At 71.8% G+C, this 54333-nt stretch carries 61 protein-coding genes and 1 pseudogene (2 of these 62 running past the window's edge); 30 read left to right on the forward strand and 32 right to left on the reverse strand.

The features are described 5' to 3' along the window. From ACZ3X1_RS27990 to ACZ3X1_RS28020, 7 genes are all read left to right on the forward strand, one after another. Positions 1–123, forward strand: the final stretch of a protein-coding gene (locus ACZ3X1_RS27990) for an SGNH/GDSL hydrolase family protein (protein WP_390078167.1). Its footprint begins 687 nt before the window's first position; 123 of the gene's 810 nt are visible here — the last part of the coding sequence; its start codon lies beyond the left edge, outside the window; it ends in the stop codon at positions 121–123. 110 nt (positions 124–233) lie between these two features. Further along, positions 234–809: a hypothetical protein gene (locus tag ACZ3X1_RS27995; RefSeq protein ID WP_362632134.1), complete on the forward strand. Its 576-nt coding sequence runs from the start codon at positions 234–236 to the stop codon at positions 807–809. Between the two features lie 643 nt (positions 810–1452). Beyond that, positions 1453–2082 carry a flavodoxin family protein gene (locus ACZ3X1_RS28000; RefSeq protein WP_467281395.1) on the forward strand — a complete coding sequence of 210 codons (630 nt, stop codon included), beginning with the start codon at positions 1453–1455 and terminating at the stop codon, positions 2080–2082. Positions 2083–2117: 35 nt separating this feature from the next. Next, positions 2118–3011 (forward strand): SDR family oxidoreductase, encoded by an 894-nt coding sequence (locus tag ACZ3X1_RS28005; protein WP_362632131.1) that lies wholly within the window; start codon positions 2118–2120, stop codon positions 3009–3011. Further along, on the forward strand, positions 3008–4009 hold the full coding sequence (locus tag ACZ3X1_RS28010; RefSeq protein ID WP_467281396.1) for a PHP domain-containing protein: 1002 nt from the start codon (positions 3008–3010) through the stop codon (positions 4007–4009). Before ACZ3X1_RS28005 ends, ACZ3X1_RS28010 begins: the two co-directional genes overlap by 4 nt. 157 nt (positions 4010–4166) lie before the next feature. Beyond that, positions 4167–4727: a hemerythrin domain-containing protein gene (locus ACZ3X1_RS28015; RefSeq protein ID WP_467281397.1), complete on the forward strand. Its 561-nt coding sequence runs from the start codon at positions 4167–4169 to the stop codon at positions 4725–4727. 186 nt (positions 4728–4913) lie between these two features. Then, positions 4914–5417, forward strand: coding sequence for a hypothetical protein (locus ACZ3X1_RS28020; protein WP_390078176.1), 504 nt, complete (start codon positions 4914–4916; stop codon positions 5415–5417). Between the two features lie 19 nt (positions 5418–5436). Here ACZ3X1_RS28020 and ACZ3X1_RS28025 read toward each other — a convergent pair whose 3' ends face one another. The 3 genes from ACZ3X1_RS28025 to ACZ3X1_RS28035 all read right to left on the reverse strand — a co-directional run bounded on the left by ACZ3X1_RS28025 (position 5437) and on the right by ACZ3X1_RS28035 (position 8276). Next, positions 5437–6264 carry an alpha/beta fold hydrolase gene (locus tag ACZ3X1_RS28025; protein WP_467281398.1) on the reverse strand — a complete coding sequence of 276 codons (828 nt, stop codon included), beginning with the start codon at positions 6262–6264 and terminating at the stop codon, positions 5437–5439. A gap of 132 nt (positions 6265–6396) precedes the next feature. Further along, positions 6397–6672: a hypothetical protein gene (locus ACZ3X1_RS28030; RefSeq protein WP_390078180.1), complete on the reverse strand. Its 276-nt coding sequence runs from the start codon at positions 6670–6672 to the stop codon at positions 6397–6399. Between the two features lie 365 nt (positions 6673–7037). After that, positions 7038–8276 (reverse strand): tryptophan 2,3-dioxygenase family protein, encoded by a 1239-nt coding sequence (locus ACZ3X1_RS28035; RefSeq protein WP_467281399.1) that lies wholly within the window; start codon positions 8274–8276, stop codon positions 7038–7040. A gap of 167 nt (positions 8277–8443) precedes the next feature. Between ACZ3X1_RS28035 and ACZ3X1_RS28040 the strand changes: the two genes are divergently transcribed. Beyond that, positions 8444–8977, forward strand: coding sequence for a GNAT family N-acetyltransferase (locus ACZ3X1_RS28040; RefSeq protein WP_467281400.1), 534 nt, complete (start codon positions 8444–8446; stop codon positions 8975–8977). Here ACZ3X1_RS28040 and ACZ3X1_RS28045 read toward each other — a convergent pair. Further along, positions 8943–9971 (reverse strand): AraC family transcriptional regulator, encoded by a 1029-nt coding sequence (locus ACZ3X1_RS28045; RefSeq protein WP_467281401.1) that lies wholly within the window; start codon positions 9969–9971, stop codon positions 8943–8945. The genes ACZ3X1_RS28040 and ACZ3X1_RS28045 overlap by 35 nt on opposite strands. A 36-nt stretch (positions 9972–10007) precedes the next feature. Further along, the gene (locus tag ACZ3X1_RS28050) at positions 10008–10874 is read right to left on the reverse strand and encodes an NAD(P)H-binding protein (protein ID WP_362633555.1); all 867 of its coding nucleotides are present in this window, start codon (positions 10872–10874) and stop codon (positions 10008–10010) included. Positions 10875–11260: 386 nt separating this feature from the next. Between ACZ3X1_RS28050 and ACZ3X1_RS28055 the strand changes: the two genes are divergently transcribed. Next, the gene (locus tag ACZ3X1_RS28055) at positions 11261–11854 is read left to right on the forward strand and encodes an NAD(P)H-dependent oxidoreductase (RefSeq protein WP_390078189.1); all 594 of its coding nucleotides are present in this window, start codon (positions 11261–11263) and stop codon (positions 11852–11854) included. Positions 11855–11860: 6 nt separating this feature from the next. Here the strand turns inward: ACZ3X1_RS28055 and ACZ3X1_RS28060 are convergent, their stop codons facing one another. Then, positions 11861–14683: a glycoside hydrolase family 2 protein gene (locus ACZ3X1_RS28060; protein ID WP_467281402.1), complete on the reverse strand. Its 2823-nt coding sequence runs from the start codon at positions 14681–14683 to the stop codon at positions 11861–11863. Positions 14684–14887: 204 nt separating this feature from the next. Then, positions 14888–15022, reverse strand: coding sequence for a DUF1398 domain-containing protein (locus ACZ3X1_RS28065; RefSeq protein WP_390078192.1), 135 nt, complete (start codon positions 15020–15022; stop codon positions 14888–14890). A 295-nt stretch (positions 15023–15317) separates the two neighbouring features. On the opposite strand from ACZ3X1_RS28065, the gene ACZ3X1_RS28070 reads away from it, so the two are divergent. Genes ACZ3X1_RS28070 through ACZ3X1_RS28090 form a run of 5 tightly spaced genes read left to right on the forward strand, consistent with a single transcriptional unit; the run spans position 15318 to position 22729 of the window. Further along, positions 15318–16607, forward strand: coding sequence for a phenylacetate--CoA ligase family protein (locus tag ACZ3X1_RS28070; protein ID WP_467281403.1), 1290 nt, complete (start codon positions 15318–15320; stop codon positions 16605–16607). Continuing rightward, positions 16604–17917 carry an MFS transporter gene (locus ACZ3X1_RS28075; protein WP_467281404.1) on the forward strand — a complete coding sequence of 438 codons (1314 nt, stop codon included), beginning with the start codon at positions 16604–16606 and terminating at the stop codon, positions 17915–17917. Before ACZ3X1_RS28070 ends, ACZ3X1_RS28075 begins: the two co-directional genes overlap by 4 nt. Next, complete coding sequence (locus ACZ3X1_RS28080) at positions 17914–19062, forward strand: GNAT family N-acetyltransferase (RefSeq protein WP_467281405.1); 1149 nt, start codon at positions 17914–17916, stop codon at positions 19060–19062. Before ACZ3X1_RS28075 ends, ACZ3X1_RS28080 begins: the two co-directional genes overlap by 4 nt. Positions 19063–19067: 5 nt before the next feature. Continuing rightward, positions 19068–20216: a LuxE/PaaK family acyltransferase gene (locus tag ACZ3X1_RS28085; protein WP_390078395.1), complete on the forward strand. Its 1149-nt coding sequence runs from the start codon at positions 19068–19070 to the stop codon at positions 20214–20216. Positions 20217–20218: 2 nt separating this feature from the next. Then, positions 20219–22729 (forward strand): acyl-CoA reductase, encoded by a 2511-nt coding sequence (locus ACZ3X1_RS28090; protein WP_467281441.1) that lies wholly within the window; start codon positions 20219–20221, stop codon positions 22727–22729. Between the two features lie 73 nt (positions 22730–22802). Here the strand turns inward: ACZ3X1_RS28090 and ACZ3X1_RS28095 are convergent, their stop codons facing one another. Together ACZ3X1_RS28095 and ACZ3X1_RS28100 are read right to left on the reverse strand one after the other, a co-directional pair. Beyond that, a complete protein-coding gene (locus tag ACZ3X1_RS28095) occupies positions 22803–23300 on the reverse strand; it encodes a DUF427 domain-containing protein (protein WP_390078198.1) in 498 nt (165 codons plus the stop codon). Next, complete coding sequence (locus ACZ3X1_RS28100; RefSeq protein WP_467281406.1) at positions 23297–23869, reverse strand: UBP-type zinc finger domain-containing protein; 573 nt, start codon at positions 23867–23869, stop codon at positions 23297–23299. Before ACZ3X1_RS28100 ends, ACZ3X1_RS28095 begins: the two co-directional genes overlap by 4 nt. Positions 23870–23903: 34 nt before the next feature. Between ACZ3X1_RS28100 and ACZ3X1_RS28105 the strand changes: the two genes are divergently transcribed. Together ACZ3X1_RS28105 and ACZ3X1_RS28110 are read left to right on the forward strand one after the other, a co-directional pair. Continuing rightward, positions 23904–24581 carry a M15 family metallopeptidase gene (locus tag ACZ3X1_RS28105; protein ID WP_390078201.1) on the forward strand — a complete coding sequence of 226 codons (678 nt, stop codon included), beginning with the start codon at positions 23904–23906 and terminating at the stop codon, positions 24579–24581. Between the two features lie 138 nt (positions 24582–24719). Further along, entirely contained in the window at positions 24720–26021 is a 1302-nt protein-coding gene (locus ACZ3X1_RS28110; protein ID WP_467281407.1) for an LCP family protein, read from the forward strand. Positions 26022–26085: 64 nt separating this feature from the next. On the opposite strand, the gene ACZ3X1_RS28115 is transcribed toward ACZ3X1_RS28110, so the two are convergent. Next, positions 26086–26970, reverse strand: coding sequence for a hypothetical protein (locus ACZ3X1_RS28115; protein ID WP_467281408.1), 885 nt, complete (start codon positions 26968–26970; stop codon positions 26086–26088). Positions 26971–27145: 175 nt separating this feature from the next. Here ACZ3X1_RS28115 and ACZ3X1_RS28120 point away from each other — a divergent pair, with 175 nt between their 5' ends. Beyond that, on the forward strand, positions 27146–28360 hold the full coding sequence (locus ACZ3X1_RS28120) for a serine hydrolase domain-containing protein (RefSeq protein WP_467281409.1): 1215 nt from the start codon (positions 27146–27148) through the stop codon (positions 28358–28360). Positions 28361–28617: 257 nt separating this feature from the next. Continuing rightward, positions 28618–29259 carry a ScbR family autoregulator-binding transcription factor gene (locus ACZ3X1_RS28125; RefSeq protein WP_467281410.1) on the forward strand — a complete coding sequence of 214 codons (642 nt, stop codon included), beginning with the start codon at positions 28618–28620 and terminating at the stop codon, positions 29257–29259. A 133-nt stretch (positions 29260–29392) separates the two neighbouring features. Here ACZ3X1_RS28125 and ACZ3X1_RS28130 read toward each other — a convergent pair whose 3' ends face one another. Next, on the reverse strand, positions 29393–29569 hold the full coding sequence (locus ACZ3X1_RS28130) for a hypothetical protein (protein WP_467281411.1): 177 nt from the start codon (positions 29567–29569) through the stop codon (positions 29393–29395). Between the two features lie 389 nt (positions 29570–29958). On the opposite strand from ACZ3X1_RS28130, the gene ACZ3X1_RS28135 reads away from it, so the two are divergent. Then, the gene (locus tag ACZ3X1_RS28135) at positions 29959–30390 is read left to right on the forward strand and encodes a VOC family protein (RefSeq protein ID WP_467281412.1); all 432 of its coding nucleotides are present in this window, start codon (positions 29959–29961) and stop codon (positions 30388–30390) included. An 8-nt stretch (positions 30391–30398) separates the two neighbouring features. On the opposite strand, the gene ACZ3X1_RS28140 is transcribed toward ACZ3X1_RS28135, so the two are convergent. Beyond that, a complete protein-coding gene (locus tag ACZ3X1_RS28140) occupies positions 30399–30590 on the reverse strand; it encodes an alpha/beta fold hydrolase (RefSeq protein ID WP_467281413.1) in 192 nt (63 codons plus the stop codon). A 553-nt stretch (positions 30591–31143) separates the two neighbouring features. Here ACZ3X1_RS28140 and ACZ3X1_RS28145 point away from each other — a divergent pair. After that, a complete protein-coding gene (locus ACZ3X1_RS28145) occupies positions 31144–31551 on the forward strand; it encodes a hypothetical protein (RefSeq protein ID WP_467281414.1) in 408 nt (135 codons plus the stop codon). 90 nt (positions 31552–31641) lie between these two features. Here ACZ3X1_RS28145 and ACZ3X1_RS28150 read toward each other — a convergent pair whose 3' ends face one another. From ACZ3X1_RS28150 to ACZ3X1_RS28160, 3 genes are all read right to left on the reverse strand, one after another. Beyond that, positions 31642–31968: an STAS domain-containing protein gene (locus tag ACZ3X1_RS28150; protein ID WP_362633505.1), complete on the reverse strand. Its 327-nt coding sequence runs from the start codon at positions 31966–31968 to the stop codon at positions 31642–31644. Positions 31969–32662: 694 nt separating this feature from the next. After that, positions 32663–32866, reverse strand: a complete 204-nt coding sequence (locus tag ACZ3X1_RS28155) for a cold-shock protein (RefSeq protein WP_030832902.1) — start codon at positions 32864–32866, stop codon at positions 32663–32665. Positions 32867–33282: 416 nt separating this feature from the next. Then, positions 33283–33690 carry a RidA family protein gene (locus tag ACZ3X1_RS28160; protein WP_467281415.1) on the reverse strand — a complete coding sequence of 136 codons (408 nt, stop codon included), beginning with the start codon at positions 33688–33690 and terminating at the stop codon, positions 33283–33285. 142 nt (positions 33691–33832) lie between these two features. Here ACZ3X1_RS28160 and ACZ3X1_RS28165 point away from each other — a divergent pair, with 142 nt between their 5' ends. After that, on the forward strand, positions 33833–34213 hold the full coding sequence (locus tag ACZ3X1_RS28165) for a winged helix-turn-helix transcriptional regulator (RefSeq protein WP_390078219.1): 381 nt from the start codon (positions 33833–33835) through the stop codon (positions 34211–34213). Between the two features lie 152 nt (positions 34214–34365). After that, positions 34366–35181: a sulfite exporter TauE/SafE family protein gene (locus ACZ3X1_RS28170; RefSeq protein ID WP_467281416.1), complete on the forward strand. Its 816-nt coding sequence runs from the start codon at positions 34366–34368 to the stop codon at positions 35179–35181. Positions 35182–35272: 91 nt separating this feature from the next. Here the strand turns inward: ACZ3X1_RS28170 and ACZ3X1_RS28175 are convergent, their stop codons facing one another. Then, entirely contained in the window at positions 35273–35833 is a 561-nt protein-coding gene (locus tag ACZ3X1_RS28175) for a hypothetical protein (RefSeq protein WP_467281417.1), read from the reverse strand. 337 nt (positions 35834–36170) lie between these two features. After that, complete coding sequence (locus ACZ3X1_RS28180) at positions 36171–36515, reverse strand: hypothetical protein (RefSeq protein ID WP_362633500.1); 345 nt, start codon at positions 36513–36515, stop codon at positions 36171–36173. Positions 36516–36842: 327 nt separating this feature from the next. Between ACZ3X1_RS28180 and ACZ3X1_RS28185 the strand changes: the two genes are divergently transcribed. The 4 genes from ACZ3X1_RS28185 to ACZ3X1_RS28200 all read left to right on the forward strand — a co-directional run bounded on the left by ACZ3X1_RS28185 (position 36843) and on the right by ACZ3X1_RS28200 (position 40289). After that, a complete protein-coding gene (locus tag ACZ3X1_RS28185) occupies positions 36843–38207 on the forward strand; it encodes an NAD(P)/FAD-dependent oxidoreductase (protein ID WP_390078225.1) in 1365 nt (454 codons plus the stop codon). Between the two features lie 187 nt (positions 38208–38394). Continuing rightward, entirely contained in the window at positions 38395–39300 is a 906-nt protein-coding gene (locus ACZ3X1_RS28190) for a hypothetical protein (RefSeq protein ID WP_467281418.1), read from the forward strand. Between the two features lie 241 nt (positions 39301–39541). Next, positions 39542–39898, forward strand: coding sequence for an SsgA family sporulation/cell division regulator (locus ACZ3X1_RS28195; RefSeq protein ID WP_467281419.1), 357 nt, complete (start codon positions 39542–39544; stop codon positions 39896–39898). A gap of 40 nt (positions 39899–39938) precedes the next feature. Next, a complete protein-coding gene (locus tag ACZ3X1_RS28200; protein WP_467281420.1) occupies positions 39939–40289 on the forward strand; it encodes a PRC-barrel domain containing protein in 351 nt (116 codons plus the stop codon). A gap of 120 nt (positions 40290–40409) precedes the next feature. Here ACZ3X1_RS28200 and ACZ3X1_RS28205 read toward each other — a convergent pair whose 3' ends face one another. The 13 genes and pseudogenes from ACZ3X1_RS28205 to ACZ3X1_RS28265 all read right to left on the reverse strand — a co-directional run bounded on the left by ACZ3X1_RS28205 (position 40410) and on the right by ACZ3X1_RS28265 (position 48790). Next, positions 40410–40898, reverse strand: coding sequence for a DUF6882 domain-containing protein (locus ACZ3X1_RS28205; protein WP_467281421.1), 489 nt, complete (start codon positions 40896–40898; stop codon positions 40410–40412). Positions 40899–41001: 103 nt separating this feature from the next. Then, positions 41002–42467, reverse strand: a pseudogene (locus tag ACZ3X1_RS28210) (NF041680 family putative transposase). Between the two features lie 216 nt (positions 42468–42683). Then, entirely contained in the window at positions 42684–43118 is a 435-nt protein-coding gene (locus ACZ3X1_RS28215) for a hypothetical protein (RefSeq protein WP_467281422.1), read from the reverse strand. Positions 43119–43188: 70 nt separating this feature from the next. Next, the gene (locus ACZ3X1_RS28220) at positions 43189–43578 is read right to left on the reverse strand and encodes a gas vesicle protein K (protein WP_467281442.1); all 390 of its coding nucleotides are present in this window, start codon (positions 43576–43578) and stop codon (positions 43189–43191) included. After that, entirely contained in the window at positions 43518–43793 is a 276-nt protein-coding gene (locus ACZ3X1_RS28225; RefSeq protein WP_467281423.1) for a gas vesicle protein, read from the reverse strand. Before ACZ3X1_RS28225 ends, ACZ3X1_RS28220 begins: the two co-directional genes overlap by 61 nt. Continuing rightward, positions 43790–44686 carry a GvpL/GvpF family gas vesicle protein gene (locus tag ACZ3X1_RS28230; RefSeq protein ID WP_467281424.1) on the reverse strand — a complete coding sequence of 299 codons (897 nt, stop codon included), beginning with the start codon at positions 44684–44686 and terminating at the stop codon, positions 43790–43792. The genes ACZ3X1_RS28225 and ACZ3X1_RS28230 overlap by 4 nt, the downstream gene beginning before the upstream one ends. After that, positions 44683–45114, reverse strand: a complete 432-nt coding sequence (locus ACZ3X1_RS28235) for a gas vesicle protein (protein WP_467281425.1) — start codon at positions 45112–45114, stop codon at positions 44683–44685. Before ACZ3X1_RS28235 ends, ACZ3X1_RS28230 begins: the two co-directional genes overlap by 4 nt. A 40-nt stretch (positions 45115–45154) precedes the next feature. Continuing rightward, entirely contained in the window at positions 45155–46291 is a 1137-nt protein-coding gene (locus ACZ3X1_RS28240; protein ID WP_467281426.1) for an SRPBCC family protein, read from the reverse strand. Further along, on the reverse strand, positions 46284–46916 hold the full coding sequence (locus ACZ3X1_RS28245) for a hypothetical protein (RefSeq protein ID WP_467281427.1): 633 nt from the start codon (positions 46914–46916) through the stop codon (positions 46284–46286). Before ACZ3X1_RS28245 ends, ACZ3X1_RS28240 begins: the two co-directional genes overlap by 8 nt. A 40-nt stretch (positions 46917–46956) precedes the next feature. Continuing rightward, positions 46957–47214 (reverse strand): gas vesicle protein GvpG, encoded by a 258-nt coding sequence (locus ACZ3X1_RS28250; protein ID WP_390078244.1) that lies wholly within the window; start codon positions 47212–47214, stop codon positions 46957–46959. A gap of 45 nt (positions 47215–47259) precedes the next feature. Then, a complete protein-coding gene (locus ACZ3X1_RS28255) occupies positions 47260–47973 on the reverse strand; it encodes a GvpL/GvpF family gas vesicle protein (protein WP_362633459.1) in 714 nt (237 codons plus the stop codon). A 3-nt stretch (positions 47974–47976) separates the two neighbouring features. Further along, a complete protein-coding gene (locus ACZ3X1_RS28260; RefSeq protein WP_390078247.1) occupies positions 47977–48414 on the reverse strand; it encodes a gas vesicle structural protein GvpA in 438 nt (145 codons plus the stop codon). 79 nt (positions 48415–48493) lie between these two features. Continuing rightward, a complete protein-coding gene (locus tag ACZ3X1_RS28265; protein WP_390078249.1) occupies positions 48494–48790 on the reverse strand; it encodes a gas vesicle protein GvpO in 297 nt (98 codons plus the stop codon). 247 nt (positions 48791–49037) lie between these two features. Here ACZ3X1_RS28265 and ACZ3X1_RS28270 point away from each other — a divergent pair, with 247 nt between their 5' ends. Further along, complete coding sequence (locus ACZ3X1_RS28270; RefSeq protein ID WP_467281443.1) at positions 49038–50081, forward strand: aldo/keto reductase; 1044 nt, start codon at positions 49038–49040, stop codon at positions 50079–50081. A gap of 132 nt (positions 50082–50213) precedes the next feature. Here the strand turns inward: ACZ3X1_RS28270 and ACZ3X1_RS28275 are convergent, their stop codons facing one another. Then, complete coding sequence (locus ACZ3X1_RS28275) at positions 50214–50837, reverse strand: TetR family transcriptional regulator (RefSeq protein ID WP_467281428.1); 624 nt, start codon at positions 50835–50837, stop codon at positions 50214–50216. 99 nt (positions 50838–50936) lie between these two features. On the opposite strand from ACZ3X1_RS28275, the gene ACZ3X1_RS28280 reads away from it, so the two are divergent. Both ACZ3X1_RS28280 and ACZ3X1_RS28285 read left to right on the forward strand, forming a co-directional pair. Beyond that, a complete protein-coding gene (locus ACZ3X1_RS28280; RefSeq protein WP_390078252.1) occupies positions 50937–51128 on the forward strand; it encodes a hypothetical protein in 192 nt (63 codons plus the stop codon). A 74-nt stretch (positions 51129–51202) separates the two neighbouring features. Beyond that, the gene (locus ACZ3X1_RS28285; RefSeq protein WP_362633445.1) at positions 51203–51418 is read left to right on the forward strand and encodes a DUF4190 domain-containing protein; all 216 of its coding nucleotides are present in this window, start codon (positions 51203–51205) and stop codon (positions 51416–51418) included. 531 nt (positions 51419–51949) lie between these two features. On the opposite strand, the gene ACZ3X1_RS28290 is transcribed toward ACZ3X1_RS28285, so the two are convergent. Beyond that, positions 51950–53293, reverse strand: a complete 1344-nt coding sequence (locus tag ACZ3X1_RS28290; protein WP_467281429.1) for a TraB/GumN family protein — start codon at positions 53291–53293, stop codon at positions 51950–51952. Between the two features lie 486 nt (positions 53294–53779). Between ACZ3X1_RS28290 and ACZ3X1_RS28295 the strand changes: the two genes are divergently transcribed. Then, positions 53780–54333 carry the 5' portion of a GPP34 family phosphoprotein gene (locus ACZ3X1_RS28295; protein ID WP_467281430.1) on the forward strand. It continues 55 nt past the right edge of the window, so 554 of the gene's 609 nt are visible here — the first part of the coding sequence; its start codon is at positions 53780–53782; its stop codon lies off the right edge, out of view.

The raw sequence follows: 54333 nt of genomic DNA on the forward strand, positions 1-54333 counted from the left end.
GAGATCTGCTCGGGCGCAGCATGGCTGCACAGCGTCTCGGTGCCCGTGTCCAACAGCTATCACCCCACGGCCGGCGGCCACTCCGGCGGATACCTGCCGGCCTTCCGGTCCGCCGCCATGTGACCGTTCCCACCAACCCACCCGGGGTCTACCACGCTCACAGGTCCACGCGGGTAGACCACCGTCAAGCACCGCTCCCCACTTCCGCGATCCGCACCCGGAGGAAGAGCTCCATGAAGACCACCAACCCTCCCGCCGGCCCCCGGGCCGGCGACTCGGCCCAACTCCGCACACGCAGAGGGACGCTCCGCTCCGTCCTCACCGCCCTCGCCCTCGTCCTCGGGGCGCTCTTCGCCCCCGGCGCCGGGGTCATCGGCGGGGCCGGCGAAGCCCAGGCTGCCACCAAGATCAGCCACGCCACCGCGACCTCCATGTTCCGCAGCTCCGCCATCACCTGGTCATCCTCCGGCGGCTGCTCGGACCGCAACAACCCGACCTGCACGTCCTTCGAGCAGCTCAACCTCGCCACGGCGAAGGGCGCCCAGACCCTCAAGAGCGCCAGCGGCTGCTCCCTGAACATCACCGGCGGCACCGAGACGGGCCACGCCGGCGGCACCTACTCGCACTGGAACGGCTACAAGCTCGACTTCAGCAAGTACACGTGCGTCGGGAACTACATCAAGAACACGTTCACCTACATCGGCGTGCGCGGTGACGGCGCCCCGCAGTGGAAGTCCGGAGCGGGCAACATCTACGCCGACGAGGGCAACCACTGGGACGTGACGTTCTACAACTGCGGCGGCTGCTGAGCCGGAGCGCTCTGCGCAGCGTCTGGCGGTGTCGTGTTCCCCCAACCCGGCGCCGGTCCCGACACCCCTCGGGGTCGGAACCGGCGCCGTGTCAGCGTCCCCGGCAAGCATCCCTGGCAACCCCCGCGTACCGCCGGGGAACGGCCATCGGCGACGCGTCCACGTAGGAAGGGCAGTTCAAGCAGCCGGCCGGCTCGGCGAGGTCGGCCACGACGTGGCGAACCCCGTGCGGCAGCGCCGCCGGGTGGCGCGAGACAGCCGTGACCTCTTGGCCCGATGCTCGCCCAGACCCTGCGCACGCGGTCCGGATAGTACGTGGCGGCGTCCTCGGCGAAGGTGTGGGCGGCGAGCGGCCGTGGCGGGAACGGCGTCGGGCAGCGCCCAGCGGTTCACCGGGCCGACGAGCCGGCCGAGTCGTCACCGCTGTCAGCGGCCACCGTGCTCCCGACCCGCCTGTGCAGGACCGGGCGCAGGCAGCAGAGGCCGTGGGACGGGTTGCCGACCTGCAAGGCAGGAGGACACCGCCGGATGGCGGAACCCCGGATCCGCGGACCAGTAGGCGCCGCGGGCGGACCGACGCTCCATCGGGCGGGTGTCACCATGAGGGCGGTATACGGCATGACCGTCGGGGTAGCCGGATCACATGGACACCACGACCGCTACCACCTCCCTGCGCGCCGTTGCACTGGTCTGCACGCTTTCGCCGTCGCCGAAGCGGTCCAGCTCGCAGTTGCTGGCCGAGCAGGCCATGGCCGCCTTGGCTGATCACGGCGTCACCGGAAAGGTCATCCGGATCGCCGACCACGACGTCAAACCGGGTGTGGAGGTCGACATGGGAGACGGAGACGCCTGGCCGGAGATCCGCGACACGATCCTGGGCTGCGACATCCTGATCCTGTCCACGCCGATCTGGCTGGGGCATCCCTCCAGCCTCGCCCAGCGCGTCCTGGAACGCCTCGACGCCGAACTCGGCGAAAGCGACGACGAAGGCCGCATGCTCACCTACGGCAAGGCCGCAGCCGTGTGCGTCGTCGGCAACGAGGACGGCGCCCACCACGTCAGCGCCGAACTCTTCCAGGGCCTGAGCGACGTCGGCTTCTCCCTCGCCCCGAACGCGGTCACCTACTGGGTCGGCGAGGCCATGCAGGGCACCGACTACCAGGACCTGGACAAGACCCCCCAGAAGACCGCGGCCATGACCAGGACCCTCGCCGCGAACACCGCGCACCTCGCGCGCCGTCTCAAGGCCGCCCCCTACCCGCCCTCTTCATGACCGTCGCCCACCCGACGAGCCGAAAGGAGTCCTCGATGACTTCCCACGAGCAGGCCCGCCTCACCGATCCGGTGGAGCTGTACCCCCGTCCGCCGTTTCCCGAGCAGGACCAGGACCACCCCGGCTCCACCGAGGCGATGGACCCCCGCCCCGACCACGGTGAGGACACCTACCAGGGCCACGACCTGCTCCAAGGGCGCAAGGCGCTGGTCACCGGAGGGGACTCCGGAATCGGCCGGGCCGTCTGCCTGGCCTTCGCACGGGAGGGAGCCGATGTCGTCTTCACCCACCTGCCCGAGGAAGCCCAGGAGGCGGAGGCGACCGCCGGCCTGATCCGCCGGGCCGGCCGCACAGCAGTGGCCGTCGCCTGCGACATCCGGCACGAATCCGAGTGCACCGCCCTCGTCGACAAGGCAGTGGGCGAGCTGGGCGGCATCGACCTGCTCGTCAACAACGCCGCCTACCAGATGGCCCAGCCGGACGGGATCGAGGCGATCACCACCGAGCAGTTCGACCGGGTGATGAAGACCAACCTGTACGGGATGTTCTGGCTCACCAAGGCTGCCCTGGCCCACATGCCGCGGGGCGCCTCAGTGATCAATTCCGCTTCCGTGCAGGGCTACCAGCCCAGCCCGCACCTCCTCGACTACGCCATGACCAAGTCCGCGATCATCTCCTTCACCCACAGCCTGGCCCAGATGCTGGCAGAGCGCGGCATCCGGGCCAACGCCGTGGCGCCGGGACCGGTCTGGACCCCTCTGATCCCGGCGACGATGCCCGACCCGACGAAGTTCGGCGAGCAGTCGCCGTTGGGCCGGCCGGCCCAGCCGGCGGAGATGGCACCCGCGTACGTCTTCCTCGCCTCCGACCAGGCCTCCTACATCACCGGCGAGATCGTCAACGCCACCGGCGGAACGCCCCTGCCATGACCCCGGACGAAGCTCTGCGCCGGATCGCCTTCCTCCTCGAATGGCGCGGGGCATCGCCGTACCGGGTGCGGGCCTTCCACACAGCGGCCGACGCCGTCCACGACCTGCCACCGGGCCCGGTGGACGCCGAACAGGCCGGACGACTGCGCGGGGTGGGCCCGGTCACCGCCGAGGTGATCGCCCAGGCATCGGTCGGCGCGGTACCGGACTACCTCGCCCGCCTGCAGTCCGAAGCCGAACCGGAGGCCCGCGCCGGCTGGGACCTCGCGGCCGCGAGCACCGGGGACTGCCACCTGCACTCCGACTGGTCGGACGGCGGCAGCCCGCTCGAGGCCATGGCCGACGCGGCCCGCGCCCTGGGCCACCAGTGGGCCGTCTTGACCGATCACTCGCCGCGGCTGACGATCGCCCACGGCCTGAGTCCCGAGCGGCTCGAAAGCCAGCTGGAGGCCGTGGCCGCCGTGAATGCCAGGACGGGCCCGGATTTTCGGCTGCTCACCGGCATCGAGTGCGACATCCTCGAGGACGGCTCACTCGACCAGGAGGAAGAGCTGCTCGGCAGGCTCGCCATCGTGGTGGCATCGGTGCACTCCAAGCTCCGCTCGGAACCCGAGCCGATGACCGCCCGCCTGCTCGCCGCGGTGAGCGACCCGCACGTCGACGTCCTGGGGCACTGCACGGGACGGATCATCACCGGCCGGGGGCGCCCGCAGTCCCGCTTCGACGCCGAAGCCGTGTTCGCCGCGTGCGCGCGGGCAGGTACCGCTGTGGAGATCAACTGCCGGCCCGAGCGCCGCGATCCGCCGGACGACCTGCTCGAGCAGGCCGCCGCCGCAGGCTGCCGGTTCGCCGTGGACACCGACGCCCACGCGCCGGAACAGCTGCACTGGCAGAGCACGGGTTACGCGCGCGCGGCCCGGATCGGCCTGGGACCGGACCGGCTGATCACGACCTGGCCACTCGGTCGGCTGCTGACCAGCAGAAGCGGCCGACCATGAGCCCCGCCTCTTCCGCCGGGCCACATCGGCCCCTGACCGGGTGGCTGCCCCCTCCATGCGGGTGAGACGTTCCGAGCAGCCGGGCGCCCGCACGTCCGGCGGGGAAGCGATCGGGTCGGGCCGGAGCGGCCCATCCACGAACACGCATGGAGACGACATGGGACACGGCGGAAACGTGATCGACGAGCTGATGGCCGACCACCGCGAGGTGGAGGAGATGTTCAGCCGCATCCAGGCCATGACCGGCACCGGTCAGGAACTCCGCGACCTCATCGACGAGATCACCATCGAGCTGGTGCGGCACTCGGTCGCCGAGGAGCAGTACCTCTACCCGGCGGTGCGCGAGCACGTCGAGGGCGGCGACCGGATGGCGGACAAGGAGATCGAGGACCACAGCCGCGTCGAGAAGATCCTCAAGCAGCTGGAGAAGATGAACACCGACGACGCAAAGATCAGCCCGCTCCTGCACCAGCTCATGGACGAGGTCGCCACCCACGTCCAGGACGAGGAGAGCAACCTCTTCCCCATGCTGCAGCGAGCCTGCACCCCGCAGCAGCTGGACGATCTCGGTGACAAGATCCGCCGCGCCAAGGCCATGGCGCCCACCCGCCCGCACCCCGCCACCCCGAGCAGCCCCACCGCCAGCAAACTCCTCGCACCGGGCGCCGGCCTGGTGGACCGGGCTCGCGACTTCGTGACCGGCCGCGGCAAGTCCTGAACCCCGGCCTGGCGGTGGGTTCGCATATGCGGGCCCGCCGCCCCTGGGCGGACAGTGACGTGCGTCATGCCGCACACCCGGCGCTTCGGGCTACCCTGACCGACCACGAGCGGAGCGGCGCAGCTTCGCGCCGCAGCTCGCGGACCCGGCACGGGCCAGGGCGAGCACGCCCCCGAGGATGCCGCCATGTCCGCCGATCTCACACCCGTCATAGCCGCCGGCACCCGCTGGCTGCTGACCGCCTTCCCACCCGCCCCGGGCGCGTACAGCCGCGCCCTCGCCGAGGCCCAGGCCCGGCAGGCCGTCACCCTGGCCGCCGCCCTGCGGTACCCCACCCCGCTCGACGTACAGCTCCTGCACCTCCTCGGCCCGGGCGGAAGCGCCCGGCTGGACTGGCTGACCGGGGCGGATCACGGCGCCGACGCCGACGCCGACTGGCGGACCTGGGTGGACGAAACCGCGGTCAGCTGGGCCGCTTGCTTCCTCGCCTCCCCCGCCCTCGCCGTCGACGCCCACCACCTCGTCGATCCCAGCCGGGCCGGTGACGTCCTCCGTCTCACCCGGCCCGGCGACCACGAGAATGACGCCGCGCCCCTGCTGCGCCACCCCGACCTGCTCGAACCGGTCGCGGCCCTCCACCGCACGCTGCTGCTGGACCTGCTGGACCACGAGAACGCCGCCCTGGGCTAGGTCAGCTGCTGTGGGCGCGTCAGGGGTCGTGTCGAGCGTGCGCGCCGGTGAGGAAGTCCGCGATGCGCAGTCCCCAGGCCCGTACGTCGGCGCGGGTGGGTGAGAGGTGGAGTTCGGCCCCGGGGAGGCAGTCGGCCAGGGCGGCCGCCGTGGACACGGGATGGCCGGGATCGTCCACCCAGGTCATGATCAAGGCCGGGCAGCGGAGGGCGGCGAGCGCGGCCGGCGGGGGCAGGTCGGAGCGGGCCAGGCCGCGCAGGACGGCAGGCAGGATCGGCTCCGGCGGTGTGGGCCGGAACTCGGGGACATCCGCGACGACGGCGGGACGGTGGGCCTGCTCCCGGCCGGCGAGCCAGCCGTCCGCGCCTTCCCGCTCGATGGTGTCGGCGGCGGTCCGATTGGCCCGTGCATACGCCTCCCGGGTCGCCCAGGCGGTCGGCGGGAGGAGCAGCACCAGCCGGGAGAAGCGGTCCGGCGCCCGGACGGCGGCGTGCAGACAGGTGCCGCAGCCCATCGACGTGCCGATCGCGTCGACGGGCTGCGCGGCACCCAGGTGGTCGAGCAGGCCGAGGAGGTCGTCGGCGAGTGAGGCGTAGGTGTAGTCCTCATCGACGGGCCGGCCGGTGGAGCGGCCGTGCGCGCGTGCGTCGTAGCGGACCAGGCGACGGCCCGCCCGGAGGACCGGCGCCCAGTCGAAAAGGTCCATGCGCTGCTCGACGGCCTGGCTGACGAAGCCGCCGTGCGCGTACACCGCCAAGGGTCCCGTGCCGGTTTCGTCGTACACCAGCTCGGCCCCGCGATGGCGGAACCGGCCCTCCACGACCGGCCACATTTCAGGCGGCCCCATGGTGAAGCGTCTTTCCGCCCGTCCGGTTTTCACACCTCGGGGGTCGCCGCATTCCTCTCCGCCCGATGTGAACCACCGCATCGTCCCCGCTCCTGAAGGCGGCCGCGGCACCCCTCGCGCGGCCATGGCCGCCTACGGTCCGGGAACGCCGGGTGCGCGCGTCAGTGGGGGACGCTGACGATGACCTCGCGGGCGCCCTGGCGGAGACGACACTCCCTCGGCCAGCCGGGTGCTGATGCGGTAGCGCATGTCGCCGGCTGCCCGGCGGATCTCCTCGGGCTGCGCTTCGTCCTCGAGCACCCCCAGGAGCACCATCAGTGCCCGCGCCTCGTCGGCGCTGATCAGCTTCAGGCGCGGCTCCGTGACGCCGTCGAGCAGTGCGTCCAGCAGGTCCAGTACGTCGTCCATGCCCACACCAACGCCCGACGCCCCGGCCACGTCACCCCGGCGTCCGGCCCAGCCGGGGTGCAGGCGGAATTGTCGCTCGGGACGCTTGGAGGGAGGGTCCCGGGGAGCGGGGGGGGCGGGCACCCCGGGGCCGGGGCGGTCGGTCGGCGAGCACTTCAGGGGAGTGAGCGGCGACCGGCCCGTCCTCGATGCGCGTCCGGCCTGCGAAACGGGAGATGAGCCCGCGGTCGGCTTCACCCGGTCATCGCCGACGACGACCACTTCGTACGGGTCACGGTCCTCGGTTCCGCGGCGCACGAGAAGGCTCCGGAAGCGATACACGAGCGGCTCCTGGCCGGCCTCCGCATACCCTGGGCACGCGCCGCTCAGAGGGTCAGGGGCAGTTGCCGGAACAGCCGGTTCTCCAGGGCATCGGTCAGGTACGCAACGCCGTCGGTGTTCCCGGAACCGTGCGCGTCGCCGAGCATGCGCGCGGCGAGGCCGCGATGGGCCGACATCCACCGCTGATGCCTGCTCTCCAGCCGGCCGAGCGCGGCGTCGAGGCGGCCCCACGCCGCCCCGCCGAGCCCTCCTGCGCGGCGGAGGTCGAGGTAGGCGCGGGTGACGGTGTCGTGGGCGGGGTCCTGCGCCTCGGCCCGGACGGCGGGAACGCTCGTGAAGGCCGCCGAGTGCAGGCGCGGAGCGGGCGGCACGCCACAGAGGCTCTCGAATCGTTTGTACTGCTCGGACTGGATGGCGCTGGCGCCCTGGGTGTATTGGCGGAAGGTGGAGAAGTGCTCCGCCCGCATCGTGGCGACGGTACGGAACAGTCCGGCGGCTCGCTCGAACACCGCGACCGCGTCGTCTATTCGATCGGCACATTTGTCCGGACGCCGTTCCCGGAGGGCGGAGACGGCCGATTTCACATGCTCCGCGATCGCGGTGAAGAGCATTTCATGGCATTGGAGGACACGGATGAAGAAGTACTCGTCATGCAGTACGTAGACCGGTTGGACGGTCACGTCGAACCACGACCAGGCGTCCGCCTCAGGCAGCCGCGGCAGGCACTCTGCGAGTTCCTCCAGCCGGGACCGCGAAGTGCCGTCCAGGCGTGACGGCAGGTCTACGGCCTGGGGCCCGCCGACACCCTGGGCCACGAACCGCAAGGCGTGCCGCAGCCGCGTTCGCACCGTCTCCACGTCCGGCCGGCCCCGGCCGGGGCCCTCACGCGAACCGCCCGCCGCCCCGATCTCGAAGCGGACCACGTCGGTCATGAGCAAGGTGGACATCCGCTCCGCGCTCGCCGCGGGATTCCTTTCGTCCAGGAGGAGCTCGAGAACCGGCAGCGAAAGGTAGGTGCGATTCCAGAAACGGTCTTCGTGTTTATCCAGAACACAATCGAGAAAGGCATGGAGAAACGGGAGCCTCGCGGCATCACGATGGCGTATTGCGCTCAGGCGCATCAGCATGCATTTCGGCAGGAAATGCTTTCCCGTCCGCCGCACGTGGCCGTTGACGGACCGGGCCAGGGCGAGACCGTCGGATTCCACCGGCACCCGGTCGGCGGCCGTCCAGCGTCTCTCCGACCGGAGCGTCGACGCGCACCGCGTGTCCTGAGGAGCCATCGCCACTCACCTCTCCCGTGCCCGTGCCCGTGCCTGTGCCGTGCCGGCGCTGTGCGGCGGTGGCACCGACCTCCACCAGACAGCACGGAGGGACCGCGGGTCATGTCTCGGGAATTCGTGTCTTGACAGCAGCGGGAGCAGCGCCCGGCAGCCCTTAGGGTGCAGTCATGCCCGACATGATCGTCCCGCTCGTCCCGCTCGTCCCGCCGCAGCGGACCGTGCGGCTGGAGCCCGTCACCGCCGACAACTTCGACGCGGTGTGCGCCGTACAAGTACGCCCCGACCAGGGGCATCTGGTGTCCCCCGTGGTCAAGTCCCTGGCCGAGGCGTACGTCCACCCCGCCAGCGCCTGGCCGCGGGCCATCGTCGACGGCGACGACGTCGTCGGCTTCGTGATGGCCTTCCACGACATCGCCTGGGACCCGGCGGGCGACCCGGGCGACCGGCGCAGCGGAATCTGGCGCCTGAACATCGACGCCGGCCGCCAGGGCAAGGGCTACGGCCGCTTCGCCGTCCACGCCGTCATCGAGGAGATCCGGCGCCGCGGCACCCACCAGCGGGCCCACGTCAGCTGGCACATCGGCCCCGGCAGCCCCGAACCCTTCTACCTCGGCCTCGGGTTCACCCCCACCGGCGAACTCAGCGGTGGCCAGCGCGTCGGCGTACTCACCCTCGACGCGACCGCACCGCAGGCGGGCTGAGGACGACCGTGCCGCCGGGTCCCGGCGCCAGGTCGGCGTCGGACCCGGTCCCGGACGCGCCCGCACGGTACGCCTGCGGGCTCATCCCCCGGACCCGCTTGAACGCCGCGGACAGTGCGAACGCGCTGCCGTACCCGACCCGGCGGGCCACCCTCTCGACCGTGGCATCGGGCTCGCGCAGCATGTCCGCCGCCAACGCCAGCCGCCAGCCCGTCAGATAGCCGACCGGCGGCTCCCCCATCACCTCCCTGAACCGGCGTGCCAACGACGCCCGTGACACCCCCACGCGTACGGCCAGCTCCTCCACGGTCCACCCGTGCGCCGGGCTCTCGTGCAGCAGCCGCAGCGCCGGTCCGACCACCGGATCGCTCTGGGCCCGGAACCAGGCGGGCGCGCCCGAATCCGCCGCCGAGGGCCACGCGCGCAGCACCCCGATGAGCAGCAGGTCCAACAGCCGGTCGAGCACGACCTCCTGGCCCGGCTCCTCGCTCGAGATCTCGGAGGCGAGCAGGTCGATCAGCGTCGCGTCGGCCGCCTTCGCCGGTCTGACCAGGATCTTCGGCAGTGCGCCCAGCAGCCGCCGGCCGATCTCGCTCGGCGCCTGGTAGGTGCCGCTGAGCATCACCGCCGAACCGGCGTGCTGGTGCGCCGCCCCCCAGGTCCGTACGCCGAGCGCCATGGAATCGGTGACGTCCTCGCCCTCCGGCGTGCTGCACCGCTGGTCCGGCCCCACCGTCACCTGTACCGGCGTGCCCGGGGCGTCGGCCACCGTGTACGGGTCGGGCCCGCGCACCACCGCCACGTCGCCCGGGGTGATGAGCACCGGGTCGCCCCCGCCGTCGGGCAGCAGCCATGCCGAGCCTCGCACCATCGTCGCCACCGACAGCGGAGCCCGGTCCTCGATCCGCATGGCCCAGGGCGGGTTCAGGACGGACTTGAGGAGGAAGGCACCGCGGGCCTGGGGGCCTTCGAGCAGACCGGTCAACATGTCCATGCGTACATCTTCTCCGCGGGCGGGGGCGGCGTGTGCTCAGGAGGACGGGGCGTCCCACACCCCGGTGGCCGCGGCCTCCCGTGCGAAGTCCGCGAAGTCCCTGGGTGCCCGGCCGAGGACCTCCTCGACCCCGTGCACCAGGTGTGCGTTGCGTCCGTCCAGGATGAGGGTGAACAACTCGGCGAAGTCCTCCGGCAGGCCGTGTTCGCGCAGCTCGGCACGGTAGGCCTCGTCCGAGACCGGAACGTAGGCGATCTCCCTGCCGGTGGCCTTCGACAGCTCGGCCGCGACATCGGCGAAGCTCATGAGGCGCGGGCCCGACAGCTCGTACGTCCTGCCGGTGTGCCGGTCGTCGGTCAGTGCGGCCACCACCACGTCGGCGATGTCCCCGGTGTCGACGAACGCCTCGACCGCGTCCGCGGTCGGCAGGGCGATCACACCTGCCAGCACCGGCTCCAGGAAGAAGCTCTCGTCGAAGTTCTGGTTGAACCAACTCGCCCGCACGACCGTCCAGTCGGCCCCGGAGGCCTTCAGCTTCTCCTCGCTGAGCTGCGCGGCCTTCTCGCCCCGGCCGGACAGCAGCACGAGCCGGCGCGCGCCGGCGGCGACCGCCGCCTCGGCGAAGGCTCCCACCTGCTCGGGGGCGCCGGGGAAGGCGAGGTCGGGGTAGTAGGTCACGTACACCCGGTCGACGCCCTCGAGGGCCGGAAGCCAGGTGCCGGGCTCGTTCCAGTCGAAGGCCGGCTCCCCGCTGCGGGAGCCGATCCGGACGGCCCGGCCCCGGGCGGTCAGCTTCTCGGCGACCTTGCGGCCGGTCTTGCCGTTGCCCCCGATGACGAGGGTGACGGCTTGGTCGTTGGTCCGGTCGGTGGTCTGCGTCTCGTTCTTCGTCGTCTTCGTCATGACCTCAGTCAAGTCGAGCGGGACGAGACGCAACATAGCCGAAACACTCATCCGCATACGCGAGCGTCCAGCCCTGCCCCGTCGTCCGGAGCCATCCGCGTCGAGGGGGACCGCGTCACCGTGCGGGCCGTCTGCTCCGGCCGTCTCAAGGGCGCGCCCAAGCCGTTCGCCGTGCCGATGACCACCGTCCTCGACCTCGACGCCCGCCATCGCAACAGCCGGGGGACGGCCTCGGGCAGGCCCTCGCAGAAACCGTGGCCCTCACCGCCCGCCACGCCTCCGATGGCAGCACACTGGTGTGCATGGACTCCGGCGAGTACTGACGAGCGATCGTCGGCGCTCGCGGACCATGTCCGACGGCTCAAGTCGACCAAGGGGGACGGATCATGCGTGTCGGGGTGTATCTCGCCCATCCGCGTGCGGGCAGTTTCAACCATTCGGTGTTCGACGCCGTCGTGGACGAGCTGCGGGGGCGGGGGTGTCAGGTGGTGGCGCACGATCTGTGCGCCGAAGGATTTCCGCCGGTGCTGTCCGCCGAGGAGACGGGCACCGTCTCCTCGGCCCCGAGCGCCGACGATGCTCACGTGGCCCTGCACCGGCGGGAGGTGGCCGCGCTGGATGCCGTGGTGTTCGTCCACCCGAACTGGTGGGGCATGCCGCCGGCCGTTCTGACGGGCTGGGTGCAGCGCGTCCTGGTGCCCGGCGTCGCCTACAAGCTGGGCAGCGCGGACGGGGAGCCCGCGGGGCTGCTGAAGGCCGGCCGGGCGCTCGTGCTGAACACCTCCGACACCCCGGGCGAACGTGAGGAGAACGAGTTCGGTGACCCCCTGCAGCGGATCTGGGCGGCGTGCGTGCTGCCGTACGTGGGAGTGGCCGACGTGCGGCGGGTCGTCTTCCGCACCGTCACCGACTCCACCGACGAGACGCGCCTGGACTGGCTCCGGCAGGCCCGTCGGGAGGCCGCCGCGCTGACGACCTGACCGCTGTCAGGCCGCCGGTACGGTGACGGTGGGGGTGTTCCAGCCGGAGACCCTCAGCCGCGGGGCCGATCCGCGCAGATCCGCCGTCCGGTACGTCGCCGTCAGGGTGGCCGACTCCCCCGGCCACAGGCTGACCTGGTTGTCGTTCCACCGCACGGGGAGCACCGGTTCTCCCGACGGCCGCACGAGGTGGACGTCCGTGAGCAGCGCCGGGGTGGCGCCGGTGCCCGCACGGCGCAGGGTCACGGTCGTCGTGGACGTCCCCGACGCCGCATCCGCCGTCGTCGACGCCGCCGCCGTGACCGCCGTCCGCGCCATGGAGTCCAGCCCGCGCAGGTCGGCGTAGGACGTGGTGGGCGTGTGGAACCAGTCGCTGCGCTCGTAGTCGAGGACGTCCGCGACGGTGGACAGCCAGTAGGCGTTGCGGCTCACCTCCCGTCCTGCGGCGTCGGTGAGCAGCAGCCTGGCCAGGTAGGTGGTGGGCAGGCCGGGTACCGCCTCGGGGAGCGTCAGCGCGGTGCTGCTCGCGCCGCCGCCCGCGACGCTCAGGCCGGTCACCGTCCGGTCGTACTTCTGCGTGCCGTCGGGGGCGAAGAGCGTCACCCGGGCCGTCAGCCCGGAGGCCGGTGCCGGCCGGTTGTTGACGACCGCCACGGAGTGGTCGTCGTACCCGTACTGCACGTGCAGGGGCTCGTTCGCCTTCTTCGCGCCGAAGTAGGCACCGCCCTGGTCGAGGTAGCGGTCCACCAGCTGCCAGTGGAGCGAGGTCCAGCCGCTGTTGAACATCCAGTAGATGACGCCGGTCGACGGGTCCGAGGGGTCCTTGGCGTTGCGGGCGTACGCCTCGAACTGCGCGCGCACGTTCTCGTACTGGGCGAGCTGCGCCTTGCGTACGTAGTCCTCCAGGCTCGCGGGGGCGCCGTAGCGGGCGGTGAGGGCGGTGTCGTACAGCTCGAGCGTGTCGAAGGTGGCGGACGGGGAGCGGTGGTACTGGACGGCGGCCGGGTCCTTCCACAGGGTTTCGAGCTCGGCCGGGGTCATCATGCGGCGCAGTGTGTCGAGGGTGGGGACGTCCGGGCCGGCGCTGGTCTCGGAGTTGAAGCCGCTCGCTCCGCCCTCGCGCTTGTCGTACCAGTAGCCCGGCGGGACCCAGTCGTACGGTCCGGTCATCTTCATCCCGGAGCGGCCGCTGACCGGGGAGGAGGTGTCCGACGCCGCGGGGATCACCGGGGCGTTCCAGTCGGCGGCCTTCAGCGCGTCGAGGTACCCGCGCTCGATCTCCTCGTTCGGGGCGGCGTCGCTGCCGATCAGGAAGGAGATCACACCGGGGTGGTGACGCAGGCGGGCGGCTTCGGCGGCCATGGAGGCGCGGGCGATCGAGTGGTCTGCGGCGGACCACCGCTCCCCGGCGCCGTCGCGGTTGAACTCGGCCTCCCATTTGGTGCAGCACTCCCAGCCGGGGAGGGTGAGGACGCCGTACCGGTCGGCGAGGTCGAAGAACTCGTCGGGCTCGATGTGGCCTTCCAGGCGCAGGGTGTTCAGGCCCAGGTCGAGGGCGTACTTGAGGCGGTCCTCGGCGTAGGTCGGGTCCCAGCGCAGGAACTCGTCGGGGGACCAGCCGGCCCCCTTGACGAGCAGCGGACGGCCGTTGACCTCGTACTGGCGGGCGCCGTCCGCGTTGAGGGGCGCTCGTACGTCGCGGATGCCGAAGGCCTGGTGGGCCGTGTCGGAGGGGGTGCCGGCGGTCAGGGCGGTCAGGGCGAGCTCGTACATCGGCTGACCGCCCATGTGGGCCGGCCACCACACGCGGGGCGACTTCAACCGCAGCGCGGGGTGTTCGGCGGGTGAGAAGGCGACCGTTCTGCTCTCGTGGGGTGCGAGGGTGACGCTGCGGGCGAAGGCGGCCTCGGCGTCCCGGCCCTGGCCCGGGCCCCGGCCCCGGCCCTGGCCCTGGCCCTGGCCCTGGCCCGGGCTCGGGCTCGGGCTCACCGTGCCGGACAGGGTCGTGGTGACGGTGGCGTCGGAGTCGTTGCGCAGCCGGGCCTTGACGGTCAGGTCGGCCGTGGCCATGGACGGCATGGCCAGGGCGGGGACGACGTGCGCGTCGCGCAGGGCGACCGGTCCGGCGCGGCGGACGGTGACGTCGCGGACGATGCCCATGTTCTCGTCCGGGGGCGGTTGCAGCCAGTCGAGCCAGCCCATGGTGAGGTACTTGCGCGGGTTGTTGGGCTGGATCCGGAAGGCGACCGTGTTGGTGCCGGGCCTGATGAGTGCGGTGAGGTCGAACTCGTGCCGGGTGTACGCGCCGGCGACGGAACTCGTGGTGGCGATCCGGCGACCGTTGACGAAGACGTCGGCCGCGGAGATCACGCCGCTGAAGTCCAGGTGGGTACGGGCGGTCGTGTCGGCGACGGTGAAGTCGGAGCGGTACCACCAGGGCACGGAGAAGTCCGCCGCGGGGATCAGCTCCTGCTGGGTGGAGCGGAACGGGTCGGGGTGGACGCCGGCTGCGAGCAGTGCCGCGAGGACGGTGGAACGGGGCCCGGCGGGGTACCAGCCGGTGGCGGTGTAGCCGGGGCTGGAGACGGTTTCGGCCGTGTCGGCGACCTTCGCGGTGGACTGGACGGCGTAGCCGGAGAGCGGGGTCTCGCTGCCGGGTGCGGCGGGCACGACGGTCGTCGCGGCCACCGTACGAGGTGTCGCCCCTGTGTGCCGGGCGGCGGGAGGCGCAGCGCCGGCGGTGCCCGCGGTGAGGACGAGGGCCAGGCCTGCCACGGCGAGGGCGACGGTCCTCGCGTGGCGGTGGCGGTGGGTGAGGCGGCTGAGCACGGGGCCTCCCGCGGGACGGGCCCGGGATCACGCGCGGCCGACGGCGGGCGCGGAGGATCCGTGGGGCTGCTCATCGGGGTGGGACGGCCCGCCCGTCACACGGCGGCCGGGCCGGAGGGCACCGAGTCTGCCACGGGCGCGGCCCCGTACGGCGGCGACAGCCCGGGGAGCGTGGAACCTCTTCCGGCACGTCGCCGGCTCCGCTCAGGGGAGCACGACGGCCGGGCAGTCCTCGGTGCAGGACTCGCCGCCTGCGCCGGAGTAGGTGCACGTGCGTGCGGCGGTGTCGACGTCGTACCAGACGATGCCGGCGCTCCAGCAGCCGGGCGAGTGGAGCACCCTGAGCCCTGGGGGTCGGGACCCGCTCACCCGCCCGGGCTGATGCGGCAGCGATCCGGGCCGCAAGAATTGTTGAATGTTGCCACAATGGCCTGGAATCTTCGCTCAATTTGGTGACTTGCGCACTGATGTTTCATCATCATGACTGCACGTCAGCTTTCGACGTGCGTCGAGGAGGCGGGGGCGCCGGGGGGTCCCCCGTTCCGTACCGGCAGATGCGGCAGGCGAGTTCATCGACTCGCCGAGCCCCGCCGTGGCGGCTCCCGTCCCACTTCCTTCACCTAGGCAAAGGCCCATGTCCGCCCAGCAACTCTCGGACCTCATACGTTTCGCCCGTCACAACTCGCCCTTCTACCGGGACCTCTACGCGTCCCTGCCACCGGACGCCGGCCGTCTCACCGGCCTTCCGGTGGTCGACCAGAAGTCCTTCTGGGCGGCCAACACCCTGCACGACAGCCGCGTGCTGACCGGCCCGCTCAGCGAAGCCACGGTCTACAAGACCGGCGGCACCACGGGGTCCCCCAAGTTCTCCGTCTACACCCGGGACGAGTGGCGCACCTTCGTCACCACCTTCGGGCAGGGCCTCGTGGACACGGGGTTGCGCCCGGGACACCGCGTCGCCGACCTGTTCTACGCCGGGGAGCTGTACGCCAGCTTCCTCTTCGTCCTCGACTCGCTCTCCCACGCGCCCGTGGACAACGTCCGCCTGCCCATCGGCGGAGGCGCCCCGCTGGAGTCGACGATCCCCACGCTGCGCGACCTCGCCGCCCAGGTACTGGCCGGCACGCCCACCACCCTGTGCCGACTCGCCGAACAGGTCCTCGCGTCCGGCGTCCGGCTCGACTCCGTCGAGCTGCTCCTCTTCGGCGGCGAGGCGCTCTTCGACGACCAGCGGCGCCTGCTGGCCACGGCCTTCCCCGGCGCCGAGGCCCGTTCCGTCGGCTACGCCAGCGTCGACGCCGGCCTGCTGGGCCGCCCCGTGCCCGGCGCAGACGCCCGGGTGCACCGGGCCTTCACGCCGCACTCGGTCGTCGAGATCCTCGACGACTCCACGGACGAGCCCATCACCGAACCGGGGCGCCCCGGCCGGGTCGTCGTCACGAGCCTGTTCCGCCGTCTGATGCCGATCATCCGCTACCCCGCCGGCGACCGGGCCGAGTGGACGGGCACCGGGCCGGGGCACTTCCGGATCCTCGGACGCGCCGAGGAAGGCGTGCGCGTGGGGCCCGTGTCCCTCTACACGCAGGACGCCCAGGACGCCGTGGCATCGGCCGACACCGCCGGGGAGGTCGTCGGCATGCAGCTCGTCGTCCGCCGCTGGGAGGGCCGCGACGGGCTCGTCCTTCGGCTGGCGACCGCCCCCGGAGGCGACGAACGCGCCGAGGAACGTACCGCGGACCGGCGGGAGACCCTCGCCCGAGCCGTCGTGGCGGAGCTGGAGACCGTACGCCCGCTGTACCCCGACAGCGTGCGCGCCGGGTTCGTGCACCCCCTGTCCGTGGAGTGGGCCCGCCACCGGGACCTGGCCGTCAACCCGCGTTCGGGCAAGCTCGTCCGGGTCCTCGACGAGAGGCCGACGGCATGACCGCCCCCACCCCCGGTGTCCGGCGCACCCCGCTGATCCTGCGCAACCGCGCCTTCGCCGCCGTCTGGCTGGGCCAGGTCCTCACCCAGGCCGCCGTGCGCATGTTCCAGGTGGGCGTGTCCTGGTGGATCGTGGCCTACGCCGTGCGCGACGCCCGCGGTCTGGCCTCCGGGCTCTTCATGGCCGCCTGCACGCTGCCCGCCGTGGTGCTGGCTCCCGTGGTGGCCGGAGCCGTGGGCCGGTTCGCCCACCGTTCGGTGCTGCGCAGCGCGGCCGGCCTGGCCGCCGCCACCGCGGGCGCCCTCGCGGTGTGGGCGCACGGCGGCGGACCGCCGCTCGCCGGGGTCTACGCCGCCGCTCTGGCCCTGGCCACCTGCCAGGCGTTCTTCGACCCCTGTCTGACCACCTCGGTGCCCGAACTCGTCGACGACGCCGACATCGAGACCGCGACCGGATTCGAGCTGTCCACCCAGTCCCTGGCGGGCCTCGGAGGAGCACTCCTCGGCGCCCTGACCGTCGACCGGGCCGGTGTGGCCGGACTGGCCGCCGGCTGCGCGGCCGCGTACGCCGGGGCCGCCCTCCTCGTCGCGAGCGCGCGCTTCCGCAGCCCCGCGCCGTCCGCGGCCTGCTCGGACGCACCGCCGGCGCAGCGACCGCTGCGCCACATCCTCGGGGAACTGCCCTACGTACGGCGGATCCTGGTCTGCTTCACCGCGGCGAACCTCTTCACCGCCGCCGTGTTCGTCGTCATCCCCCTCTACACCCGCTCCGTCCTCGGAGGGAGCGGCGGCACGGTCGCCCTGCTGGAGGCCTCGCTGGGGGCGGGCGCCCTCGTCGGCGCCTTCACCGGCACCCGCGTACCGGGGCGGCCCACGGTCGCCGGCGCCTACTGCCTGGGCCTGATGGCCCTCGCACTGGCGCTGCCCGGCCTCTTCGCGCACCGCCCGGCCGTCGCGGGCTGCCTGGCGGTGGCCGGCTGGTGTGCCGGGGCCGTCAGCGTCCGCTTCGTGGCGCTCTTCCAGCGGCTGGTGCCCACCGCCGACAAGCCCGGCTTCTTCGCCGTGATGCAGGCCGTACTGGGCGCCTCCCTGCCGGTGGCGTCCCTGGTCTTCGGCTCCGCGGGCGACCTCCTCTCCCCGCAGACGCTGTGCCTGGTGCAGGGCGCCGGCCTGCTGCCCGCCGCCTTCGCGCTGGCTCTGCTGGGCTCCCGTACGCCCGAACCGGCGCCCTCGGTGGAACCGGCACCCCCGGCACCCCCGGCATCCCCGGCGCCCACGACAGAGCCGGAGACCGTGGGAGGCGCCCGGTGAACCCCGTCATCACCCCGGCCACCAGCACGGACATCGCCGAACTGCGGCAGCTCTACTACGCCGTCTACGGCCCGCACTACCCCGTCGCCCTCGGCACGGACCCGGCCGAGATGGCCCGGCTCATGGCCGACCCGCACTCCCTGTGGCTCGTAGCGCGCTGCCCCGGCACCGGAGCCCTGGCCGCGTCCGCCGCCATCCACGGCGAGGCCGGCAGCCGCATCGCCCGGCTGGAGGGCATCGCCGTGCACCCCGAGCACCGCTCGGCGGGTCTGGCCGCCGCCCTGACCGAGGCGCTCTGCGCCGAGATGCTGGACACCGGCCGGCTGGACTCCGTGTATGCGACCGTCCGCACCGTCGGCTCCGGTCCGCAGCGGGTCGTCGCGCGCAACGGCTTCCGTCCGCTCGGCATCCTGCCCAACGCGGTGGACCTCAGCAGCCGCGAGAGCCTCGCGCTCTACGCGCGTCACTCCCCCGGTGTGCTCGACCGCAGGGTGCCCGTCGCCGAAGTGCCCGCCGTGCTCATGCCGTTGCTGCGCACGGCCGGAGCGGCCCTCGGCATCGGCTACCCGGGGGTGCGGGCCGCCTCCGGCCGGCCACCGGCGACGCCCGCGCCGCAAGGGACCCCCGAACAGCTGGAGTTGATCGAGGCTCCGGCGTTCGTGCGCCGCCGCTTCCGCGAGCGCTTCCCGGGCGCGGAGGGCTGGTTCTACCCGCTGCACACCCCCAACGTGCTGCTCACGCCGGAAGACGGCCGGTTCGAGGTCTACGCCTACCTCAACCGCGCCGGCGGCTACTGCTCCCTGCTGTCCGCCCATCCCGACCCGGCCGCCGCGGCCGCCCACCTCGAACCCGTCACCCGGGCCCTCGCCCGCGCGGGCGCCGGCTACGTGGAGGCCCTGGTGCCGCTCGCCCACCAGGAGGCCCTCTCCGCCTTCCTGGCCCATGGGTTCGTCGCCGGAGCCCTCTACCCGGCGATGCGCGCGGACGGCGACGGCTTCCACGACTACGCCGTCCTGTCCCGCTCCAGCGAGCGGATCGACTTCCGCGGCGTCGCCGTCGAACCGCCCCTCCAGCCCTACCTGGACTGCTACGCGTCGGCCTGGGCGTCGGCGCACCTGCCCACACCATCCGAGGTTGCCCCATGAACCGCATGAACCCCCATCTCGCGCCGGTCGCCGTCCCCGACCCGACCCTCCTGCCGCACGTACAACAGCTGTGCGACCTGACCGACCCCTATGCCCACGGGCCCGCGGTGGACGAGCTGTTCGCCGCCGCCATGGCGGAGACCAACGCCTGGCACAGCGAACGCTCCCCCTTCTTCCGCTCCCTGTACGAGGCCACTCCCCCGGCGGAGCCGTACCGTACGCCGCTCGTCCACGCGAACTTCTTCAAGCGCCACGAGGTGCTCTCCGTCCCGCGTGAGGACGTCGAGCTGCACCTGACCTCCTCCGGCACCACCGGCCAGAAGTCGCAGATGTTCTTCGACCACTGGACCATCCGCTCCGCGCAGCGCATGGTCGCCCGGATCTTCGAGCGCAACGGCTGGATCACCCCGGACCAGGAGGTCAACTACCTCCTCTACAGCTACGAGCCGGCCCCGTCCCTGAACCTGGGCACCGCCTTCACCGACAACTACCTGTGTGATTTCGCCCCGGCGCGCAGTGTCGAGTACGCGCTGCGCAACACCGGCGGCGACCACGAGTTCGACCCCTTCGGCTGCGTCGCCGCGCTGCGCCGCTTCGAACGGGAGGACGCCCCGGTCCGCATCCTCGGCTTCCCCGCCTTCCTCTTCTTCACCCTGGAGCGGATGCGGGCCATGGGGATGGCGCCGCTGCGCCTGCCCGAGGGCTCGCTGGTCGTCCTCGGCGGCGGCTGGAAGGGCCACGCGGACCGGCGCATCGAGAAGGAGGAGCTCTACGCACGCGTCACCGAGCAGCTCGGCATCCCGGGTGAGCGGATCCGGGACACCTTCGGGTCGGTGGAGCACTGCATCCCGTACATCGAGTGCGACCACCACCGGCTGCACGCCCCCGTCTGGTCGCGGGTGACGATCCGCTCCACCCGGACCCTTGAGCCCCTGCCGTACGGGGAGCGCGGCTATCTGCACCTCGTGTCGCCGTACATCACCTCGGTGCCGGCGCAGAGCGTGGTCATGGGCGACCTCGCCTCGCTCCGGCCGGGCGAGGCCTGCGGGTGCGAGCTGGAGACCCCCTGGTTCACCGTCCACGGCCGTGCCGGGGTGAGCCGCAACCGGAGCTGCGCCGTGGCCGCGGCGGAACTGATGAAGGGAATGGCGTGACCATGAGCGTGCACCACCACTACTGGCAGGGTTCCTTCATCGGCGACGAGGAAGCCGGGCGACGCCTCGCGGAGCTGCCGGCCGCCGTCGAGGCCGCGCTGGCGACGGACCTGGAGACCGAGACCGTCCTGGCCGCCTGCGACGCCCTCGCCGGTGCGCTGTGCGACCCGGCCCACCCCGTACACGGCCGGCTCGCCGCGCACCTTCCGGAGGGCGAGGACCCGGCGGTGCTGGCCGAGCTCGGCACCCTCCTCGGCCGGCGCGAGCTGACCCACAAGCTGCGCCGGGAGCTGGGCGGCGCGGCTCCGGGCCGGCTGAACAGGGCCGATCCGCGCGAAACGGTCTACGAGGCGTGGGCGCCGGTCGGCCTGGTCGCCCACATCGCCCCGGGCAACGCGGCGACGGTGGCACCGCTGAGCATCGTCGAGGGCCTGCTCGCGGGCAACGTCAACATCCTCAGGACGAGCAGCGCCGACACCCTGCTCACCCAGCACCTGATGGCCGAGCTGGCGGCCCTGGACCCCAGTGGTGCGCTGGCCGCGCGAATCGTCGTCCTGCGGTTCCCGTCGTCCCGGCAGGAGTGGCTGCGCCTGATGTGCGCGCCCGCGGACGCCGTCGCCGTGTGGGGCGGGGAAGGCGCCGTGGAGGGCGTGGCCGCCCATGTGCCGGCCGGCTGTCGGCTGGTGGAGTGGGGGCACCGGATCTCCTTCGCGTACCTGACGCGTGACGCCTGGTCGGATGCCGTGACGCTGGGGGCGCTCGCGGACGACGTGTGCCTGCACGAGCAGCAGGCCTGTTCCAGCCCCCAGGTGGTGTACCTCGACACCGAGGACGAGGCTGAGGTGTTCGGTTTCGCCGAGCGGTTCGCCACCGTGCTCGCGGCCCGGCCGCCGGCGGTGGGCGCCGTGTCCGCGCTCGGCCCGGATCCGGCACAGGAGGCGGAGCTGACGACCACCGAGCTGGTGGCCCGGCTGGAGGAACACCTCGGTCTCACCCGGGTGTTCACCGCGCTCGACGGGTCGTGGCGGGTCATGGCCGACACCCGGTCCCCGCTCACGGCCTCGCCGCTGCACCGCAGCGTCTGGGTCAAGCCGCTGCCGCGGAAGCGGATGATCGCCACCCTGCGCCCGATGCGCCGCTACCTGCAGACGGCGGGCCTGGCGGGCAGCCGGACCGACATCGCCGAGCTGTCGCGCACGGCGCTGGCCGCCGGCGTCACCCGTGTGACGCCCGTCGGGGCCATGCTGGAGAGCTACGCGGGTGAGCCGCACGACGGCGTGTACGCCCTCCAGCGCTACAGCCGCCGCGTCGCGGTCCAGGCCGACCCCGCGCTCTTCGCCACCACCGCCTGCCTGGACGACCTGGCCAGGCCCGTGGTCCTGCCGCCGCCCGCGGGCCCGTTGCTGGGCAAGGAGGACGTGCAGGAGCCGGGCCGCCGGGTGGCGCGCGCCGATGCCGAGCTGTACTTCCGCAGTGGCGGCAGCACCGGCGCGCCCGCGCTGTCGGTCTTCAGCTACGACGACTACGACACGCAGATGCACGCCGCCGCCCGCGGCCTGCTCGCGGCCGGCTACGACCCGGTCGGGGACCGCACGGCCAACCTGTTCTACTGCGGCGCCATGTACGGCAGCTTCATCAGCTTCTTCTCCGTACTGGAACGGCTCGGCGGGGTGCAGCTGCCGCTGTCGGCCGGCCCCGATCACCGGGCCACGGCTCAGGCGCTGATCGACCACGGGGCGGACACCCTGTTCGGGATGCCCTCCTACCTGTGGCAGCTGCTGCATGCGGAGGCGGATGCCCTGCGTGCGTACGGCGGGCTGCGCAAGGTGTTCTACGGCGGCGAGCACTTCACGGCGGAGCAGCAGCGGACGCTGAAGGACACCTTCGGCATCGAGGTGATCCGCTCGATCACCTACGGCAGCACGGACCTCGGCCCGTTGGGCTACCAGTGCACGGAGAGTTCCGGCGGCGTCCACCACCTGCACGCCGACCTGCACACCATGGAGGTCCTGGACCTGGCGGAGGACCGGCCGGTGGCGCCGGGCGAGACGGGCCGGCTGGTCTTCACCACGCACGCCCGGCGCGGCCAGGACCTGGGCCGGTACGTGATCGGCGACCTCGGCAGGGAGGTCCCGGGCCGCTGTCCGTGCGGCCGGCACGCGCCCCGCTTCGAACTGCGGGGCCGCACGGGTGACGTGATGCGGGTAGCGACGTACTTCCTCAACCACCGGCGGTTCCTGGACCTGGCCGGGAAACCCGGGGGGCACCGGGGCGAGCTGCAGATCCGGCTCGACGCCACGGACGCGCGCGAGCGGCTGACCGTACGGGTGGAACGCGGCGCGGCGACGGATCCGGAGCGGCTGCGGGACGTCTTCCTGGCGGGCTACCCGGAGCTGCGGTCGGCGGTGGCGGAGCGGCTGCTGGACCTGGTGGTGGAGGCCGTCGACGGCGCCTCGCTGGACCGCAGCCCGACCAGCGGCAAGCTCCTCGCGGTGGTGGACGCCCGCCGATAGCGGTACGTCGTAGGGCGCCCGGCCGGCGGTCCCCGGCCTTCCGGGCCGCCCGCCGGTGCCGGGGCGGGTCGTTTCACCAGCCCCGGCTGCCGGGCTCCCCCTTGAAGGGGCCGGTGATCTCGTGCGTGATCCACCCGCCGTAGAAGCCGCCCTGCTGGGCCCGCACCGGCTCTCCGTCCACCGTGCAGGCCTCCACCCGGTCGGCGCGGAAGGCGAGATGGCCGGCGATCGGCGCGTAGGCCGGGCGAGGCGTCTCGTAGCTCCACGCGATGTCGGGCACGGGCGGGAGGCCGGGCTCCGGACCGAGGGTCCAGTAGGTGGCCGTGCCCTTCCACTCGCACACGCTCCGGTTCGCCGAGGCGCGGAGGAGGTCCGTGCGCACATCGGCCCGCGGAACGTAGAAGACCGGCGGATGGCTGGTCTCCAGCACGCGCAGGCAGTGGCGGGAGTCGGCCAGGACCACGCCCGCGTGCCGCACCAGCACGTGCCGTGCGTCGGGCTCGATCCGGGGCGGGCGCGGATAGTCCCACACCGATTCGGTCCTGGGCGGTTCCGCGTCGTGCGTGCTCATGGGGCCTCCCGTGGGTGCGGTCCTCGTCCGGCGGGCGGAGCCGCCACGTCGCCTCCGACGCGGACAAGGAAGACCTCGTCGGGGAAGCACCAGGCCCAGTCCTCGTCCGCTGCGAGCGACACGGCGACCGGGTGCCCGCTCTCCACATGGTGACCGTAGGCGTGGCGGCCCCTGGAGCTGTCGCAGCATCCGACGTACCCGCAGGTCACGCATTGGCGCAGCCTCACCCGGGGCAGCCCGCGCACCAGGCACCCCTGGCACGCGGCGGGCGATGCGGCCGGGGCCGGCCTCCAGTCCTCCAGGAGGTCGAGATGCGCGCAGGCGCGTCCGTCCGGACGCCCCGCGTCGGGCGCGACCTGCCACTTCTCCGGTCCTCCCATCGGGCCTCCGCTCCGCTGCCGGACCGCGTCCGCCGCTCGCGGACGCCTCGTCTCGCCCCTTCTTCGGCCCGGGCGGGCCGAACGGATGCAGCGCCGAGCGCCATCCGAAGCGCCCGGACTCCCGGGCGTCCGGGAGGGCCCGTAGGGCCCGGTGCCCTTCGACCGCTCCCGCGCGGCCGAGCCCGGCATGCCCGGCCTCGGCGATCGCCGTAGCCTTTGTCCCGTGCGCCACACCACCGCGGCCGCGGCCGTGACGACCGCTCTCTGCGCGGCCGCACTGGCCTGTTCCACGCAGGCCGCTCCACCGCGGGCGCCGGTCGGGCCGCCCGACCCGCCGGCCCGGTTCACCGCACGGGTGACGCCCGTGCCACAGGAGAAGCTGGGCGCCTCCTACCGGGTGGGCTGCCCGGTCCCGCCTGAGCGGCTGCGACTGATCCGGATGAACCACCGGGGCTTCGACGGCCGCACCCACATGGGCGAGATGGTCGTCAACGAGAACGCCGTCCGCCCCGTCCTCCACGTCTTCGAGCGGGCCTTCGAGGCCCGGTTCCCGATCCGCCGTATGCGCGTGATGGCCGAGTACCGCGACGACGCGTCGGCCATGGCCGACGACAACACCTCGGCCTTCAACTGCCGCCCGGTCACCGGCGATCCCCGGCGCCTGTCACAGCACGCGTGGGGCGACGCCGTCGACATCAACCCCGTCGAGAATCCGTACGTCGACATCCGCGGGGTCGTCCACCCGCCGAACGCCCACGCCCACCTGCGACGCTCCCCGGTGCGCCCGGGGCAGATCCACCGGGACGACGCGGTCTCCGCCGCCTTCCGCGAGGTGGGCTGGCAATGGGGCGGCCGCTGGGCCAACCGGGACTACCAGCATTTCTCCGCCAACGGCGAGTGAGCACCGGGCCCGCCGCGCGGGTGACACCGGCGTGTACACGACGGCCACTCCCCCAGCGACCCCTACAGTCACGATTTGAGATGATTCGTCCTGTTTAGGGGATTCGCGTTGCGCCGACTCGCCGTTGCTCTCGCCTGCGTGACCGCCCTCTCCTGCGGCGCCCTCGTCGGCCCGCAGGCCGTATCGGCCCAGACGGCGGCCGCGGCGGGCGCCGACCGGGGCACGAACATCCTGGTCGTGGGCATCGACAGCCGCGCGGGACTCTCGACCGCCGAGAAGAACCGGCTCCACGTGGGCGGGAAAGGGTGCAACTGCACCGACGTCATGATGCTCGTGCACCTGTCGGAGGACGGGCACCGGGCGAGCGTCGTCTCCATCCCGCGCGACTCCTACGTCGAATACGCCGGTACCGCCGCCCCCGCGCGCAGCGGCAAGATCAACGGTGCGTTCGCCCTCGGCGGCGGCCCGCTCACGGTCGCCACCGTCGAGAAGGCCACCGGACTCCACGTCGACCACTACCTGGAGACCGGTTTCACCGGATTCGAGCGGACCGTGAACAACCTCGGCGGCGCGACCGTGTGCACGGACCGGCCGCTGACGGACGAGAACTCCGGCCTGGACATCGGGGCCGGCCGCCACCACACCGACGGCGACCGGACGCTGCGCTACGTCCGGGCCCGGCACGTCAACCTCCGGCCCGGCGACCTGGGCCGCGTCCGCCGACAGCAGCGCGTGCTCAACGACCTGCTGGCCCGCCTCACCGTCGAGGGAGCCCTGGCCAGCCCGCTGCGCACGGCGCGGACCGTCCGCACCCTGCTGAAGACCGTGCGCACCGACGAACGGACGGGCCCGGCCGACCTGATCCGCATCGGCTGGGCGCTCGGCCGGCTGCGCGCGGACCGGACCGAGTTCGCCACGGTACCGATCCGGCTCTTCGACCACCGCGTGCCGGGCGTGGGGTCCACCCTCGTGTGGCACGAGGCCCGGTCCGCCGCGTTGTGGGAGGCCCTGGGCGCGGACCGTCCGATCACCGGCGACACGCGGATCCAGCCCGTCCCCGAGACTCCGGCAGCGACCGACCCCGCGGCCATCGCGGTCCGTGTGGACGACGCCACCGTGGCCGCGGCCCTGAGCCGGAACGGCTTCGTCGTCACCGACACCTCCCCGACCGCGCCGCTCGCGCGACCTGCGGGCCCGCCCGTCATCCGGTACGCCCCGGGCCAGAAGGAGCACGCGGCCACCCTCGCAGCCGCGCTGCCCGGCTCCCGGCTGGAGGCCGTTCCCGGCCACGACGCGCTCTTCGACGTCACCGTCGGCACGGAACCCGTGCCGGTCAAGACGGTCACCTACGACCGCAACATCGCCGACGGCGCTCCCGTGACCGGCGACAGCCTGCGCTGCGCCGAGCCACCGGCAGCCGCGCCGACGGGACGGTCGTGACGCGGGCTCGGGAGAGGGGTGCCGGCCCCGATGTGCGGGGCCGGCGCCCCGGGTGACGGTGGGGTCAAGGAGCACCCCTGCTGCGGGCGGTGCGGCGCCGGCGCGTGAGCGCTCCCCCTTCCGCCCCCGGCCCCAACGGGACGTGCAGGTGACGGTGTTGTCCGTACCGAGGCCCTTCGGTGGGAGGGGCACGCACGGGCACGAGAGGAGCGGCGATGCCCCACCGGGACGATGAGACCCACGTCGTACGGGCCACGCGGGCCCACGGCCGTCCGCGCTCCGGGCGCTCGCCCGGCAGGGTCCGGCCCGGCCGGCCGGGGGCCCTTCTGGCGCTCGCCCTGACCGCCGCCCTCGCCGCGGCCGTCGCCGGCGCCGTCCTGCCCCACGGCCTGCTCCTCGCGGCCGGCCTGATCGCGGCCGCGGTGGCGGTGATCCGCTCGGGCGCGCCCGGCCGGGACCGTGAACGGCTGCCGTGAGACGGGACGGCGGCGGAGGTTCCTGCGGAGACGATCTGGGGATTGTGCGCACAGTGGCGTCGGCCGCCCGCCGACGGGAACGGAAGGCTGACGAGCAGGTGGTCACAGCTCGAACCCGGCGTCCACGGCTCACCGATGGGCATGCTGTGCTCCAGGCCGAGCCGGTGACCCCCGCAGTGGTAGTACGCGATCATCGCCATGAGGTCGATGAACCGCCGGTCGCGGACGCCGGCGGTCATGACGAACTCCGGGCCGTGGCCGTCCTCCTGCGCCGCGGCCCAGCATCCGGCGGTGACGTAGGCCCAGGCGCCGCCGCGCCGGCCGGGCCCCACGACGAGGACCCGTAGGCCGGGGACGACGTCCCGGCGTTCGGGGCCGAGGTCCGGGTCGACGGCCTCGACGGGGTGGCCCTCGAAGTAGGTCCGGACATGGGCCTCGGTGGCGTCGACGGCCGACAGCCTCGCTTCGCTCACCGCGTGATCATCCCAGACACGGGGGCTCCGGGGGTTCCGGCGGCTCCGGGGTGGGTCCCTGAGGTGGGGTCAGGGTGTGTTCGGGGTCGGGTCGGGGGGAACCCCGTCGAAGGGGGCGGAGCGGACGGACAGACTCGGGTAAGTCGATCACCGCCTTCCCGATGGAGTGTTTCCCGTGCGCCGTTCCTCCGCGCTGTTCCTGACCGCCGCCGTGGCCTTCGGGGTCGTCGCCCCCTTGCCGGCCGCGACCGCCGCCACCGCCAGGACCGGTGCCACCAGTGCATCGGGCGGTCTGGACCGGGCGGCGCTGCGCGAGGCGATCGCCATACGCCCGGACGACCACGCCTCAGGTGTCGTGGCCGAGGTGCACAAGAACGGGCAGGCGTGGCGGGGCACTTCCGGGGATGTCGTCACTGGCAAACACATCAGCCCCGACGCACACTTCCGTATCGGCAGCATCACCAAACCCATGGAGGCGGTGATCCTCCTCCAGTTGTCCGCCGAGGGGCGGATAGACCTGGACCAGAGCGTCCAGCACTACCTGCCCGGGCTGCTTGCGGAGGACCGGTTCAAGGAGCCGGTCAGCGTACGGCAGTTGCTCAACCACACCAGCGGCCTGCCCCATGACTTCGAGGGTGCCCCCGGGGCCTCCCCGGACGAGGAGATCGAGCGCCGCCACGACTACCTCACCTTCGACGAGGTGATCCGGCAGACCCTCCGCCCCGAGGGCAGGCCGGCTCCTGGTCCGCATTTCAGCCCCGGCACCCGGCAGGAGTACAACTCCTTCGGCTACCGCGTCGCCGGCAAGCTCATCGAGGAGATCACCGGGAACCCGTACCAGGACGAGGTGACCACCCGCATCCTGAAGCCGCTGAAGATGTCGCAGACCAGGCCCGTCGCGCCGGGGCGCAGCAGGCCCGTGCCCCGGCCGTACCTGCCCGGCTACCTGTCGCAGGGCGACGGCACCCCCGTGGACGTGAACGTGCAGGGCGGGCTTCCCGCCAGCATGACGTCCACCACGGGCGACCTGGACCGCTTCATCTCCGGCCTGTTCGACGGCCGTCTGCTGCGTCCGGCACAGGCCGCCGAGCTGTTCACCGTGCCGAAGGGGGTCGACGGCAAGCCGCTCCCGTACGCCGACGGCTCCAACTGCAACACCGGCCCCGGCAGGGGCACCGCCTGCTACAGCGTCGGCCTCATGTACGTGCCGCTGCCCGACGGCACGGTCCTGTGGGGCAAGACGGGCTCCGATCCGGGCTACCGCAGCGGCGTCTTCGCGTCCCGCGACCTCAGCCGTCGCGCGGTGTACTCGACGGGGAGCTCGGGCGCTCCCGTCGACGGAGCCCCGCCGGTGTCCCTGCGGCTGTCACGCGCCGCCTTCGGCAACTGACGGGTCGGGGGATGGGCGCTTCCACCACGGGGAGGGCCCACCGCACCCCCAACCCGACTGCTGTGCCGGACCGTTCGCGTCTCACGCCTGGCTCTCCCGACCTGAGACACCACGCAAAGAGCCCCGCAACAGCACGAACGCCTCCCCGTTCTCATAAGAAAGTACCTGCCGACTGGTTTTCTTTCAGGTCACCCGATTACATTGACGGCACACCCCAGCGGACACCGTGCCGAAAGCGACCCGGGAGGACGACCCACGTGGCGAGGGCCAGACAGGAACGGGCCGAGATCACCCGCCAGGCCATCCTCGACGGTGCGGCCATCGCGTTCGACGACTCCGGGTTCGAGGGCACGAGCCTCAGCGAGGTCGTCAAGCACGCCGGAGTCACCAAGGGAGCGCTCTACTTTCACTTCCCGTCCAAGCAGGCACTCGCCCGTACGCTGATGGACGAACAGTTCCAGGTCTCGGAGCACCTTCCGGCGATCGAGAACCCGGGGCTGCAGACCGTCATCGACCTGACCCACCAGATGGCCCACGGGTTGCGCACCAACGTCCGCATCCGTGCCGGCATCCGCCTGGTCATCGAGTTCGGTTCCTTCACCAGCCCGGACCCCACCCCCTACGACGTCTGGATCGACACCTGCCGCCGCTGTCTGACACCGGCCCAGCGGGTCGGTGACATCCACCCCACGCTCGACGTCAACGCGCTCTCGGCCCTCTTGGTCGGCGCGTTCACGGGTATCCAGGTCACCTCGCACGTCCGCACCCGCCGTCAGGACCTCCACACCCGCGTCACGGACTTGTGGAACTTCCTCCTGCCCACCATCGTCCCCGCGAGCCGAATCACCCGGTTCCACCCCACGGGCACACCCCGGTCGCACGGCTCCCCCACCGACTGACCGCGCCACACCGCAGCGCACCGCACCGCACCGCACCGCACCAGGACGGCCTCGCACACGCCGTGGCGAACCACGGGGGTGCCCGCCACGGCGTGCCCGAGACCGCCCTGCCGGAATCCACCACCGGCTCGTCCTACTGGGGCGACCGACCGACGGCGGGGCGCGGGCCGGCGCCGCGGGCGAGGGCGAGGATGGCGTCGGCCGTTTCGCCGAGGCTCGCGAAGAGGCGGTGCACGCCCTCCACCGCGACGGGGGCGTTGCCCCCCATACCGTCGACGACGACCTGCGGGACGGGAAGGCCTGGCGGCACCGTCGAACGCCGCGTACACGCCCGCACACGTCCTCGTCCTCGTCCTCGTCCTCCAGCTCGTGCAGCAATGCCGGGCACTCCGCGGGGTCGCGATCCGGGGCGACCTCGGCGAAGGTCTCCACCGGCCTGGTGTGCAGCGCCACCCGGTGGACCTCATCGGGACTCAGCCCATGGCGCCACGCCCACTCCGCCCACCTCCCGCGCTGGTTGTCCACGGCCTCGATCAACGTACCGTCGACGTCGAACAGGACGAACTTCTCACAACGGTTCGCGGAACAACCCGTCAGGCCCTTGCGGGCGTTTCGACGTGCGCGACCGGCCGTCATCGGCGACCGTGGGGACCCGCCCAGGCGCCGGCCCCCGATCCCCGACCCACCGAGGAGACACCCGTGAACTGGACCATCGAAGTCGTCCCCGTCCCCGTCACCGACATGGACCGCGCGAAGGAGTTCTACGCCGGGAAGATCGGCTTCAACGTCGATCTCGACGACGAGGTCGCCCCCGGCGTACGCATCATCCAGCTGACCCCTCCCGGCTCCCGCTGCTCCGTCGGCCTGCTCCAGGGGATGCCCACGCCGCCCGACGCGAAGGTCATGGCCCCGGGCACCCTGCACGGGCTGCAGATGTGCGTGACCGACATCGAAGCCGCCCACGCGACCCTCACCGAGCGTGGGGTGGCCGTCTCCCCCGTCCGCCATGTCGGCGCTTCGGGCTGGGAGGAGGGCAAGGGCGGCACCTGGAACTCCTTCCTCACCTTCAGCGACCCCGACGGCAACGGCTGGGTCGTCCAGGAGGCTCCCTCCGACCTCAGCGAACGCTGACCCGCGCGCTACGCCACTTCGTTCGTACGCCCACCGGGACGGCTCCCGCGGGAGTCGATGTCGTCCATCAAGGCGAGCATCCGGGCGTTGACCCGGTCGGGGTGGTCGATCTGCGGTCCGTGGCCGGTGGCGGCGACGATTTCGGCGCGGGTGCCGGGGACGAGGCGCGGTACGCGCTCCACTTGGCGCTGCGGGTGCACGAGCAGGCTCCCGCTTGCCCATGACCGGACGGAACGGCGTCCGGGTGGACGCCGGTTCCGCGTCCGACATCGGCAGCGGCAGCGGCAGCGGGGCGTCGGATCCGGGAGGCCCCTACGCCGGCCTGGATCACGGCGCGCGCGGAGTTCGGGGACGACGATCACCGGCTGTTCCAGCCACTCATGTCGCCCTTGGCGATTCGTTCGTGCGCCTGCGCGGCACCGAAGAGGCAAGCTCAGTCCCTCTGCGATGGGGCCTGGACAGCGGGACGCCCATGCTTACCGACGGATCCCTCCGCGCTGTCGCCATGCTGCGCTCGGTACCCGAGCGGGAGACGATCGACTACGGCCGCAGCAGACGAAGGCCGCCTGCTGGCGAGCCGGACGACCGCGGTCAGATGCGGGAGCGAACGCCCCGTCCCCGCGCATCGGAGCGTGCCGGCCCCGGCTCGGACGGATCGGTCGTGCCGCACCTGCCCCTCGGCCGGCCGCAGCCGCGGTCTGCGCGCGTATCTGCCTCGCTGGTCCTGGGGCGCCCGGTTCGGGGTGGGTGCTGATGGCGACGATCGCGCGGTGCGGGCAGAGCGTACCCGCAATGGCGATCGAACGTGATTGCTATGGTCCGCACGTGCCCCTTACTGACCTCAGCAACGGCTTCCATGATGTCGAGCAGCGGCGGCGCGTCCAGAGGGTCATTCATGATCGCCTCGCAGACGACCGTGAACCGCGGGAATGCCGCTTCCTCATGCGGTTCTGGTGGCAGCTGGCCATGCCGTACCAAGAAGTGTCGATGGAGGAACTCAGACTGAACGTCGGCGAGTCGAAGCTCGCCGTGATCGAGGCGCTGATCAGCGCCATCAGGTCGTCTCATGCCGACATCGACGACTGGATCAGCACGACGCAGAAATCCCTCCCAGTGATCCAGGATCGCGGCTTCACGTCCGCTCAGGACAAGGACAGTTGACGCGATCGGAGGTTTGCCAGCGGCGAGCGGCCGGTGACGGAGGCGACCGCTCCGCAAGCCCTGACCGCCGGACGCCCGGCCGCGAAGGGGTCAGGCCGGCGGGGCGGGGTCGATGGTGAACACCTCGCCAGCGCCGGTCATCTCCAGCAGACGCATCACCTGGGGGGACGGGGCGGCCAGGCGCAGGCGGTGACCGGCCTCCTCGGCATGGCGACGCGCACCGAGAAGGGCGTTGAGGCCGGAAGAGTCGCAGAAGGACATGGCGGTCAGGTCCACCACCACATCGACGGCACCGGGGGCGGCCGCGATTGCCTCGTTCAGTTCCATGCGAAGCGCTGGGGCCCGATCGATGTCCATCTCCCCCCGCACACGGACCACGACCGGTCCCGGCCCTACCTCTTCCTCGTGACGCTCCACGTGTTCGATCCTTCCGGAACCCTGATCTCTGACTCAGCCGGCCCAGACCGTACCCGGGCAGACGCGGGGACCACCGTTGCCGCCCTCACGCCGCCGGCTACCGATGCCGGGGTGCGACTCTAGGGATTCTCGGTTCCGATCGGAGCGCTCCGGCTCGACGTCGCTTGCGGGCCGACTACCCCTATCGGTGGATTGCGGGGCTCAGACGGCCCGGTCAGGGCAGCCTGGACGTCACGGATCGGCTCGTCCGGCGGGGTACGCCGTCGGGCCGCGGCCCCGCGTCCCGTGCGTTGTACTGCGCGACCGGCTCGGCAACGTTGACCGGCAACGCGGCACGGCACGGCGCGGAGCACCATGGCGGTCCCCCCGACTTGCCGGATCCGACACCGGCAGCTGATCCACCTCATCGAAACAACCCCCGAGCCTCTGCCCGTTCTCCCCCGCCCCAGCATTGAGGGCCACACCTGGGACATTCCCTCTGGGACATTGCCTGGGCACGGCGCAGCTCCGATTCGTACGCCGACCTCGGCGTCGGCCGGGCGCGACCGTGAGCGCGGGTCGTACCGGCGGACCGCGGTCAGCAGTGGTCCGCCGGCACACCCTGAACTCCGCGACTGGCCGTAGGGGTCGTAGGGCGCAGAAGCCGGGCCAGGCTCGGGGTCGGGTTCCGCGGCAGCGGTCAGGCGAGAAAGCGTCAGATGGGGCGGACCTGCTGCGCCTGGGGACCCTTGGGCCCCTGGCCAGTGGTGAACTCCACCCGCTGGTTCTCCTCAAGCGACCGGAACCCGGACGCATCGATCTCGGAGAAATGCACGAACACGTCCGGAGTGCCGTCATCCGGCGAAATGAACCCGAACCCCTTCTCCGCGTTGAACCACTTCACAGTCCCCTGAGCCATGACACACCTTCCCGATCCACCCCGCCCGCGAACTCCGCGGCCGGCAGCAACCCGATACTCCCCCACCCCTTACAGGCGAAACACCACTCAGGAGTGAACGAGACGACCGGGCACGGTCCCTGCCGGGTCCACCCAGCGTGAGCGCCAGACCCTCTGGAACCGACCCCCGACCGGCGTGGGACAGTCACACAGCACATCGATGATCTGGGAGCCATCAGCATGAGGAGCCTGCCGACTGACGCCGGCCTCGCCGAGTCCATCGCCACGGGGCCTGAAGATCTGGACGAAGCCGTCCGCGCCTTCGACAACAGATGTGGGCACGGGCCGGCCGGTGGGCGAAGGTCCCAAGGGCCGGTCTCGGGCGCCTCGTGAGCATCGGTCAGAGCACGGCGCCGGCCATGCGCAGGAACGCCCGTTCAGTCGATGACGGCGGTGGCTTCGATCTCGACCAGGTGCTCGGGGACGTCCAGGGCCGCCACGCCCAGGAGCGAGGCCGGCGGGACCGGTGCGGTCCCCAGTTTTGCGGCCGCCCGCGCGATTCCCTCCATCAGCAGGGGCATCTTGTCGGGGGTCCAGTCGACGACGTAGACGTTCAGCTTCGCCACGTCGTCGAAGGTGGCGCCGGCGGCAGCGAGGGCGGTGGAGACGTTCAGGTAGCACTGCTCGACCTGAGCGGCGAGGTCGCCTTCGCCGACGGTGACACCGCCGGCGTCCCAGGCGACCTGCCCGGCGATGAAGACCAGCTTCGACCCGGTCGCGATCGACACCTGCCGGTACGCGTCGCTCTGCGGCAATCCGCTGGGGTTCACCAGGGTGACGGTCATGATGTGCCTCCATGCGCGATGAGCTCCCGTGCGCTCGCTTCCATCGAGCCCGCGCGGGTTCACTCTCTTGTGGTTACTCAGAAACCGTAGGAGAGTGGCTGCTGACATGGAAGAACGCACTTTTCAGTGACTGGGGAACCTTATGGTGACCAAGCAGTACACAGGCTCGCCGGACGAAGCGGACCTGCGGCGGGCGGACTCCCTGGGACGGGAGATCTTCTCGGACGTCGCCAACAAGTGGGCGCTCCTGATCATCGAGACCCTGGGGGACGGCACCCTGCGCTTCGGCGAGCTGCGGGATCAGGTCGAGGGCATCAGCCACAAGATGCTCACCCAGAACCTGCGCATGCTGGAGCGCTACGGCCTGGTCGAGCGGACGGTGCACCCCGTCGTGCCGCCACGGGTCGAGTACGCCCTCACTGAGCCGGGCCAGGCCCTGCGGGTGACGATCGACGGGCTGTGCGACTGGACCCACCGCTACATCGGGCACATCGAGGCCTCCCGGCAGCGCTTCGACGCCTGACGGATGCGGCATGCGTACGCGTAGCCATGTCCTGCCCCCTCGCGTTGGGGGCCTACGAGGCCGATGCTCGGAGGTCCGGACGAAGGCGGCGGGAAGACCTGGTGGAATCGGGCCGTGGCAGGCGGGCCCGGCCACCGGCGAGGATCCTCGTCGTGACCACTGACCGCAACCTCGCTCCCCTGCGCTCAACGCGCTCAGCGCCCGTGGTGTTCGGCGCAGGAGCGGCCATCGGCGTACTGGGTGGGATGATCGGGCTGGGCGGCGCGGAGTTCCGCCTGCCGCTGCTCATCGGCCTCTTCGGGTTCGCCGCACTCTCGGCCGTCATCCTGAACAAGGCGATGAGCCTGGTCGTGGTCCTCGTTGCGCTGCCCGCCCGGCTGATGGCGGTCCCGGCCGCCGAGTTGGCCGCGCGCTGGCCCGTCGCGGTCAATCTGCTCGCCGGCAGCCTGCTCGGAGCGTGGGCCGGAGCGAGCTGGGCAGTGCGCATGCGCACCACGACTCTCTACAAGGTGCTGGCGGGGCTGATGGCGCTCATGGCCGGCGCGCTGGTGGTCACCCACACCACCACCCTGGGCACCCGCCCACTGCCGCTGTGGGCCCAGGTGCCGATCGGGGTCATCGTCGGGTTCGGCATCGGGGTCGTCGCCGCGATCATGGGCGTCGCGGGCGGCGAACTGCTCATCCCGACGATCGTGCTGCTGTTCGGCGAGGACATCAAAACCGCCGGAAGCCTCTCCCTGCTGGTCTCCCTCCCGACCATGCTCGTCGCCTTCGCCCGCTACAGCCGCGACGGCAGCTTCGCCGTCCTCGGCGCCAGCCTCCGCTTCACCGCGACCATGGCCGGCGGATCCATCGCCGGCGCACTGCTGGGCGGACTGCTGCTCGGTGTCTTCCCCGACGCCGTGCTCATTCCTGCGCTGGCCGTGATCCTGCTCGTCTCCGCACTCAAGCTCGCCCGCCACGACTGACCCGGTCCGTACCGGGCCATGCGCCCAGGCTGCTGCCCTCGGTGTAGCCGGTCCCCGAACGGCCTGGAACTCCACCTTGCAGACAACGGCGTCAGCGGCGGTCCCGGCGCCACTCGTAGCGCCACGCCGCTTCGAGGTAGTGCTCCTCTTCCAGGGAACCGCGCTGCGGCGGCCCGAGATGGCGTGCGGCTTCCACGCACCGTTCGTCGTTGTGGAGGGCGAGCCCCTGGACGGCGGCGAGCTGGACGAGGCGGTCCGAGTCGTCCAGCCCAGCGGCCATGGCGTCTGCGAGGACAGGATCGTGATCCCTTTGCTCGGCAACCGTACGGCAGGCGCTCTTCCGTACCACTGCGTCCGGATCGGCGATCAGCTGGGGCAATGCCCTGCGGGCGTCGCCGGAAAAGGCCGGCGGCGACAGCCAGGCGCTGAGCCCCCGCGCCACCGCACGCCGTACTCGGGCACCGGGATGGCCGGCGTACGGCAGAAGGGCCGCCTCCGCGCGGGGGTCGATGTGTTCTCCGAGAGCGACCAGCACCTCGATGAGGACGTCGGGGTCCGTCTCCTCGGCCGACCAGTCGGTGAAGATGTCCAGGGCAGGATCCGCGAGGGGGTCCTCATCACGGTCGTCGAACAGATGGGTCAGCCGTAGCACCTCGGCTCCGAACAGTCGGTGCAGCGGGTCCCGATGCGTCCGCAACGCCGCGGCAGCCGTCCAGAGGACGGTGCTGCCTCTGCGTCTCAACCGCGCCGGCCAGCCGGCCGCGGCCGGTCGCCCGTGCGCGCGTACGGTCCTTCGATGACCGTCGTCCTGTGACGGAGACGGTGGTGGCAGTCCTCCGCAAGCCCCAGGAAGGCCTGGCCCACGGCCTCAGCTGCTCCTGCACCGCTGACGTCACGGAGGCCAGGCGGTGGCGGGTCCGCGGGGGACGGGCGCGGGAACAGGCGGCGCGTGAAGACAGCGCCGCCTGCCCGGTCGGTTCCTGTCCGACTCAGTCGTCGTCGGGGGCCGGACGGACCTTCACCGTTGTGGTGGTCTTGACCGACTTCTTGACGACCTTGCCGTGGTGGTCCTTGGTGATCTTGGTGATCGTCTTGACCACGACGACCTTGACCCGCCCGTCACTCAGGGTGCGTTGACTGATCGTGAGCTTGGTCGTCACCACTGTCTTGGTGCGGGCCTCGTGGGCCGGGCGTTCGTGGGTCGTCTGTGCGGCCGTCACCTGCGGCGCTGCGGGGGCGGCGAGGGCGGTGGAGGGAAGCAGGGCTCCGCCGGCGGCGAGGGCTCCGCAGGCGCCGAGGAGGGCGAGGCGCTGGGTCAAGGTCGTACGGGTCATGGGATGTCTCCTTGAGTGGGGATGGCGGGGGGCCATCGGTCCGGGCTGTCCGGTGGGCCCGTGCCGGGCCCGTGTCTCCATTGGGCCTGAGAGCCCTGTGACGGGTCATGTCCCTGAACCTCGGGACTTGACGTCCTCCGCCCGCTGTGCAAACCCGCCCGAACATCGCGTGCGGAGCCGTGGGACCGTCACTGACCTGCTCGTTCACCGATGCCGCAGGCCCCTCTGCAGGGCGGGCCACGATGTCCGGCCCGCCTTTCGCGTGCATGGAACGGTCTGGCGGGGAAGGTGCTCGGGGACCCGTACACCCGAGAAGGGACGGACATCATGGCGCGACCGAGGATCGTCGTCGTCGGCGCGGGCTTCGCCGGCGTCGCCTGCGTACGCCGCCTGGAGCGGACGCTGTCACCCGGGGAGGCGGAGATCCTGTTGGTCACTCCGTTCTCCTACCAGCTCTATCTGCCCCTGCTGCCGCAGGTGGCCTCCGGGGTGCTCACCCCCCAGTCCGTGGCGGTGTCGCTGCGCCGCAGCCGCCGTCACCGCACCCGGATCGTGCCCGGCGGGGCCGTGGGCGTCGACACCCGGGCCAAGGTCTGCGTCATCCGGAAGATCACCGGGGAGCTGGTGGACCAGCCCTACGACCACCTGGTGCTCGCGCCGGGAAGCGTGACCCGCACCTTCGACATCCCGGGCCTGGCGGAGCACGGCCGCGGCATGAAGACGCTGGCCGAGGCGGCGCACCTGCGCGACCACGTGATCGCCCAGCTCGACCTGGCCGACGCCGCCGCACCGGGCTCGCCGGAACGCGCTTCACGACTCGGCTTCGTCGTGGTGGGCGGCGGTTACGCGGGCACCGAGACGGCCGCCTCCCTGGAGCGGCTCACCACGAACGCCGTCGCCCGCTACCCCCGGCTGGAACGGCGCGAGATCACCTGGCACCTCGTGGACGTGGCCCCCAAGCTGATGCCCGAGCTCGGCGACCGGCTGGGCCTGGCCGCCCTCGACGTGCTGCGCCGCCGTGGCATCCAGGTCTCGCTCGGCGTCTCGGTCGCCAAGGCGGGCCCCGAAGACGTCACCCTCACCGACGGCCGCGTGCTGCCCTGCCGCACCCTCATCTGGACCGCCGGAGTCGCCGCGAGCCCGCTCATCGCCACCCTGGGCGCCGAGACGGCGAAGAGCGGCCGGCTCGTCGTCACTCCGGACCTGCGGGTGCCCGGCGCGGACGGCGCGTTCGCACTCGGGGACGCGGCCGCCGTGCCCGACCTCGCCGGCGGCGGCGACGGTGCGGTGTGCCCGCCGACCGCGCAGCACGCCGAGCGCCAGGGCAGGGTCGCCGCCGACAACGTCATCGCAGCGCTGCGGGGCACGCCGCTGCGTCGTTACGTCCACAAGGACCTCGGCCTGGTGGTGGACCTCGGCGGCCGCGACGGCGTCTCCCGGCCGCTCGGCATCGGCCTGCGCGGCATGCCCGCCCAGGCCGTGGCCCGCGGCTACCACTGGGCGGCGCTGCGCACCGGTGCCGCGAAGACCCGGGTGATGACGAACTGGCTCCTGAACGCCGTGGCCGGCGACGACTTCGTCCGGACCGGCTTCCAGACGTACAAGCCGGGGACGCTGCGCGACTTCGAGTACACGGACCAGTACCTCACCCCGGAGGAGGTACGGGCCCGCACGGCGGCCGCCGGAGGCTGACGGCCGGCGCGGGCGAGATCGCCATCAGCAGGAGCCCGCCCCCTGCGCACACACCCCTCGTCGGAGCTCCGACCCGGCCACTCGCCCACTCCCGTGCCGGGGCCACCGGCATCGTTTCGGTATCGTCACCGCGCCCGTGCCCCATCAGGGGTGACGGGCGCAAGACGTGTACGACAGGACAGTGCCCGTGAACGCGAACCCCGACTCGATAGCCGAAAGCCCCGACAGCAGGATGCTGTTGATCCCTGCGGGCGACCCCGGGTTCTCGCTCGGTGTGGCGCTGTGGGACGACGCGGACGACGTGTACCGGTCGTTCGTCCGATCCGCCCTGTCAGAGGGCTGGGAGAAGCGCGTCTTCAGGGCGGCTGTCGCCGGGCGGTCCGAGAAGGGCCTGCACTTGCCCGTCGTGGTGCAACTCGTGCCCCGCCCGGACAACGACCACAACCCCAAGGCGATCAGCGTGGCCGCACCCGCGCCCCTGGCCGGTACGGCTCATGAGCGGCACATGGGCTACATGTACGACCGGAACCTGGTGTCGCTCGGTGGGCCTCTGCGAGGTCTCGCATCCGTCGCGGACCGCCCGGTGGGCTGTCACGCGCTCGTCGAGCTACTGGAGGCCGACGATCGCTGGGACGAGGACGAGGACGAGGAGGAGGCGGGGGAGGAGCAGTCCGGCGACTGCCTCCGCATCCCGGGTGCGACGCGGCGGTACACGGCGACGGGTTCCCTGCGTCTGCGGCTGCCGTGGTGGGAGGACCTCCAGACCATGGTGGTCGAGTACGCGCGGAGGGCCCGACCCGGCCTGGTCATGCCGTTCATCGGCCACTGGACGTCTTACCGGCCGGGCGCCCACGCCGAACTTCTGCGGCGGACCGACCGGAAGGAGTTCCCCGTGACCCTGCGGGTCGCGAACGGCGCGCTCCTCGCCTACTACGAGGACCTGGAGCTGTCCGTGCTCATGCCCTCCGGCCGGGACTTCTTCGCACGGACCATGCGCCAGGTCCAGGCAATGGGCGGCACGGCCACGGCCCGTGCCGAGGAACACCGGGGAGCGCTGAAGGTGCTCGTGGAAGACAGCCAGGGCGTGCTGTGAAGAAGCACCACAGCATCCGTGGCGGGCCCTCGGGCCCCGGTCCGAGCCCAGCCCGAGCCCAGCCCGAGCCCAGCCCGAGCCCGGCCGGCAGCACACCCGGCCGAGGGCATGGGGCCGCGCCGGAGTGAGTACGGCCGGAGAGGGCACACGAGGAGCGCACCGTACCGCCCACTTCGGAGGCTTCCCCATGTCCTGTGTGTCCAGCCTGGTCGCTGTCCGTCTTGAGACGGAGGAGGGGGCTGTGCCGCTCTTCGTCCGGTTCTCGTATTCCGCTGACAATCCCTACGCGGTACAGGCGGACTTCTTCGACGGTCTGGCCGTCCTGGCTTCCTGGCAGTTCGACCGGCAGATGCTGGCCGAGGGGGTACGTCGGCCGGTGGGTGAAGGAGACGTCACCTTCCGCCCCCACAGGGGGCCGGGCGGCGCCGAAATCCGTATCGGCCTGCGCAATCATGCTGATGGCCGAGAAGGACATGCTGTGCTCTGTGCGGATGTCGGCGCGCTGAAAGCGTTCCTGGACCGGAGTTACGCCGTGGTGGGCGATGGAGAGGAGTTCCTCGATCTCGACAAGCTCCTTGAGGAGTTCCTGGCCCGCTGAGGTCCAACACATCGGATGCAGAAGCAGAGGAGTAGCGGTGATGGCGGAGGACCCGTGGAGCTTTGGGCCGTCGTGCGGTCAGCTGGCCGCCCTCGACCTGACCGGATGGCAGGTGGAGGCCGTTGACGGCCACATCGGCGAAGTGGACGAGCATTCCGACGAGACGGGCGACGCGTTCCTGGTGGTGGACGCGGGAGGATGGATCTTCGGGAAGCTGCTGATTCCGGCGGGCGCGGTGACGCGGATCGACCGTGCCGGGCGCACGCTCCACCTGAGCCTGAGCAGGGGGCAGGTGGAGGACGCGCCTCAGTTCCTGCCGGACCAGCACCGTGGCGACCGGGAGTACCGGGAGGACATCGTGGACTACTACTGGAAGGCCGGCCCCTGCTAGGGAGTGTCGTCAAAGTGGCGTCGGCCGCCCGCCGGCCAGGCGGGACTTTGACGACACGACCTAAGCTTGCCGTTTAACGTCCGGCGGCCAGCACCAGCTGCCTGGGAATCCGCGTAACCGTCACTGTCGCTCGGCAGCGAGCGTCAGGTCATGGATCACGAAGTGGAGTTGCACGTCGTCCATCGACTCCGCCCACAGTCCCTCGGCGTCGAGCACGGAGGCCGCGACCATCCGAGCCTCAGCGACGAGTTCGGGGTCGTACGTGAAGCCTGGCCAAGGGAGGACGGGGTAGTCGTTCTCCTTGCCGAACTGCCGCACCCTGTCCATGTCGCCCAGGGCGGCGTGCGGGAGTGACTCGTTCGCCCAGGACCACAGCCAGGTCTGCCGGGCAACACTGACGCTGCCGATCACAGTGAGTCGGCCTGTGAGGAAGACCTTGCCGTCGCGCGACCACGTGATCTGCGCGTCGTCCATCGACCAGTCGTATTGCACGTCTCCGGACAGGCCGAAACGCTCGACCATCAGTGCCTGGCGCGAGCGGGCACGCTCCCGAGCCGCGAGCACGACCGCCTCCCAGCCGGAGTGGTCATGCTTCGAGCGGTCGTCCACGTTGCCTCCTCGTGCAGAACTGTCGGCAAGATCCTGCCACCCCGACCTGTGGCCAGGACTACCGGGCCTGGACTTGCCAGTGTCCGGATGGACCACGTGTCGCTCATCCTGACCGTCGGGGCTTGGTTCCCTTCTGGTGATGCGCGGGCCGGGCGTATGCCTCACCCGTGGCTAGGACTCTGCCGACATCGTGGCGGGGTGCTGGGTGGCGGTTCTTCGACCCCGGCGGCCTGCCGGGGCCGGGGCGGGCCGGTTTCGGTGCACCGGCTGGGGTGCCGGTTTTCGCGTGTAGGTTCCTGAACCCGCGACGGACCCGAGCAGAGGTGAGTCTGTTCGGTTCAGCCAGCCGCTCCCACGGCCGACGCAGATCCCGCGCGAGCGGACGGGCGAGGCGAAGCTGAGCGTGCGCGGCCAGGACAAGCCATGTCCAGCGGTCGGCGGCCTGCGAGTCCCGCAGTTTGGGCCGGGTCCAGCCGAGGGTCTGCTTGAGCAGTCGGAAGGTGTGTTCCACGTCGAACCGGCGAAGGAGCGCCTGCCAGCAGCGGTCGACGTCCTGAGGATCGGCGACGGTGCCCGACCACCACAGCCAGACGGGCTTGTTCACACCGCCGCTGGGCAGCTTCTCGACCGACAGGCGGATCACGGTGCCCTCGATGATCGGCAGCGGCCCTTCATGATCGCCCCATGCCGCCCGGCGGGTGAGCCGGGGATGCAGCCGGTCCCACGCTTGCGCCGTCGCCGTCCCATACCTGTCGGTGTCCGTGACGGTGACCGCGTCTGGATCACCCCACGTCTCGGGCCGGCCGAAGACGAACTCGCCGCCATGCTTGGGCGGGCGGCCGCCCTGCGGCGGGCAGATCCACGGCACCGGAACGGGCTTACGCATCACCCGGTCCGAGCGGAGCCGGCCCAGACCCTCCACGGGCAGGTCGGCCAGGAGGTGGGCGATGCGGGGCCCGTCGTAGCCCGCGTCCAGCACGACCAAGACCTTTGGGTCCCCGTCGCGCCACTGGCCGGCGTCCACGACACGTTGGACGACGTCACGGACTTGGTCGGCGGTGACCGCGGCCAGGTCGGCTCCGGGCTCCAGCCGGATCGCGTCCAGCAGTGCGGTCCACGAGGTCCGGCCGGTCTCAAGCGCGGCGACGATCGAGTACGGCCAGCCAGGCACCATCTGGTGCTTGCCCAAACCCGGCCGAAGGTATGACAGAAGGAGCGGTCCGAGGAGGTGTCGGCGTCCGGACGCGACCAAGGGGAGACGTCTACCGCCAGCACCCGCCGACCGTCGCCGGCTCGGGGAAGCGGGACACTGGTCAGTGCCCGCCGCAGCCGGGCGACGTCGATCCGACCATGGTTGATCCCGGAGTACAAGGCCCCGTGCCCGCGCCAATGCTCGGGAGCGAGAGCCAGGTCCACGAGGGTGTGGACCGGACCGTCGGTACACAACAGCGCGTCGCACAGCTCGAACAGGGCGTCGCTCCGCGCGGTCAGGCACGCGTATAACTCCGACCGGAACTCCACCAGCACCGTGAACGCGTCTCGTTGAACCTCATGCTCGACCAGTCCCACGATCCCGGCCGCCGTGCTGCGTTGTCGCTCAGCACAGGATCGGCCCGCGGCCCCTCACATATCTGGTGAACTGGGGAAACACCGAACAAGTTCGAGCCCCGTTCGACGGCCGACCTTAAACGGCAAGCTAAGGCCGTGGGGCGAAACGACGCCGATCCGCTCCGGGGGACGGAGCGGATCGGTAGGCGTCAGCCGTGGGCCAGGCCTGAGCTTTCGTCAGATGCGGCCGCCCATGAGCTTGGTGAGCGGGCCGACCTGGGGCTTGGCCGTCGAACGGCCGACGGCGAACGCCGCGCCGGCGACGCCGACGAGGCCTGCGGCCGCACCGGCAGCGATCGCCTTCCTGTTCTTGACGACCGTCCACGCGGCCGTGGCCGCGGTGGCTGCCTTGGCGGCGTTCGCCGTCACGGCCTTCTGGCCCGTCTGCAGGCCGCTGGCGACGGCGCGGCCGGCGTTCTTCGTGGCTTCACCCGCGGACTGCAGGCCCGCCGTCGCCGTCTCCTTGGCCTCGCGGGCAGAAGTTGCGGTGTCGCTTGCCGCTGTGGCGGCCTGCGACTGGGCCCGTTTGGCGGTCGACGCGGCACGCTTGGCGGGCGGCTTGCCGGAGGTGGTACCGGCAGAGGTCTTGGCACTTCCGTTCGATTCAGTCATGACATTCCTTCTTGCCTGTTTTGGTCCGGTGAAACGGGGAGCGTCCCACCGAAAGGGTCTGCGGGCCGGTTCACGGGTTGCGGAATTCACGGGGAAGGAGCGACCCCAAGGGGCCCAGATCCAGATTGAGATCGTCCATGGTCAGGCCGTACCGCTCGCACAGTTCTTCCATCCGCTCGTGCAGGATCATCAGCGTCATGCCGATGCGCTCTTCCTCGTCCTCGGCGAGATCGCCCTGGTCGACGCGGTGTACGGCAGTGCGTTCCATCAGCTGGCGCAGCAGCTCGACAATGGTGAGCACGAGCTTGATCAGGTCGCGTTCCACGGTGTCGGGGTCGACGGAGAGCCGCTGTGCCACGGCGCTGCCCCCGGCGACGGCATGCGGGTCTTCCACCTCGGTCACCTCCTTGGCGCTGTGGCGCGGTCGGGGAACGGGTCGGGGCGGGAGGCCCCCGCCCAGGGACCGGGCTCGTCGCCGGTGATCGAGCGGATGACCGCACGCAGGTTGATGTGGACCAGGTCCACATCGGCGATCGAGAGGACCAGGTCTCCGGTCAGGACGGCGCCGCCGGTCAGCAGGCGGTCCAACAGATCGATGAGTGCCACCGGTGGGCCGGACAGCCGTTCTGGCGACTGCGCCTCGTGGGAGGGGTCGTTCGGGAAGGGGGTGCTCATCGCGGCGCCCCGTCCGGGCCCGGGTCCGCCGCGGGAGTCGCGAAGGAGTACGGGGCCCAGGGACCGGTCACCTCCACCTGAACCCCGGCTGCCGGCCGCGTCGCCGCCTGTACTGCCTGGCGGAAGCGCTCTTCGGCGTCGGCGGGCACCAGATACGCGTGGTTGGCGATGTTGATCCCGTGCCGCCCGGACAGCTCGCCCTGCTGGGGGCGGTGCACGACAGCTGCCGTCGCGAGCGTCCGCGCCGCGTGCGCGACCTCGTCCGCGACCGCGCCGGCGGCACGGTAGAGGTCCTCGATGCTGTGCCGCTTCTGCCTGCGCTGCTGCAGGTACGCTCGGCCCGGGCTGGGCGCGAGCGGCTCCGCGGACGGTTTCGGGGTGGCCCGCGCTGCGGCCGCGGCGTCCGGATCGACGTGGACCTTCACCCCGAGCTCGACGTGGCCGTCGAGCCACGCCAGCAGTTCGGCGAACCGGTGGCGTTGATCGAGGAGCATGTCGGCCACACGGGCCTCGTCGAGATAGACCGTGGCCAGCCGGAGGGGGAGGAACACCGCCTCGCCGAACGCGGCGTCCACCACGGCGTGGTGGGCCCGGGCCAGCTCCTCCAGCCTGCCGAGATCCCCCAGCCGGTGCTGCAACGCGGTCTCGTCGAAGGCGTCGGCCGGCACGGCCGACACCAGCGCGACGAGGCCGCCCGCGGCGACGGCTCCCACGTCGTGGCCGTCGACGCCGTTCGCCGCACGGGCGAGAGCGCGGAACTTCTCCTCGTCCCGGCCGACCCCGTACACGTAGGCCATCGGGGAGCCGGCGGTGGCCCGCTCCCCCACGGCTCGGGCCCCGGTCTCGCAGGTGGGGGCGCCGGCGGCCTTGCTCGTCTGGTCCTGTGCGCTCATCGCGCCTCCTCCCTCCGCTCGCGGGTCTCCGCCGGCGGCTGCTGGTCCTGCACGTCCCCGGAGCGCAGGCGTACGAGTTCGGCGCGCAGGCGCTCGTTCTCGTCGGCGAGGAGCTCCTCCCGGCTGCCGCCCCCGCCCCCGCCGCCGACGTGGCGGGACGGGCGGGCGCCGGAGGAGAGCGAGGGGTCGTGCTCCCACCAGTCGATGCCCATCTCCTTCGCCTTGTCGACCGAGGCGACCAGCAGGCGGAGCTTGATGGTCAGCAGCTCGATGTCGAGCAGGTTGATCTGGATGTCTCCGGCGATGACGATGCCCTTGTCGAGCACCCGTTCCAGGATGTCCGCGAGGTTCGCGGAAGATCCCTGCTGGTGACTCGGCACTGCGGCGTGCGGTGCGGCCGGAAGGCGTCCTGCGAAGGACTCGGACACGGTGGCGCCCCTGTTCTCTGGTGTGCTCTGTTGTTACGGGTCAGCTGCCGACGGGAGTGCGACGACGGGTACGGCGGCCGGATCCGCGCGGCCGGGGGTCCTGCGCAGCGGACGGCTCGTCCTCGTCCTCGTCGAAGTCGGAGTCCTGTTCGTCCGTGGCGGCCCCGTCGGGGGTCTCGGCCTCAGCCTCGTACTCCGGGTCCTCCTCGGCCTCCTCGTCGAACTCCTCGTCGACGGGATCGTCATCGACGGGCTCGTCGTACTCGTCGTCCTCGAATCCGCCCTCGGGGTCTGCGTCCTGGTCCGGGAAGTCCTCCGCCCGGCCCTCGGCCCGGTCCTCCTCCCTGACCGCTTCGTCGTGACCGAGGACGACCTCGCCGTCCCGGATCTCGCCCCGCCAGCCGTCGGTCGCCTCTCCCCGCAGCATCAGGAACTTGCGGTAGAGCTTGAGGTCCAGCCGGGCACGCCTGCCCTGCGCACGCCACAGGTTGCCCGTCTTCTCGAACAGGCCCTTGGGGAAGTACTCCAGGACGAGCAGAACGCGGGTGAGGTCGTCGGTGATGGGGTGGAAGGTCACCACTCCCCGGACCGTTCCCTTCGCGCCGTGGGTGGTCCAGGCGATGCGCTCGTCCGGGATCTGCTCGGTGACGTTCGCCTGCCAGCTGCGGGTCGACTTGGCGACCTTCACCTTCCAGTTGGTGGTCGTGTCGTCCGCCGTCTCGACGCTGACGACACCCTTGGCGAAGGTGCTGAACTCCTGGAACTGCGTCCATTGGTCGTACGCCTCGCGTACGGGGACACCGACATCGATGTCCTCGACGATCGTCACGCTCTTCGAGGTGCCGCCACCGGACGTGCGGCCACCGCCGACCAGGCCCTGGGCCTTCTCCTTCAGGGTGTCCTTGACGGCGGACGTCCCCGCCGCGAGCGCGGCCCGCGCGGGGGACTTGCCCTCGCCGAGGGCCTTGCCCCCCTCGGCGAGACCCTTCGCGAGGCTCCCTTTCGCGGCCCCGGGCTCGGCCAGCCGGGCGACGTGGGCGCCGAGGCGCTCCCCGAGCCGGGTGACGGCGTCCTCGGCACGGGCTGTGAGGTAGCGGCGGAGTTCGTCCTTCAGCCGGTCGGTGGCCGGGTTTCCCACCACGTCGTTCTTGATCTTGCTGAGGGCCGAGTCACTCATCGCTGTCCCCCTTGCTCTTGCGCGTACGGGAGGCCGTGGGCTTCCTGGGGGTGCTCGTACGCTTGCGGGCTGCTGTCGACCTGCCGGAGGAGCCGCCGGAGGAGCTGCTGGGTGAGGGGGCGCGGCCGGTGCTCTTCTTGCCTGCGGTCTTGGCCGCAGCCGGGGACCGTTTCCGCTTCTGCCGGCTGTCGCCGGCGTCGTCGTCTGCTCGCTCCGCGCCGTCGTCCGCGGGTTCGTCGTCCCTCTTGCGCGCTTCGGCACCGTCATCAGCGTCGGCTTCCGAGGTGTCGTCGGTTTCCGGGGCGTCGTCGGCTTCGGAGGCGTCGTCGCGGCTGAGGGCCCGCGTGCGCTGCTGCAGTGAGTCGGCGAGGCCTGCGGCACGCTGGCTGAGGGCCTGTGCCGCGGCCGACTTCGTCGCCTCGAACAGCTCTCTGCGGATCTGCTCGCTCAGGGCACCCGTCACGGGCGAGGCGGCCAGCACCTTTCCCAGTCGCCGGGGGTCGAGGTCCAGCCTGCGGCCGGCGAGGAACATTCCCACCCCGATGGCCATCTTGGCCTTCCTCGTCCGCCCCAGGAGGTAACCGCCGACGAGCACGGCTGCCGTCGTGGCGTTCTTCGGTATCACCGGTGTACCTCGTTCCGCCTTGCTTGATCACTCTGTTTCGTCATGAGCCGCTTCCCGTCTGGCTTCGGTAGGCCTCGATTTCGTCGAGGCGGTCCAGGAGGGCGTCCTCCCGCCGGTCGAACTCGGCAGCGTCCACGCGGCCGTTGGCCAGGTCGTCCACGAGCGCCGCCAGCTGTGCCCGCACGGGCCCGGGGTCGTAGTACTCACGCTCCGCGGCGATCAGCACCTGGTCGACCACCCAGGCCGTGCCGCGCAGCGGTGCGATCGGCAGGGTCAGGATTGTGGTGATGAGCCCCACGTCCCGGCCTCCTTCCTGCGTTCGCCGTGCGCGCCGGCGTACCTGTCACACGAAGCTGTACGGCGGCAGCGGACCGGTCAGGGTGAAGGTGTAGGTCTCGCCCCGGCGGTCCGCCTCCTCGCGTACCGCCCGGACGAACTCCTCCGCGGACTCCGCCGCGACGAGGAAGGAGGCGTTGAGGAAATGGCTGGCACCCGGCTCGGCACGCGAGACGCGGGCCGCGGCCGGCAGCAGCCTCTCCAAGGTCTTCTGGGCCTGTTCGTTGTTGCGCTCGGCCACCTGGCCCGCGACGAGCTCGCCGAGGGCGATGCGGTCGTCCTGCCCGGCGGATCCCGACCTGGTGCGTTCGTTGAGTTCCCTGATCTGGTCCGACTCGGACACGATTTCGAGCAGGAGGTCCTGTTCGTCGCGGGCCGCCTTGAGGTTGAACTCGACGTGTCCGGCGAGCTCGGCCAGGCGGCTGCGGTATGCGGGCCCGTCCTGCTCCAGGGCTTGCGCCACGTGGTCGTCGTCCGGGCCGAGCAGACCGAAGCGCATGGGCAGTGTCGCTCCGTCCGCCATCAGCGCCTCCAGGACCGCCTCGTGTGCCAGCACGTCACGGCGCTTGGCACGCAGGCCTTCTGGAGCATCGCTGACGACCGCGGCGATGTCGCCGGCGCGGACCGTCCGCAGGGGTGGCGTCTGCTCGCCCACACCCTGGAGGTCGTCCAGGCGCAGGGGGTGGTCCTTGGCGGTGATGGCGTAGATGTAGGTGGGCACCTGTTACTCCTCCCGTCGGGCGGCGGACGTGCGGCTGGACGCCGACTTGCGCGCCGGCCGCTTGCGGGGCTCTTCCTCGGACTCCTCGCGCTTGCTCTGCAGGGAGTCCGTGATCGCCTCGACGGCGCCGGTCAGGGCGCCCTTCGACTTCCCCTTCGCGCCGTTCTCGGTCATCTCGCCGACGATGTCGGTGAGCTGCGTGGGTGCCTTCCGCCCGGATTCCAGATCGAGCCGGTTGCACGCCTCGGCGAAGCGGAGGTAGGTGTCCACGCTGGCGACGACCACGCGGACATCGATCTTGAGGATTTCGATCCCGACCAGGGAGACGCGGACGAACGCGTCGATCACGAGGCCCCTGTCGAGGATCAGTTCCAGTACGTCGTAGAGGTTTCCCGAGCCGCTTCCGCCGCTCGTTGCACTGCTCTGTTGGACGAGTGTCACGGTGAACTCCTTCCAATTGTGCGTCTTGCGACGCGTGTTGGCGCCCGGCTCCCTCCCGGGGAGGGCCGGTGCCGCCGCCTCAGCGGCGGTCGATCTGGCCGCGGGCGTAGCGCCGTGTGCGCTCGTACTCCACGAGCCGGCCGTCGGTGTCGAGAGCGACGCGGTACGAGGCCATCACGCTCATCGTGTCCGGGATCTTCTCCAGTTCGACGATCTCCACCTCCGCCGTCCAGCCGTCTTCGGTGGCCTTCACCTTTGAAACGGAACCGGGTTCGCACCGGAGGAGCTCCGAGAGCTGCTCGGAGGCGAGGCGGATCGCTGTGGCGATGTCGAGTTTTTTGGACGTCTCTTGCGTTTCGTCGTCTGTCGCGCTCATGTTCCCGCCTGTGAGGCATGGAAGACGGCTCTGCTGTGGTGTTCCGGCGCCGTCTGGACTCACGTTCGCCTGCCCGCCACTTCCGAGCGTATGCATGACGGGCCATCAGGTTGATCGGGCAGGAGCGGCGTCGGGCCCCTTGGAAGCCGGGCGGTTCGGCGGTCGTGCCGGTTTTCCCGGTCGGGTCGGTGCCGGGCGGGGGTTGCGCTGGAGTGCGCTCCAACTCGTAAGGTCGGCCGCCATGACGATGCGATACAGGTTCTTGGGCGGTACCGGGCTCGAAGTGAGTGTGCAGTGTCTGGGCACGATGATGTTCGGGGCGGTCGGGAACCCCGACCACGACGACTGCGTACGGATCATCCACGCGGCCCTGGACGCCGGTATCAACTTCGTGGACACCGCCGACATGTACTCGGCCGGCGAGTCCGAGACCATCGTGGGCAAGGCGTTGCGCGGGAGGCGGCGCGAGGACGTGGTGCTCGCGACCAAGGGCCACTTCCCGATGGGTGAGGGGCGCAACCGCGGCGGCAACTCCCGGCGCTGGCTGACCCGGGCGGTCGAGGACAGCCTGACCCGGCTGGGTACCGATGTGATCGACCTCTACCAGATTCACCGGCCGGACCCGCGGACGGACATCGAGGAGACCCTGGGTGTGCTGGGCGACCTGGTGCGGGCGGGCAAGATACGGGCCTTCGGCTGTTCCACCTTCCCGGCCGAGGAGATCGCCGAGGCGCACCACGTGTCCGAACGGCGGGGCCTGGCCCGGTTCCGGACCGAGCAGCCGCCGTACTCGCTCCTGGCGCGCGGGGTGGAGAAGGACGTGCTGCCGGTGGCCCGGCGGTACGGGATGGGGGTGCTGACGTGGAGTCCGCTGGCGTCGGGGTTCCTGAGCGGGAAGTACCGGTCCGGGCGGGAGGTCGACCTGAGCCGCGGCCGTGCGGCGCTGACGCCGGCGCGCTTCGATCCCGCGCTACCGGGGAACGCGGCGAAGCTCGAAGCGGCCGGTGAACTGATGGATCTGGCGGTCGAGTTCGGCTGCACGCTGCCGGAGCTGGCGGTTGCGTTCCCGCTGGTGCACCCGGCGGTCACCTCCGTGATCGTCGGGCCGCGGACCATGGAGCAGTTGGAGTCCCTGCTGAAGGGGGTTGCCGTGGTGCCGGACGACGCGGTGCTGGACCGGATCGACGAGATCGTGCCGCCGGGCACCAACCTGTACCAGCCGGACGGCGCCTGGCGGCCGGTCGCGCTGACCGATCCGGCCCTGCGCCGGCGAGCCGCCGGAGACCGCTGAGGCGGGGCATGTGCCCGGCCCCCAGGCCGGGGCGGGGCGGGGCGGCTGATGAGGCGGGCGGGCGGGCGATGGAGCCGAACCGGAAGCCGCGCGGTGCCGGCTTGCGGGACGGGTGGTGGAGGTCCGTCCGGATCACCCCGGCCAGTGCACGCGCCCGAGGTGGATGAGGCGGAGCTGGCCGAGGGCCGTGCGGGTGGCGGCCGTCCAGTCCTCGCCGCGCAGGGAGGCGGCGAGGAACGCGGAGGCCGTCATGAACATGTGGTCCACCAGCAGCCGCGACAGCATCGTCACATCCTGCCCGGCCCAGCCCGCGCTCACGGGATCGGTCGCGAGGGCGGCCCCTGTCTCCTCGGCGAACACGTCCAGTTGTTCCGATATCGCCTCTCGTACCGCCGCGACGCCGCCGTGGCGCTCGCGGACCAGGAAACGGACGTGCGCGGGCCGGGTGCGGACCAGTTCGGCGACGAGGCGCACCGCGGCCTCGCCGCGCCGGTCGGGGTCGCCGGTGGTGGCGAGGACGCCGCGCACGGTCGTGTGGAGACTGGCCAGTGCTTCCTCGACCAGCGCCGTCCCCAGCTCGTCCATGTCCCGGAAGTGCCGGTAGAAGGCGGTGGGGGCGACACCCGCGGCCCGGGTGACCTCCCTGAGGCCGAGACTGCCCAGGCTGCGCTCCTCCAACACCGACAGGGCCGCGTCGAGCAGGGCGCGGCGGGTGCGGCGGCGCTGGGTCTCGCGGACCCCGGTGGACGGACTCATGACGCGCAGTCAACCGCGTCACACTAGTGCGCCGCCAGCATGACCCCGACTGAACCGGGTAGTCAGTGAACAACTGTTACCCGAAAGGAAGGACCTCTCGTGCTCTTCCTCGTAGGCGCACTGCTGGTGCTCGGCGTCGTCCTCGGCGCCGTGGTCCACCTCCCCGTACCCGTCGGCGCGGCCATCGGTCTCGCCATCGCCCTGTGGCTCGCCCTCTTCGCCGCCCGCGAACGACTGTCGGGCCGGCGCCGGAGCGCACTGCCCCACCACGATCGTGGGGGGCTGCGATGACGCCGCGCACCCGACCCCGTACCGGCACGGATACGCGTACCCGTAGCCGGAGCCGTACCCGCGACGCCGACGCGATGGCCGTCACCGCGTTCGTGCTCGGCCTGGTGGGGCTGCTCGTGATGAACCTGCTGCTCGGCCCCGTGGCCGTGGTCCTCGGCACCCTCGCCCTGTACCGCCGCACCACCCGCCCCGGCCGCGCCCGCCTGGCCATCGCCCTGGGCATCACCGACGTCCTGGTCCTCGTCTGCCTCGTCACCGCCGACGGCACGTGGTCCTGGAGCCTGACCTGACCGCCTGGGCGACTCCGGCCGCTTCACACAGCGGGGCCCGTCCCGCCCGCCGCGGCATTTCGTCCACCACGCCACCGTCTGAACCACGCAACGGGGTTCGGGTTGCGGCGTGCGGTGCGCACTGCGCGCACCTCAGCAGGGATGCCGCGGGGGGGGGCGGCCGAGCCGGGTGACCTGGGCAAAGTACATGAACGGCTCGGCAGTCATCCCGCAGAGAACGCTCGGCGCCCCGGTGAAGACCGTGAGCGGGGCGGACAGCCGCAAGCTCACTGCTCAAGCTCCACGAGCGGCTCGCCGAAGCCACGGAAGGCAGGTACCGGGCCGAGGCCGCGGCCGCGAAGGCAAACGCGACGGTGGGCACCCTGCGGGACATGGGCGCCCTCATGGGGGCAGTGGTCCCACCGTGGCGCAGCTGCGGCCGGCCACGGACCGCGAGCGGGGCGTGTTGACGCTACAGCTCGTGGAGGCCCGGCACCGTTCGGAGCGCATCGCAGAGGAGCACGGCTGCCTTTTCCACACCCGCGGCCGGCGTCAGGAGTTGGGGAGGCGGCGGAAGCGGTCGTCGTCCTGGTAGCCGACCGCCGGGATGCCCAGGAGGTCGTCCACGCCGGGGAAGCCCTCGCCCGCCTGGAACTGTGCCCCGTGCACGGAGGCGTTCTCCGGCGGGCCCTGGTACATGCCGGTGTGGGCGCTGCCCAGTTCCATGAGGTAGCCGCCGCTCGCCGACGGGCGGCGCCGGTCGTTGGCGACGGCCTGGGTGGCGTAGGTGTTCATGGCGGCGACGCGCTGGTAGAGGGCGGTTGCCGACATCGTGGGGCGGCGGGCCGGGCGGCCGTCGAGGCCCTTGACGCGGATGTTGTGCTCCCGGGCGGCCTCCAGCACGGCTCCCAGTCCGGTCGTGCCCAGGTTCATGTTGCTGTCGTAGCGGGTGACGAACGTCTGCAGGTCGTCGCTCACGGTCCCGCTGGCGAGGTACGCGTCGACGTGTGACTGGTATCCGTCGTCGCGGATGCTCTCCAGGTAGAGGGTGCTCACGCCGGCGGCCCGGATCTCCCCCATGTGCGTGCACAGGAACTGCCAGATGCGTGCCCCGGAGTGGGTGCCGCCGATGGCCACGCCTTCGAACTGCTCCAGCAGTGCGCGCAGGTCGCCCATCGCGTCCTGGGAGTCGGCGCCGGCCAGGGTGTCCTCCACGGTCCGGTGGCGCTGCTGCCGGTCCTCGGCGGTCTCCGTGTACGCGTCGCGGGTGGCTCGGGCGTCGCGGCCGAGCCGTGCGTCGCGCGCGTCCTGGCGGTTCCAGTGGCCCCGGGTCTGCGGGTCGGCGCGACCGATGCCCTCCAGCACCTCGTTGCGTCCGGCCGTCAGGGGAACGCCCGGCGCGAGCCTGCGGATGTTGCCCAGGTTGTAGTGGAGCAGTTGGTCGGTTTCCTGAAGAGTCTGCGGGTCCGCGTCGACGGCCACGCGCTGCTTGTTGGCGGCGTCCCGGCTGGGCTGCGGCAGGCTCTGCCATTCGTCCGGCGTCAGCGCGTGCGGAGTGCGGTCGCGGGCCCGGGAGTTGCGGGGGCCGCGGACCCGCAGCGCGGGGCCCGGGGGGTGCTGGTGCAGTTCCTCCTGCTCCATGCGCTGGATGGCAGGTGCGGGGCCCGAGGGCGGTGCCGTGTCCTGGACGGGGGGTGTGTGGCCGCAGTCCGCGGTGTGCGCGTGGCGCTGTTCCTCGATGATGCGGGACACCACCGCGTTCCCGGCGAGGCGCTGGAGTTGCAGCATCGGCTCCGCGGTCGTCGCACCGCCGGACCGGGGCTGCCGCACGGGCTGTGCGGCTCCCGGGCGCCGCGGGCCCTTGCGCTGCTCGTCACCGGTGTGCTGCGCCCGCATGCGGCATCCCCTCTTGCGACATGGACTGGGAACGCCGAGTGTCACTGCTCCGACCTGCTCGGCGGTATGCCCCGAGGGGCAGGCGCGGGTGCAGGCGCCTTGCCCTCGTGTGCAGTGGGAGCCCGGTTTTCACGGCGGCGCTGAGGTCCCCCGCGTCTGCGCGACCCGATTGCGGGGCGGGGCCTCGGCATCACCTGCAGAGCCGGTCCTCCCCGGGCAGCCGGCGAGCCGCATCTGTTCGCGGCCCTCTCCCCCTACTTCGTCTCCGGCAGGCGGGAGGCGACCGCTCCCGGGGCCCGGCCCGACTCCTGGGGCCGGGCCTTCGGTGGTTGGTGCCCACCTGCGATCCGCCCCGCCCCGGACCCAACACCACGGCTCCGACGTGGTGAGGGAGGGAGAGCGGGCCGTGGCTGAGCGATACTTGCCGCTCACCCCGACCCGCGACGGGACGGGACGCGGGTGCGGGCGACGACGAGGGAGCCGTACATGACCACGGCAAGAGACCTGTTCACCATTGCTCTGGAGCCCCAGCCGGAGCGCTCCGTGGGACAGGGCGACCTGTCCCTGTCCCTCGCGGGCGCCGAACTGGTTGACCTCCTCAGTGCCGGGGCCATCGGCCTGGACGAGGAGCTCATCGTGCCGGGCGCCTGGTTGGACCTGGACGACCGGCTGCTCGTCGCAGCGGCCTCGGCTCTCGTACGGCAGCTGCCGTACGAGAGCGTCGAGGACTGGCTGTGGCGCAGGGGCCGTGACCTGGCAGCGGCCTACCAGGCCGCGTTCGAGGAGGAGGGTCTGCTGGCGCGTGCGCGGCGCGGGCGCCTGAACTTCGGGGCCGAGCGCATGGAGCTTGTCGACACGCCCGCCCGGCGTTCGGCACGAAGCCGCTGGCAGGAGGACGAACCCGTGCTCCGGGCCCTCGCCGCGGCCATCGGCATCCGCCGCGGTGAAGGCTCCCCGGACGATGCCGGCACGAGTGGCGAAGCGGTGACGACCGTGCTGGCCGCGGTCAACGACGCGGTGATGGAACTGGAGGCCGTGCG

It is taken from the genome of Streptomyces sp. NPDC023541 (assembly GCF_055559995.1).

Excerpts from the sequence above, each read along its gene's own strand:
- ACZ3X1_RS27995 (WP_362632134.1), top strand. The coding sequence starts at position 234 with ATGAAGACCACCAACCCTCCCGCCGGCCCCCGGGCCGGCGACTCGGCC.
- ACZ3X1_RS28040 (WP_467281400.1), top strand. The coding sequence starts at position 8,444 with ATGCCCGACATGATCGTCCCGCTCGTCCCGCTCGTCCCGCCGCAGCGG.
- ACZ3X1_RS28285 (WP_362633445.1), top strand. The coding sequence starts at position 51,203 with ATGGCCGTCACCGCGTTCGTGCTCGGCCTGGTGGGGCTGCTCGTGATG.
- ACZ3X1_RS28070 (WP_467281403.1), top strand. The coding sequence starts at position 15,318 with ATGTCCGCCCAGCAACTCTCGGACCTCATACGTTTCGCCCGTCACAAC.
- ACZ3X1_RS28265 (WP_390078249.1), bottom strand. The coding sequence starts at position 48,790 with ATGAGCGCGACAGACGACGAAACGCAAGAGACGTCCAAAAAACTCGAC.
- ACZ3X1_RS28035 (WP_467281399.1), bottom strand. The coding sequence starts at position 8,276 with ATGGCTCCTCAGGACACGCGGTGCGCGTCGACGCTCCGGTCGGAGAGA.
- ACZ3X1_RS28100 (WP_467281406.1), bottom strand. The coding sequence starts at position 23,869 with ATGCCGGGCTCGGCCGCGCGGGAGCGGTCGAAGGGCACCGGGCCCTAC.
- ACZ3X1_RS28025 (WP_467281398.1), bottom strand. The coding sequence starts at position 6,264 with ATGGGGCCGCCTGAAATGTGGCCGGTCGTGGAGGGCCGGTTCCGCCAT.
- ACZ3X1_RS28290 (WP_467281429.1), bottom strand. The coding sequence starts at position 53,293 with ATGCGGGCGCAGCACACCGGTGACGAGCAGCGCAAGGGCCCGCGGCGC.
- ACZ3X1_RS28055 (WP_390078189.1), top strand. The coding sequence starts at position 11,261 with ATGCGTGTCGGGGTGTATCTCGCCCATCCGCGTGCGGGCAGTTTCAAC.
- ACZ3X1_RS28200 (WP_467281420.1), top strand. The coding sequence starts at position 39,939 with ATGGCGGAGGACCCGTGGAGCTTTGGGCCGTCGTGCGGTCAGCTGGCC.
- ACZ3X1_RS28275 (WP_467281428.1), bottom strand. The coding sequence starts at position 50,837 with ATGAGTCCGTCCACCGGGGTCCGCGAGACCCAGCGCCGCCGCACCCGC.
- ACZ3X1_RS28145 (WP_467281414.1), top strand. The coding sequence starts at position 31,144 with ATGGCGACGATCGCGCGGTGCGGGCAGAGCGTACCCGCAATGGCGATC.
- ACZ3X1_RS28075 (WP_467281404.1), top strand. The coding sequence starts at position 16,604 with ATGACCGCCCCCACCCCCGGTGTCCGGCGCACCCCGCTGATCCTGCGC.
- ACZ3X1_RS28030 (WP_390078180.1), bottom strand. The coding sequence starts at position 6,672 with ATGGACGACGTACTGGACCTGCTGGACGCACTGCTCGACGGCGTCACG.
- ACZ3X1_RS28240 (WP_467281426.1), bottom strand. The coding sequence starts at position 46,291 with ATGAGTGACTCGGCCCTCAGCAAGATCAAGAACGACGTGGTGGGAAAC.
- ACZ3X1_RS28230 (WP_467281424.1), bottom strand. The coding sequence starts at position 44,686 with ATGAGCGCACAGGACCAGACGAGCAAGGCCGCCGGCGCCCCCACCTGC.
- ACZ3X1_RS28010 (WP_467281396.1), top strand. The coding sequence starts at position 3,008 with ATGACCCCGGACGAAGCTCTGCGCCGGATCGCCTTCCTCCTCGAATGG.
- ACZ3X1_RS28090 (WP_467281441.1), top strand. The coding sequence starts at position 20,219 with ATGAGCGTGCACCACCACTACTGGCAGGGTTCCTTCATCGGCGACGAG.
- ACZ3X1_RS28015 (WP_467281397.1), top strand. The coding sequence starts at position 4,167 with ATGGGACACGGCGGAAACGTGATCGACGAGCTGATGGCCGACCACCGC.
- ACZ3X1_RS28020 (WP_390078176.1), top strand. The coding sequence starts at position 4,914 with ATGTCCGCCGATCTCACACCCGTCATAGCCGCCGGCACCCGCTGGCTG.
- ACZ3X1_RS28045 (WP_467281401.1), bottom strand. The coding sequence starts at position 9,971 with ATGGACATGTTGACCGGTCTGCTCGAAGGCCCCCAGGCCCGCGGTGCC.
- ACZ3X1_RS28160 (WP_467281415.1), bottom strand. The coding sequence starts at position 33,690 with ATGACCGTCACCCTGGTGAACCCCAGCGGATTGCCGCAGAGCGACGCG.
- ACZ3X1_RS28185 (WP_390078225.1), top strand. The coding sequence starts at position 36,843 with ATGGCGCGACCGAGGATCGTCGTCGTCGGCGCGGGCTTCGCCGGCGTC.
- ACZ3X1_RS28155 (WP_030832902.1), bottom strand. The coding sequence starts at position 32,866 with ATGGCTCAGGGGACTGTGAAGTGGTTCAACGCGGAGAAGGGGTTCGGG.
- ACZ3X1_RS28180 (WP_362633500.1), bottom strand. The coding sequence starts at position 36,515 with ATGACCCGTACGACCTTGACCCAGCGCCTCGCCCTCCTCGGCGCCTGC.
- ACZ3X1_RS28270 (WP_467281443.1), top strand. The coding sequence starts at position 49,038 with ATGCGATACAGGTTCTTGGGCGGTACCGGGCTCGAAGTGAGTGTGCAG.
- ACZ3X1_RS28215 (WP_467281422.1), bottom strand. The coding sequence starts at position 43,118 with ATGACTGAATCGAACGGAAGTGCCAAGACCTCTGCCGGTACCACCTCC.
- ACZ3X1_RS28225 (WP_467281423.1), bottom strand. The coding sequence starts at position 43,793 with ATGAGCACCCCCTTCCCGAACGACCCCTCCCACGAGGCGCAGTCGCCA.
- ACZ3X1_RS28005 (WP_362632131.1), top strand. The coding sequence starts at position 2,118 with ATGACTTCCCACGAGCAGGCCCGCCTCACCGATCCGGTGGAGCTGTAC.
- ACZ3X1_RS28050 (WP_362633555.1), bottom strand. The coding sequence starts at position 10,874 with ATGACGAAGACGACGAAGAACGAGACGCAGACCACCGACCGGACCAAC.
- ACZ3X1_RS28085 (WP_390078395.1), top strand. The coding sequence starts at position 19,068 with ATGAACCCCCATCTCGCGCCGGTCGCCGTCCCCGACCCGACCCTCCTG.
- ACZ3X1_RS28095 (WP_390078198.1), bottom strand. The coding sequence starts at position 23,300 with ATGAGCACGCACGACGCGGAACCGCCCAGGACCGAATCGGTGTGGGAC.
- ACZ3X1_RS28000 (WP_467281395.1), top strand. The coding sequence starts at position 1,453 with ATGGACACCACGACCGCTACCACCTCCCTGCGCGCCGTTGCACTGGTC.
- ACZ3X1_RS28165 (WP_390078219.1), top strand. The coding sequence starts at position 33,833 with ATGGTGACCAAGCAGTACACAGGCTCGCCGGACGAAGCGGACCTGCGG.